General features: G+C 70.8%; 49 protein-coding genes, 1 tRNA gene and 7 pseudogenes. 39 read left to right on the top strand and 18 right to left on the bottom strand.

Translation table 11 applies throughout. The annotated features are described in order from the left end of the window. Positions 1-58: 58 nt before the first annotated feature. Positions 59-936, top strand: a pseudogene (locus tag ACIBH3_RS30625) (transposase); the annotation flags it as partial. Between the two features lie 356 nt (positions 937-1,292). On the opposite strand, the gene ACIBH3_RS30620 reads toward ACIBH3_RS30625, so the two are convergent. After that, the gene (locus ACIBH3_RS30620; RefSeq protein ID WP_396315355.1) at positions 1,293-2,225 is read right to left on the bottom strand and encodes an MBL fold metallo-hydrolase; all 933 of its coding nucleotides are present in this window, start codon (positions 2,223-2,225) and stop codon (positions 1,293-1,295) included. Between the two features lie 80 nt (positions 2,226-2,305). On the opposite strand from ACIBH3_RS30620, the gene ACIBH3_RS30615 reads away from it, so the two are divergent. From ACIBH3_RS30615 to ACIBH3_RS30605, 3 genes and pseudogenes are all read left to right on the top strand, one after another. Then, positions 2,306-2,995, top strand: coding sequence for a TetR/AcrR family transcriptional regulator (locus ACIBH3_RS30615; protein ID WP_396315354.1), 690 nt, complete (start codon positions 2,306-2,308; stop codon positions 2,993-2,995). Positions 2,996-3,096: 101 nt separating this feature from the next. Continuing rightward, positions 3,097-3,189: pseudogene (locus tag ACIBH3_RS30610) on the top strand (transcriptional regulator); the annotation flags it as partial. A 440-nt stretch (positions 3,190-3,629) separates the two neighbouring features. Beyond that, a complete protein-coding gene (locus tag ACIBH3_RS30605) occupies positions 3,630-4,760 on the top strand; it encodes a fibronectin type III domain-containing protein (protein ID WP_396315353.1) in 1,131 nt (376 codons plus the stop codon). Positions 4,761-5,028: 268 nt separating this feature from the next. Here the strand turns inward: ACIBH3_RS30605 and ACIBH3_RS30600 are convergent, their stop codons facing one another. Beyond that, entirely contained in the window at positions 5,029-8,286 is a 3,258-nt protein-coding gene (locus ACIBH3_RS30600; protein ID WP_396315352.1) for a BTAD domain-containing putative transcriptional regulator, read from the bottom strand. 193 nt (positions 8,287-8,479) lie between these two features. Here ACIBH3_RS30600 and ACIBH3_RS30595 point away from each other — a divergent pair, with 193 nt between their 5' ends. The 8 genes and pseudogenes from ACIBH3_RS30595 to ACIBH3_RS30560 form a co-directional block, all read left to right on the top strand. After that, positions 8,480-9,607 (top strand): FAD-dependent oxidoreductase, encoded by a 1,128-nt coding sequence (locus ACIBH3_RS30595; RefSeq protein ID WP_396315351.1) that lies wholly within the window; start codon positions 8,480-8,482, stop codon positions 9,605-9,607. 5 nt (positions 9,608-9,612) lie between these two features. Then, complete coding sequence (locus tag ACIBH3_RS30590; protein WP_396315369.1) at positions 9,613-11,145, top strand: FAD-dependent monooxygenase; 1,533 nt, start codon at positions 9,613-9,615, stop codon at positions 11,143-11,145. Next, the gene (locus ACIBH3_RS30585) at positions 11,142-11,312 is read left to right on the top strand and encodes a hypothetical protein (RefSeq protein WP_396315350.1); all 171 of its coding nucleotides are present in this window, start codon (positions 11,142-11,144) and stop codon (positions 11,310-11,312) included. The genes ACIBH3_RS30590 and ACIBH3_RS30585 overlap by 4 nt, the downstream gene beginning before the upstream one ends. Then, a complete protein-coding gene (locus ACIBH3_RS30580) occupies positions 11,299-11,637 on the top strand; it encodes a hypothetical protein (protein WP_396315349.1) in 339 nt (112 codons plus the stop codon). Before ACIBH3_RS30585 ends, ACIBH3_RS30580 begins: the two co-directional genes overlap by 14 nt. A gap of 209 nt (positions 11,638-11,846) precedes the next feature. After that, entirely contained in the window at positions 11,847-12,863 is a 1,017-nt protein-coding gene (locus tag ACIBH3_RS30575) for an NADPH-dependent FMN reductase (RefSeq protein WP_396315348.1), read from the top strand. A gap of 144 nt (positions 12,864-13,007) precedes the next feature. Beyond that, entirely contained in the window at positions 13,008-13,445 is a 438-nt protein-coding gene (locus ACIBH3_RS30570; RefSeq protein ID WP_396315347.1) for a hypothetical protein, read from the top strand. A 321-nt stretch (positions 13,446-13,766) separates the two neighbouring features. After that, positions 13,767-14,333, top strand: a complete 567-nt coding sequence (locus ACIBH3_RS30565; protein ID WP_396315346.1) for a hypothetical protein — start codon at positions 13,767-13,769, stop codon at positions 14,331-14,333. Between the two features lie 451 nt (positions 14,334-14,784). Then, positions 14,785-15,042: pseudogene (locus ACIBH3_RS30560) on the top strand (transposase domain-containing protein); the annotation flags it as partial. Positions 15,043-15,144: 102 nt separating this feature from the next. On the opposite strand, the gene ACIBH3_RS30555 reads toward ACIBH3_RS30560, so the two are convergent. Continuing rightward, entirely contained in the window at positions 15,145-15,750 is a 606-nt protein-coding gene (locus tag ACIBH3_RS30555) for a dihydrofolate reductase family protein (RefSeq protein WP_396315345.1), read from the bottom strand. Positions 15,751-16,372: 622 nt separating this feature from the next. Between ACIBH3_RS30555 and ACIBH3_RS30550 the strand changes: the two genes are divergently transcribed. Then, on the top strand, positions 16,373-16,687 hold the full coding sequence (locus tag ACIBH3_RS30550; RefSeq protein WP_396315344.1) for a hypothetical protein: 315 nt from the start codon (positions 16,373-16,375) through the stop codon (positions 16,685-16,687). A gap of 269 nt (positions 16,688-16,956) precedes the next feature. Here ACIBH3_RS30550 and ACIBH3_RS30545 read toward each other — a convergent pair whose 3' ends face one another. Continuing rightward, a complete protein-coding gene (locus ACIBH3_RS30545) occupies positions 16,957-18,258 on the bottom strand; it encodes a helix-turn-helix domain-containing protein (protein ID WP_396315368.1) in 1,302 nt (433 codons plus the stop codon). Positions 18,259-18,463: 205 nt separating this feature from the next. On the opposite strand from ACIBH3_RS30545, the gene ACIBH3_RS30540 reads away from it, so the two are divergent. The 4 genes and pseudogenes from ACIBH3_RS30540 to ACIBH3_RS30525 form a co-directional block, all read left to right on the top strand. Further along, a complete protein-coding gene (locus ACIBH3_RS30540; RefSeq protein WP_396315343.1) occupies positions 18,464-19,201 on the top strand; it encodes a DUF4232 domain-containing protein in 738 nt (245 codons plus the stop codon). A gap of 57 nt (positions 19,202-19,258) precedes the next feature. Continuing rightward, positions 19,259-19,387 (top strand): hypothetical protein, encoded by a 129-nt coding sequence (locus ACIBH3_RS30535; protein ID WP_396315342.1) that lies wholly within the window; start codon positions 19,259-19,261, stop codon positions 19,385-19,387. A 292-nt stretch (positions 19,388-19,679) separates the two neighbouring features. Then, positions 19,680-20,525 (top strand): hypothetical protein, encoded by an 846-nt coding sequence (locus ACIBH3_RS30530; RefSeq protein WP_396315341.1) that lies wholly within the window; start codon positions 19,680-19,682, stop codon positions 20,523-20,525. 47 nt (positions 20,526-20,572) lie between these two features. After that, positions 20,573-20,773 (top strand): annotated as a pseudogene (locus ACIBH3_RS30525) (hypothetical protein); the annotation flags it as partial. Here ACIBH3_RS30525 and ACIBH3_RS30520 read toward each other — a convergent pair. Together ACIBH3_RS30520 and ACIBH3_RS30515 are read right to left on the bottom strand one after the other, a co-directional pair. Then, positions 20,745-20,936, bottom strand: coding sequence for a hypothetical protein (locus ACIBH3_RS30520; protein WP_396315340.1), 192 nt, complete (start codon positions 20,934-20,936; stop codon positions 20,745-20,747). The pseudogene ACIBH3_RS30525 and the gene ACIBH3_RS30520 overlap by 29 nt on opposite strands. A gap of 205 nt (positions 20,937-21,141) precedes the next feature. Next, the gene (locus ACIBH3_RS30515; protein ID WP_396315339.1) at positions 21,142-21,633 is read right to left on the bottom strand and encodes a hypothetical protein; all 492 of its coding nucleotides are present in this window, start codon (positions 21,631-21,633) and stop codon (positions 21,142-21,144) included. A gap of 857 nt (positions 21,634-22,490) precedes the next feature. On the opposite strand from ACIBH3_RS30515, the gene ACIBH3_RS30510 reads away from it, so the two are divergent. The 3 genes from ACIBH3_RS30510 to ACIBH3_RS30500 all read left to right on the top strand — a co-directional run bounded on the left by ACIBH3_RS30510 (position 22,491) and on the right by ACIBH3_RS30500 (position 24,220). Then, on the top strand, positions 22,491-22,739 hold the full coding sequence (locus tag ACIBH3_RS30510; RefSeq protein ID WP_396315338.1) for a hypothetical protein: 249 nt from the start codon (positions 22,491-22,493) through the stop codon (positions 22,737-22,739). Continuing rightward, positions 22,736-23,083, top strand: a complete 348-nt coding sequence (locus ACIBH3_RS30505; protein ID WP_396315337.1) for a type II toxin-antitoxin system PemK/MazF family toxin — start codon at positions 22,736-22,738, stop codon at positions 23,081-23,083. The genes ACIBH3_RS30510 and ACIBH3_RS30505 overlap by 4 nt, the downstream gene beginning before the upstream one ends. Before the next feature lie 840 nt (positions 23,084-23,923). Next, positions 23,924-24,220, top strand: a complete 297-nt coding sequence (locus ACIBH3_RS30500; protein WP_396315336.1) for a hypothetical protein — start codon at positions 23,924-23,926, stop codon at positions 24,218-24,220. 481 nt (positions 24,221-24,701) lie between these two features. Here ACIBH3_RS30500 and ACIBH3_RS30495 read toward each other — a convergent pair whose 3' ends face one another. Beyond that, positions 24,702-26,774 (bottom strand): HelD family protein, encoded by a 2,073-nt coding sequence (locus ACIBH3_RS30495; RefSeq protein WP_396315367.1) that lies wholly within the window; start codon positions 26,772-26,774, stop codon positions 24,702-24,704. A gap of 483 nt (positions 26,775-27,257) precedes the next feature. Between ACIBH3_RS30495 and ACIBH3_RS30490 the strand changes: the two are divergent. The 3 genes and pseudogenes from ACIBH3_RS30490 to ACIBH3_RS30480 all read left to right on the top strand — a co-directional run. Then, positions 27,258-28,237 (top strand): annotated as a pseudogene (locus ACIBH3_RS30490) (IS1380 family transposase); the annotation flags it as partial. A 496-nt stretch (positions 28,238-28,733) separates the two neighbouring features. After that, positions 28,734-29,963, top strand: coding sequence for an IS110 family transposase (locus ACIBH3_RS30485; RefSeq protein WP_396315366.1), 1,230 nt, complete (start codon positions 28,734-28,736; stop codon positions 29,961-29,963). 22 nt (positions 29,964-29,985) lie between these two features. After that, positions 29,986-30,369: pseudogene (locus tag ACIBH3_RS30480) on the top strand (transposase); the annotation flags it as partial. A gap of 308 nt (positions 30,370-30,677) precedes the next feature. On the opposite strand, the gene ACIBH3_RS30475 reads toward ACIBH3_RS30480, so the two are convergent. After that, positions 30,678-31,793 carry an FAD-dependent oxidoreductase gene (locus tag ACIBH3_RS30475; protein WP_396315335.1) on the bottom strand — a complete coding sequence of 372 codons (1,116 nt, stop codon included), beginning with the start codon at positions 31,791-31,793 and terminating at the stop codon, positions 30,678-30,680. 78 nt (positions 31,794-31,871) lie between these two features. Here ACIBH3_RS30475 and ACIBH3_RS30470 point away from each other — a divergent pair, with 78 nt between their 5' ends. Continuing rightward, entirely contained in the window at positions 31,872-32,552 is a 681-nt protein-coding gene (locus ACIBH3_RS30470) for a TetR/AcrR family transcriptional regulator (RefSeq protein WP_396315334.1), read from the top strand. Positions 32,553-33,084: 532 nt separating this feature from the next. Here ACIBH3_RS30470 and ACIBH3_RS30465 read toward each other — a convergent pair. Continuing rightward, entirely contained in the window at positions 33,085-33,315 is a 231-nt protein-coding gene (locus ACIBH3_RS30465; protein WP_396315365.1) for a GAF domain-containing protein, read from the bottom strand. 390 nt (positions 33,316-33,705) lie between these two features. Then, positions 33,706-34,149, bottom strand: coding sequence for an ester cyclase (locus ACIBH3_RS30460; RefSeq protein WP_396315333.1), 444 nt, complete (start codon positions 34,147-34,149; stop codon positions 33,706-33,708). Between the two features lie 476 nt (positions 34,150-34,625). On the opposite strand from ACIBH3_RS30460, the gene ACIBH3_RS30455 reads away from it, so the two are divergent. Continuing rightward, positions 34,626-35,432, top strand: a complete 807-nt coding sequence (locus ACIBH3_RS30455; protein ID WP_396315332.1) for a thioesterase family protein — start codon at positions 34,626-34,628, stop codon at positions 35,430-35,432. A 56-nt stretch (positions 35,433-35,488) separates the two neighbouring features. Continuing rightward, positions 35,489-35,977: an SRPBCC family protein gene (locus tag ACIBH3_RS30450; protein ID WP_396315331.1), complete on the top strand. Its 489-nt coding sequence runs from the start codon at positions 35,489-35,491 to the stop codon at positions 35,975-35,977. Positions 35,978-36,272: 295 nt separating this feature from the next. Here ACIBH3_RS30450 and ACIBH3_RS30445 read toward each other — a convergent pair whose 3' ends face one another. Continuing rightward, positions 36,273-37,610: a PLP-dependent aminotransferase family protein gene (locus ACIBH3_RS30445; RefSeq protein WP_396315330.1), complete on the bottom strand. Its 1,338-nt coding sequence runs from the start codon at positions 37,608-37,610 to the stop codon at positions 36,273-36,275. Between the two features lie 88 nt (positions 37,611-37,698). On the opposite strand from ACIBH3_RS30445, the gene ACIBH3_RS30440 reads away from it, so the two are divergent. Then, entirely contained in the window at positions 37,699-38,322 is a 624-nt protein-coding gene (locus ACIBH3_RS30440) for a DJ-1/PfpI family protein (RefSeq protein ID WP_396315329.1), read from the top strand. A 739-nt stretch (positions 38,323-39,061) separates the two neighbouring features. Here ACIBH3_RS30440 and ACIBH3_RS30435 read toward each other — a convergent pair. The 3 genes from ACIBH3_RS30435 to ACIBH3_RS30425 are packed head-to-tail and all read right to left on the bottom strand — an operon-like array spanning position 39,062 to position 40,468. Further along, a complete protein-coding gene (locus ACIBH3_RS30435) occupies positions 39,062-39,919 on the bottom strand; it encodes a class I SAM-dependent methyltransferase (RefSeq protein WP_396315328.1) in 858 nt (285 codons plus the stop codon). Between the two features lie 23 nt (positions 39,920-39,942). Then, positions 39,943-40,287 (bottom strand): VOC family protein, encoded by a 345-nt coding sequence (locus ACIBH3_RS30430; protein ID WP_396315327.1) that lies wholly within the window; start codon positions 40,285-40,287, stop codon positions 39,943-39,945. Position 40,288: 1 nt separating this feature from the next. Next, positions 40,289-40,468, bottom strand: a complete 180-nt coding sequence (locus ACIBH3_RS30425; RefSeq protein WP_119990337.1) for a CopG family transcriptional regulator — start codon at positions 40,466-40,468, stop codon at positions 40,289-40,291. A gap of 80 nt (positions 40,469-40,548) precedes the next feature. Here ACIBH3_RS30425 and ACIBH3_RS30420 point away from each other — a divergent pair, with 80 nt between their 5' ends. Then, complete coding sequence (locus ACIBH3_RS30420; RefSeq protein WP_396315326.1) at positions 40,549-40,761, top strand: hypothetical protein; 213 nt, start codon at positions 40,549-40,551, stop codon at positions 40,759-40,761. Between the two features lie 2,220 nt (positions 40,762-42,981). On the opposite strand, the gene ACIBH3_RS30415 is transcribed toward ACIBH3_RS30420, so the two are convergent. Next, the gene (locus tag ACIBH3_RS30415) at positions 42,982-43,620 is read right to left on the bottom strand and encodes a hypothetical protein (RefSeq protein WP_396315325.1); all 639 of its coding nucleotides are present in this window, start codon (positions 43,618-43,620) and stop codon (positions 42,982-42,984) included. An 807-nt stretch (positions 43,621-44,427) separates the two neighbouring features. On the opposite strand from ACIBH3_RS30415, the gene ACIBH3_RS30410 reads away from it, so the two are divergent. Further along, on the top strand, positions 44,428-44,913 hold the full coding sequence (locus tag ACIBH3_RS30410; protein ID WP_396315324.1) for a hypothetical protein: 486 nt from the start codon (positions 44,428-44,430) through the stop codon (positions 44,911-44,913). Positions 44,914-44,962: 49 nt separating this feature from the next. Here ACIBH3_RS30410 and ACIBH3_RS30405 read toward each other — a convergent pair. Continuing rightward, positions 44,963-45,875, bottom strand: a pseudogene (locus tag ACIBH3_RS30405) (IS3 family transposase). 182 nt (positions 45,876-46,057) lie between these two features. Between ACIBH3_RS30405 and ACIBH3_RS30400 the strand changes: the two are divergent. Continuing rightward, complete coding sequence (locus tag ACIBH3_RS30400; protein ID WP_396315323.1) at positions 46,058-46,255, top strand: hypothetical protein; 198 nt, start codon at positions 46,058-46,060, stop codon at positions 46,253-46,255. A 48-nt stretch (positions 46,256-46,303) separates the two neighbouring features. Here the strand turns inward: ACIBH3_RS30400 and ACIBH3_RS30395 are convergent, their stop codons facing one another. Next, positions 46,304-47,359, bottom strand: coding sequence for a cytochrome P450 (locus tag ACIBH3_RS30395; RefSeq protein WP_396315322.1), 1,056 nt, complete (start codon positions 47,357-47,359; stop codon positions 46,304-46,306). A 243-nt stretch (positions 47,360-47,602) separates the two neighbouring features. Here ACIBH3_RS30395 and ACIBH3_RS30390 point away from each other — a divergent pair, with 243 nt between their 5' ends. The 7 genes from ACIBH3_RS30390 (at position 47,603) to ACIBH3_RS30360 (ending at position 53,766) form a co-directional block, all read left to right on the top strand. Further along, the gene (locus tag ACIBH3_RS30390) at positions 47,603-48,646 is read left to right on the top strand and encodes a 3-oxoacyl-ACP synthase III family protein (protein WP_396315321.1); all 1,044 of its coding nucleotides are present in this window, start codon (positions 47,603-47,605) and stop codon (positions 48,644-48,646) included. A 22-nt stretch (positions 48,647-48,668) separates the two neighbouring features. Further along, complete coding sequence (locus ACIBH3_RS30385; protein WP_396315320.1) at positions 48,669-49,421, top strand: glycosyltransferase family 2 protein; 753 nt, start codon at positions 48,669-48,671, stop codon at positions 49,419-49,421. Next, a complete protein-coding gene (locus ACIBH3_RS30380; RefSeq protein ID WP_396315319.1) occupies positions 49,418-50,593 on the top strand; it encodes a cytochrome P450 in 1,176 nt (391 codons plus the stop codon). The genes ACIBH3_RS30385 and ACIBH3_RS30380 overlap by 4 nt, the downstream gene beginning before the upstream one ends. Before the next feature lie 53 nt (positions 50,594-50,646). Continuing rightward, a complete protein-coding gene (locus ACIBH3_RS30375) occupies positions 50,647-52,287 on the top strand; it encodes a class I adenylate-forming enzyme family protein (RefSeq protein ID WP_396315318.1) in 1,641 nt (546 codons plus the stop codon). Continuing rightward, the gene (locus tag ACIBH3_RS30370) at positions 52,284-53,246 is read left to right on the top strand and encodes an NAD-dependent epimerase/dehydratase family protein (protein WP_396315317.1); all 963 of its coding nucleotides are present in this window, start codon (positions 52,284-52,286) and stop codon (positions 53,244-53,246) included. The genes ACIBH3_RS30375 and ACIBH3_RS30370 overlap by 4 nt, the downstream gene beginning before the upstream one ends. Positions 53,247-53,301: 55 nt before the next feature. Beyond that, positions 53,302-53,517: a hypothetical protein gene (locus ACIBH3_RS30365; protein WP_396315316.1), complete on the top strand. Its 216-nt coding sequence runs from the start codon at positions 53,302-53,304 to the stop codon at positions 53,515-53,517. Positions 53,518-53,696: 179 nt separating this feature from the next. Continuing rightward, positions 53,697-53,766 (top strand) — tRNA-Gly (locus tag ACIBH3_RS30360). 276 nt (positions 53,767-54,042) lie between these two features. On the opposite strand, the gene ACIBH3_RS30355 is transcribed toward ACIBH3_RS30360, so the two are convergent. Next, positions 54,043-54,726 carry a rhomboid-like protein gene (locus tag ACIBH3_RS30355; RefSeq protein WP_396315315.1) on the bottom strand — a complete coding sequence of 228 codons (684 nt, stop codon included), beginning with the start codon at positions 54,724-54,726 and terminating at the stop codon, positions 54,043-54,045. Positions 54,727-54,993: 267 nt separating this feature from the next. Here ACIBH3_RS30355 and ACIBH3_RS30350 point away from each other — a divergent pair, with 267 nt between their 5' ends. Both ACIBH3_RS30350 and ACIBH3_RS30345 read left to right on the top strand, forming a co-directional pair. Beyond that, the gene (locus ACIBH3_RS30350) at positions 54,994-55,488 is read left to right on the top strand and encodes a helicase associated domain-containing protein (protein WP_396315314.1); all 495 of its coding nucleotides are present in this window, start codon (positions 54,994-54,996) and stop codon (positions 55,486-55,488) included. Next, positions 55,413-56,066: an MFS transporter gene (locus tag ACIBH3_RS30345; protein WP_396315364.1), complete on the top strand. Its 654-nt coding sequence runs from the start codon at positions 55,413-55,415 to the stop codon at positions 56,064-56,066. The genes ACIBH3_RS30350 and ACIBH3_RS30345 overlap by 76 nt, the downstream gene beginning before the upstream one ends. Positions 56,067-56,178: the final 112 nt, after the last annotated feature.

Below are 56,178 nucleotides of genomic sequence, written 5' to 3'. Positions count from 1 at the left end.
CCTGCGCGTTTCATCTGGGGTCGTGTCCGGATCATGATCGAAAAAGCGAAAGTGCCTTCTGAGCTGCAACGATGAGGCTTGTCTAAGGTCCCAGTCGTTCCAGCAGGAAGGCACTTTCTGCGTGCACACTACCCGCTCACGCCCCAAGCTCGTCGTCAGCGCCGACGGGCACGGGTGGTCAACCACGCCGGCTCACCTCTGCTCGCGGAGCTGGCCGACGCCACCACGCTGACCAATGCCTTCTCCGATGCCCTGCACCGGCTGCGACCACGCGGGACCGGGCACGATCCCGGCCGGGACGCGGCGGACCTGGCGGTGATGCTCGCCGACGGCGGCGAGGCGATCCGGGACCTCGCCGTGCTGCGCGACCAGCGTGACGTGTTCGGCCCCGTCGCCTCCACCCCGACCGCCTGGCGCGTGCTCGCCGGCATCGACACCACAGCCCTGAACGCCCCACGGGCAGCCAGGGCCCAGGCCCGCGAGGTCGCCTGGCTGCAAGCGGACGAGACCGGACACCCCATACCCGCATCACACGCCGGAGGACGTGAACTACCGGGCCTGGTCCTGGACATCGACGCCACCCAGGTCACCTGCCACTCCGAGAAGGAAGAAGCCGCCGCCACCTACAAACACGGCTTCGGCTACCACCCGATGCTCTGCTTCCTCGACAACACCGGCGAGGCCCTCGCCGGCATCCTGCGACCGGGCAACGCCGGCGCGAACACCGCCACCGACCACATCACCGTCCTCGACCAGGCCCTCGCCAAGATCCCCGACGCCCACCGCCACGGCACCCCGGTCCTCATCCGCGCCGACAGCGCGGGCAGCGCCAAGGCCTTCCTGACCCACCTGCGAGCCCTGCGGCAACGCGGGATCCGGACCACGTTCTCGGTCGGGCACGCCGTCACCGACCAGGTCCGCAGAGCCATTCGCGCACTGCCCGAACAGGTCTGGTGAGAGCGGGATGCGACCAGGCGGCTCCGCCGGCGGCGTGCAGTGCCTCCTCGACGAACGGGGTTCCGACGCGGGTGGCGAAGGTGTGGGCGAGGTCCTGTTCGGGGACGTCGAAGATCCTCGCGTACGCCGTGATGCCGCGCTCCCGACGATTGCCTGGGGCACGCTCCCCGGCCAGTGGCCGGGCGGGGTCAATTGGCGTGGACACAGAGACACGGGATCTCTCCGTGCGGTTTCCGGGCGCCCGCTCCCGGAGTCCGGCGGGTCGTGATGGCGGCGCCGGGTTCATCGGCGCTGAGGCTCAGGGCCTGAGTGGGGTTGTCGGCGGCTGGCGGGGCTCAGGCCGATGCGTTGGTGTCGTAGAAGGCGCGGGCGGCGAGGCCGATCCACTCGGGGCGTTCCCAGGAAGGCCAGCGGGTACGGGCGTTCTTGTCGATGGTGGCGGCCGTCTCGTCGGCGGTGGCGCCGCTCTCGCGCAGCCGCAGGGCCTCGTCGCGGACGTAGGCGAGGTAGTCGCGGACGTCGTGGATGAGCGAGGCGTCGGTGACCTCGCCGTGGCCGGGAACGACGGTCTGCGGGGCGAGTGCGGCGAGCTGGTCGAGCACGCCGATCCAGCCCGCGCCGTCCACATCGGTGTCGTGGGGCGGGAAGTACGGCGCGATCGGGAAGATGCGGGTCTCCAGCAGATCGCCGGCGAACAGCACCCGGCCGTCCACAAGGACGATCTGGTCGGAGCCGGTGTGCGCGGGGCCGACCTCGCGCAGCAGCACGGTACGGCCGCCGAGGTCGATCTCGGCCTCGCCCTCGTAGGCCAGATCGGGGTCGACCAGTTCGACTCCTTCGAGTTCGGCGGCGACTGCGGGGCTCAGACCTTTGAACATGCCGAGATAGCCGGCTCCCTTGCGCCGCAGTTCGGCGCGCTGGCCGCTGTTGTAGACGATGGTGGCGGCGCCCTTGAACGCCTGCGCGCCGAAGCCGTGCTCAGGATGGAAGTGGGTGAGGGTCAAGTACAGGCGGCGGTCGCCGGCCAGGCGCCGGGCCTGTTCCAGCACCAGCGCGCCGTTGCGGGGGCCGATGCCGGTGTCGATGACCAGCGCGGCCTTCTCCCCGAGGACGATGCCGACGTTGGGGACCAGCTCGACGCGGTGGTCCGGGATGACGAAAACGCCCTCGGACACCTCGACGGGAGCTCCCGTTACGACGGGCGGGGGGCTCTGCAGGACATCCGGTGCACCGTCGGAGGCGAGAGGCGGGGGGTCGGTGGGGCACATGGCACGAACTCCAGATCTGAACAGCGTTGAGATTTCGGTCCGAGCGTACCACCCGATCTGAGCACTGTTAAGATGGGGGCATGGCGAAGAAGCGATATCACCACGGGGACCTGCGCGGCGCGCTGCTCGACGCGGCGGAGGCCCTCGTACGAGAGCGGGGTGCCGACGGCTGGTCGCTGCGTGAGGCATCGGCGCGGGTCGGTGTCAGCCCCAGCGCCGCCTACCACCACTTCGGCTCGCGTGACGCACTCGTATCCGCTCTCTCCGAGGTCGTGCTGGCTCGGCTGGGGAATCGCCTGCGCGACACCATGGACGCGGCGCCGGCGCAAGGTCCCGAACGCCTCGCCGCATGCGGGCGCGCCTATGTCACCTGGGCCGTCGAGGACCCGGCCGTCGCCCGGCTCGTCTTCCGCGGCGGCGCCACAACGGCGCAGTCCGCCATCTCACCCCACCCGCACGACGTGCTCACCGCCGAACTCGACCGTCTGACCGGCACGGGCCACCTGCCCCTGGGAGCCCGCCCGGGCGCCGAATTCGTGGTCTGGGCCGGCATCCACGGCCTGGCTGTCCTGCTCATCGACGGCCTCGTACACATCGATGACCGGCAAGGCGTCGAACGCCAGACCGAACGTCTGGTCCTCGCCACCTTCAACGGCCTGGCGCGGGAAGCCGCCCCTGAGTCGGACCGGCCCATGCCCACCACCACGCACACGCGGCGCCTCACCCAGAGCCCGGCCCCCAGCCCCGCACCGCACGCGCCCTCACCCTGAAGACCCACGGAAGGGCACAGGTCGGAAGGGGGCGCCCCGGAGGCAACGGCAGTCCCCCGGGGTGGGCGCACTGTTGGACTCCACGCTGGCAGCGAGCCGGGCGGATTGCGCAGACGCGCCCGGTCCACGCTCCCGGCCACGGCACCGAATCACTCGATCACCCCGAAGTCGGCACACTGCGGTTGAACGACGACTCGAGGCGGTCATGGCCGGAATCCGGATCCCGAGAAGCGGACCCGGCATGCCCAAGGACGCCTGACCAGGAAGAAGGAGAAACACAGGTGGACTTGGCTCACAACAGGAGTGGCTGGGCCTTACAGGGCTCCGCTCCTACTCCGTCGCGAGGGCGACACAGGCCCTCGGGAGAGGGAAGACCCCGGGCGGCAGGGCAGCGTTGTCCCCCGCCGAGGCCGAGCGTGGGGCGGGCGCCTGCGAGGCTGGTCCGCGGTCTGCGCGATACTCGCGCTCGCCACCACCCTCACCCTCGCGGGCCCGGTGGCCGCGCCCGCCTACGCCGTCCCCGCGATGAACGGGGCGGTGGCCCAGTTGAACATGCGGGGCCAGAGCGACTGGACCAATGGCCAACGCGAGTCGCGTTGGCATACCGCCGTCAGAGCAGCCCTAAACGACAGGGATGTGGGTATTGGCTCTGCAGGAGGCCGGCAACGAGCCATCTCCATGTGCCACTCAGACCGACCGCGTCTTTCCCAACCCCGGCATCCACGAATTCGTGTACCAGATCGATAGCGCGGATCGAGGGTACGTCATCAACATCTACTGGATGGACCCCGGACAGCGGCGCACCGGTCTGGCGATCGTGTCCCGGTCGACTGCCGTGAACGCGGTCCAACTCGTCGTGGGCAACGTCCCCCACCGCACCACCCTGGGCAGCGCGCCAACCCGCAACTGCCGCAGCGCACCACCGACTACAACGAGGCCCTCGCCGCGGCGCTCCCCACCTGGAGCACCGTCACCTCCCCGGTCGCGCTGGCCGACATCGACGCCGCCTACGGCTGCGATCCAGCCGCCAGCACCTGCGAGTCGACGTACGACGGACTGCACCCCAACGCCTTGGGCGAGTACCGCATCGCCCGCGCGTTCGGCAGCACGCTGCACCGCTCGTTCGGCATCGGCGGCGAAGACCCGCGAGAACCGGCGGCGCTGCTGCCCTTCAGCATCGTCACCCCGGCCAACCTGCAGTTCGACGGCACCCAGCAGGGAGTCACCGTCACCCGGTCGAAGATCCTCGGCACGCACTCCTACGACATCGAGTGGCGCGACAACCACCGGCGACCCCAACGCCGCCTGGCAGCCGTCCTCCACCCCAACCAACCGGTTCGACCTCTCCTGGCAGTTCAACGGCCAGCCCAACGAAGGCCACACCTACCAAGTCCGTGTACGAGCCGTCGCCGGGAACACGGCCGACCGGAGATCCGACTGGTCGCCGCCCGTCGGCGGCACCGCACACCCCACCACCGCCGCGCCGCCGGAAACCGTCACCGTGACACCCGACGTGGGCGCCATCAACGTCACCTGGACCCCGGCCACAGGCCCCCACGCCGACACCATCACCCGCTACGCCCTGTGGGTGTACGACCAGGACACCCCCCTCGTGTGGTCCACCATCCACGGCTACGACCCCTCCACACACTCGGCCCGCGTGGAAGGACTCACCCCCGGACACCACTACGTCGCCTTCGTCTGCACCTGGAACGCGGCGGGAGAGGGCAAACCCCGCATCCCCGACCCTGTAGTTGTCCGATAGCCGCACCGTCTGACTGATCATTTCAGAAGGAGGTTCGGAGGCGTCGCCAGGCCGGGACGGCCCGTCAGGCCCAGACATCTGCTCCGGCCTTCTGCTCACGGCACCCCGGGCTGGGGCAGGGCCGTCCAGCCCTGCCCGTGTCTCGGTATCGGAGTCAACCACGAGCGAGTGGCTGGCCCGCCGCGGCAGCCGGTGCGCTTTCTGAGGCGCCACCGGGGCGGGCCGCCGGTCGCGACGTCGCTTACCCGGCCGGGTGGCTGGTTGCGGATCAGCGCGTCCGCTGGTCCCGGGACAGCCGGGCGGGGTCGGCCTCGGTCACGGCCGTCCTGTGGTCCAGCTCCCAGCCCTTTCCGTACGCTGCGGCGAAGGAGTCTGCGCCCAGCGCGGCCCGTGCGCTGCGGGTGAGGTCGCGCACCTGCGGGTCGGTGCGGTCGTGCGTGCCGCGCAGGCGAGAGGCTACGCCGAGCCGGACCGCGGCTTGGTGATGCAGTTCGAGTGCGTCGGCGAGGGCGGCCGTATGGACCGCCACGACGGCCAGGATGGGCAGGTCCCGGGTCCGCAGTGCCGCCGCGTGGGCCGTCGTCAGCGCCTGCTGCGCGCCAGTCGGGTCGCCCGTCCGCAGTCGGAACGAGGCGCGTGCGGTGCCGATGAGCGTCCGTGCGTGGTCCCCGGGGAAGGGGATGTCGTCGGGGAGGTCCCTTTCGGCTGTGTCGAGGAGTTCCCGCGCCCGTTCCAGCTCGCCTAGCCGCACCCGGAAGCCGGCCTCCCACGCGTCGACCAGGAGCCGCATCGCCGGAGCTCGCGTGCGCAGCGCCCGCTGCCGGGCCGAGTCGATCAACGCGATCACCAGGTCGGTGTCCCCGCGTCGTATGTGCAGGTCGATCCAGCGCAGGTCGCCGAAGACCGTGTCGGCGAGGCTGAGCGTGCCGAACTCGTCTGCCAGTGACCGGGCCTCGCGCAGGTCGGCGAGCGCGCCGTCGAGGTCGCCGTCGTACTGCCGTAGCCGGGCACGCAGCGGCAGGGCCTCGGACTGGCCCCAGCAGTCGCCGACTTGCCGGAAGCAGGCCAGGGCCGCCTCCACATCGGTGCGCGTTCGGTCGAGTTCGCCCGCGTTCTCGGTGAACTGGGCGCGGAAGATGCGGGCCAGCCCGGCCAGCCACACGTCGTCGCCGTCGGCCAGCCGCTCGATGATCGCGGGTGTGGTCTTCTGTCCCTGTGTCCTCTCCGCCTGTAGGAAGGCGAGAGGGAGCGCGGCGAGCGCGCCGTACGGGCCGGGCAGCTCCGGATATGCGAGCAGCCGGTCGGCCAGTTCGAGGATCCCGGCCCGGGCGTCCGTGGCCTCCCCGGTCGCCGTGACCGGCCGGGTGTCGCCCCGGTTGAGCAGGTATATCGCGTGCGCGCAGTCGCGCTCGGGCGTCGGCCCGCTACCGGGCACCGCCAGCGCCTGGCCCAGCCAGTGGGCCGCGTCGGAGGTCCGGCCCAGCATCTGCCAGTACCAGGTCAGATCCAGGGCGAGCGAGAGAGCGCCGGGGGCGTCGTTGGTGTCGCATCGCCGGCGCAGGGCGGCGAGCGTGTTGTCGTACTCGGCGCCGATCACACGCACCGCTGCCGACTGAGCGGGCCCGCGCAGCTGGGGGTCGTAGCGGGCCATCAGACCGGCGAAGTGTCCGGCGGCCAGGTCACGGACGGCGCCGAGGTCGTTCGTGCCGGCCAGCCGCTCTGTGCCGTACTCCCGAAGTGTCTCCAGCATCCGGTAGCGGCCCGGCTCGGGCGCGAGCTGCAGTAGCGACCGGTCGACCAGGGCCGCGAGCAGGTCGGGGACGTCCGAGGCGGGCACCGCCGTACCCGCGCAGACGGCGGTGGCCGAGGCCGAGGTGACACCGCCGGGCAGGACCGAGACGCGATCGGCGACCATGCGTTCGTGCTCGCTGAGCAGGTCCCAGCTCCAGGCGATGACCGCGCCGAGGGTCCGATGACGGGGCAGCGCGGTCCGGCTGCCGGTGGTGAGTAGCCGGAACCGGTCGGACAGCCCGTCGGCTAGCTCGGGCAGCGACAGCGTCCGCAGCCGGGCCGCGGCCAGTTCGAGGGCCAGCGGCATCCCGTCCAGGCCGCGCACCACCTGCCGGATCTCGGGCAGCGTCGCCTCGTTGACCTCGAAGCCGGGGCACACGGCTGCGGCCCGCTCGGCGAACAGGCGTACGGCCTCCGCCCTCCGGGCCTGCTCGACATCGTCGCCGGGGCCGGGCAGCGTGAGCGGGCCGAGCGGCACCAGTGCCTCGCCGTCGACCGCGAGGGGCTCGCGGCTGGTGGCCAGGACGCTGAGCCCGGGGCAACGCGAAAGCAGCGCCGTGACCAGGTGGGCCACGGCGTCGATCAGGTGCTCGCAGTTGTCCATGAGCAGCAGGCTCTCCCGGCCACCGAGCCGGCCGACGAGTACGTCCACTTCGTCGCCCTCGCCCCGGGTCCGGGCCTCGATCGCGCCGCCACGCAGCCCGGTCCCGGCGAGCAGGGTCACGCCCAGCTTGGCAGGCTCGGTGACCGAGCCGAGGTCGATCATCCAGGCTCCGTCGCGGTACGCCTGGCTCCGGCGGCGGGCGGCCTCGACGGCGAGCCGGGTCTTGCCGGCACCACCGGGACCGATCACGGTGACCAGACGGCCCGCAGCGAGCAGCGCGTCGATCCGGGCGAGGTCGTCACGGCGCCCGACGAAACCGGTCAGCGGCGCGGGCAGGTGGTCGGCCGCGGTCCGCGAGGGGCCGGCGGCCGGGGCCGGCTGCTCGGCGCGCAGCAGGCGCGCGTGGCGGTCGCGCAAGGCGGCGCCCGGGTCGGTGCCGAGTTCGGCGGCCAGGGTCTCGCGGACCTGCTCGTACTGGGCCAGTGCTTCGGCCCGGCGGCCCTGGGCTGCGAGCGCGTCCAGCAGCAGCGCGGCCGCCCGCTCATGGACGGGGTGGTCGGCGAGAAGTGCGGTCAGCCGGGCGGCGGCGGCATCGGCACGGCCCAGGGACACCTCGGCGTCGGCGAGGCCGACCACAGCCTCGACCGAGGTGTGGGCCAGCCCGGTCGCGACGACGGGTGCCACCGGGGCGACGGCCGTCGGCTCGGTGCCCGGGTGATCGCCCCACAGTGCCACGGCCTCGCCGAGCACGGCTGCCGCGGCATGACGGTCGCCGGCGCGCAGGCGGTCCCGGCCGACGGCGGCGAGCCGCTCGAACCGCAGCGCGTCCACATCGGACGCGGCCACGTCCAGCCGGTAGCCGCCCGTGGCCTGCGTGACGTAACCGGCCGAGCCCAGGGTCCGGCGCAGCCGTGAGACGAGGGCCTGCAGGGCGTGGGCGGGGTCGGCCGGCGGCTTTTCGGCCCAGATCGCGTCGGCCAACGCGCCCTGTGAGACCGGGCGACCGCCGGCGAGGGCCAGCCGTATGACCAGAGCCTGCAGCCGCGCCCCCGCGACGGGCAGGACGGCGTTACCGCGAGCCGCCTGGAACCCGCTGAGCAGCGTGATGCGAAGCCGCGTATCGCCGTCCATTCCCCGATCCTCCCGTACGCGAGCGGGAGGCCCCAAATCGGTGCGCCGACCTGGCTTCCGGCCGTCGGTACGAGCGCGTCAGCGCCGTGTGAGCCCCGTGTGAGCGGCCCGCGTCACCGTTCGAGTGCCTGCCTTTCCGCAGGTGACCGACCGCACTTGGCCGGTCGGTCCGATCCCTTGAGGAGCCGGCATCATGAACAGCCCTGTCACGATCATCGGCGCCGGACTCGGCGGGCTCGTCCTGGCCCGCGTCCTGCACGTCAACGGCATCCCGTCCAGGGTCTACGAGGCCGATCCCTCCCCGGCCGCGCGCAAGCAGGGCGGAATGCTCGACATCCACGACTACAACGGGCAGCTCGCCCTCCAGGCGGCGGATCTGATGGACGAGTTCCACGCGATCGTCGTCGAGGGGCGCCAGACGATGCGGGTCCTCGACACGGACGGGACCGTCCTGATGGACAGGGCCGACGACGGCGGCGGCCGCCCCGAGGTGATGCGCGGGGAGCTGCGACGGATACTGCACGACTCGCTCCCGGACGGCACCGTCCGGTGGGACCACAAGGCCAGCGGCGTCCGTGCGCTCGGAAAGGGCAGCCACGAGGTGACGTTCGCCTGCGGGTGCACCGTGGTCACGAGCCTGCTGGTCGGCGCGGACGGCGCGTGGTCACGGGTCCGCTCGCTGCTGTGCGACGCCACCCCCGAGTACGCCGGCACCTCGTTCGTCGAGACCTACCTCTTCGAGGCCGACACTCGTCACGCCGCTGCCGCGAAGGCGGTCGGCGGCGGGTCGATGATCGCGCCCTCGCCGGGCAAGGAGATCTTCGCCCACCGGGAGAGCGGCGCCACCGTGCACACCTACGCGCAACTCACCCGGGAGCGGGACTGGTTCGCCGCCATCGACTTCACCGATTCCGCCACGGCCACCGCACGGATCGCGCAGGAATTCGGGGGCTGGGCGCCGGAACTCACCGCGCTGATCACCGACACCGACACCCCACCGGTACTGCGCCCCCACTACGCCCTGCCGACCGGGCTCCGGTGGGACCGGGTGCCGGGCGTTACCCTGCTCGGCGACGCCGCCCACCTCGCGGCCCCGAACGGCGAGGGTGCCAACCTGGCCATGCTCGACGGCGCCGAACTCGGCAAGGCCCTCGCCGTGCACCCCGACGACGTCGAGGCCGCGCTCGGCGCGTACGAGGAGGCCATGTTCCTGCGCCCCACCGAGGAGGTCATGTTCGGCGGCGCCGAGCTCCAGGGCATCGACTCCGAGGGCAACACGGCTCAGGGCCTGGTCAACATGATCAACGAGCAGGGCCGGTGAGCGCCGTGTACGACGTGGCGATCGTGGGGGCCGGCCCGGTGGGACTGTTCCTCGCCTGTGAGCTCGGCCTGGCGGGCTGCTCCGTCCTGGTGCTGGAGCGGGAGCCGGAGCTCCGCTCCCCGTGGAAGGCGGACCCACTCGGGATGCGGGGCCTGTCAGCCGCGTCGGTCGCGGCGTTCCACCGCCGCGGCATGCTGCACCCGCTGCTGATGGCCTCGGGCGTCGCCGACGTCCCCGGTGTGGACTCCGACAGGGACGAGCCGCAACCCCCTCGAAGCGCGGGCCACTTCGCCGGCCTGATGCTCGATCCGGCCGACATCGATGTCACCGCCCTGCCGTTCCGGTTGCCCGGCCCGGCGTCCGAGGGCGTGATGACGAACCTCGAAGCGGTCGAGACGGTGCTGTCCGAGCGGGCGGCCGAGGCCGGTGTGGAGGTCAGACGCGGCGTCACGGTCTCGGGCATCACCCAGGACGACGAGAGGGTGGTCGCGCGGGCCGGTGAGCACGAGTACACGGCGCGCTGGCTCGTCGGCTGCGATGGCGGCCGCAGCGCGGTGCGCGGGCTCGCGGGCTTCGACTTCGTCGGCAGCGAACCGCACTTCACCGGCTACGTCATGCTCGCCACCGTCGCCGATCCCGAGAAGCTGCGCCCCGGATTCCATCTGACGCCGACGGGCATGTACCTGCGGACGCCGGCGAAGGACTACATCGGCATGCTGGACCCCGATGGCGGCGCCTTCGACCGCTCACAGCGGCCGACCCGCGAACATCTCCAGACGGTTCTACGCCGGGTGTCCGGCACCGACGTGACGCTGAGCGAGGTCCGGCTCGTCTCGACCTTCACCGACCGGGCGATGCAGGCGACGACGTACCGAAAGGGACGGATCCTGCTCGCGGGTGATGCCGCGCACATCCACTCACCCCTCGGAGCGCAGGGACTCAACCTCGGTATCGGAGACGCGATGAACCTGGGGTGGAAGCTCGCGGCGACCGTGCGCGGTCACGCCCCGGGCGGGCTTCTCGACACCTACACCCCGGAGCGCCATCCGATCGGCGCCGGCGCGCTGGACTGGACGCGCGCACAGACCGCGGTCATGACGCCGGACGCGCACAGCCAGGCGGTCCAGCAAGTCATCCGTGACCTCATCGGGACCCGGGACGGAACGACCTACGTGTTCACGAGGGCATCGGGGACGTCGAACCGCTACGACCTGGGCAGCGAGCACCCGCTGGTCGGCCGTGACGCGCCGGACCTCCGTCTGGAGGACGGTACCCGCCTCGCAGATCTGATGCAGGACGGACGGGGCGTCGTACTGGATCTCACCGCCGACCGCTCCCTGCACGGTCCGGCCACGCGCCGGAAGAGCCGGATCCGGTATGCGGCCGGGCCGGCGCGAAACGACCTCGGACTGCGTTCCGTGCTGGTCCGGCCCGACGGCACGGTCGCCTGGGCAACCGCCTACGACCCCGACCACACGCAGTTCGAACAGACCGCGGACCGTTGGTTCGGTGCCGCCGACCGTGGGGAGCACGCATGACCATCACCCTCAGGCCGGGGAGCACCGTGATGTTCACCGGCGACTCGATCACCGACGGCGGGCGCCGGGAGAGCGACCAGCCGCTCGGATACGGCCATGCGCTGCGCATCGCGGGCGAATGGGGACTTCGGCACCCGGACCGGCCGCGGGGACGTGATCCTCGATGAGGCCGTCCGCAGGCAGTGGCGGGCCGACCTCGACCCGAAGATCCAGGCAGTGCGCGAGCTCGCCCGCACCTACCGCGCGCATCTGCTCGCCGCCGACGGCCTGTTCGCCGGGCTCGCCGCGACGACCGGACCGGAGCACTGGACCGCGGACGGCGTACACCCGACACCGGCCGGCCACGCCGCCCTCGCGGAAGCGTGGTTGCGCCTGGTTGCGGGACCGGGCCTCACGGCCGCCCGCGACACCGGCCGTTCAGCGTGCGGCCTTCAGCCGTACGAGGCGCCGGCGCTGGGTACGGACTCCTCTCGTCGTAATCGGAGCGGTTGACGCGACCGCGCGACTGCAGTTCATCGAGGGTTGTGCGTTCCTCGGGGGCTGAGCGCGTGGAGAAGCGATTCCTCGACTTGTGCGGGTCGAGGAATCGCGCGAGGCGAGCCCGAACCGCCTCCAGCGCCGTCTCGCCGCCCTGGGAGAGTTCGGCGATGTGCCGCCGGTCGGCCGGGGCGCGACGACGGATGGTCCGTTGGCGACCTTGAATGATCAATGTCCACAGTCCATCGGCTACGAGCGCTCGATCTGTTGATCGCGGCATGGAGGTGCACATGTCCAAGCTGAAGATCATCGTGGGAACCACTCGCCCGACCAGAGCGGCCGACAAGGTGGCACCCTGGGTGGCGTCCGTCGCCGCCGCCCACGAACGCTTCGAGGTCGAGGTACTGGACCTGCGGAACTGGCCGTTGCCGTTCTTCTCCGCGCACTTCGGCACCGTCGGCGACATCCACGACCCGACGTACTCCGAGCCGGTCGTGAAGGCGTGGAACGCGAAGATCAAGGACGCGGATGCCTGCATCGTCGTGACGGGCGAGTACAACCACAGCCTCCCGGGTGTCCTGAAGAACGCCATCGACTCGGTCTGGCTATCCAACGCGTTCCGCAACAAGCCGGTCGCCGTCGTCGGCTACAGCGCCGGCATCGGCGGCGGGACACGGGCGATCGAGCACCTCGCCCAGATCATGGTGGAGACAGGGGCCGTGCCGCTTCGCAACACGGTCGTGATCCCGTTCGTCAACGACGCGTTCGACGACGCAGGCCGACCTGCGAGCCCACTGACGAGCGCGGGACTCGATGTCGCACTCGACGACCTGGCCTGGTGGTCGGCCGCACTGGAGCAGGCCCGTGCGGCCGGTGAGCTGCCGCCGGGCCGGTCGATGGTTCAGCCGAAGTCGTCGAGGGTGACGACGTGCCGCTCGACGGCGGCGAGCAGGTCGCCTGGACCCGCAGGATTGCGTGTGACCTCAGAACGCGCGGAGGACGCTGTCACAGGCCGAGCACACCTTCCCCTGCCACTTGGGTGGGTACCACGTCGCGCCGGGCCGAGGAGCCCGGTACGGGTCCCTCCGCATCCGTCCGGTATCCATACCGCAGAACGTGAAGTCGTCGGGTTCCCCGGGCGCGGAGGGATCGGCCGGTGCCGCATGTACAGCACGCACGCCCTCGACGTAGTCCGTGGTGTCACCCATCGCAGATGCGCGGACGAGCTCGGGTTCGAGTAGTACGACGATGCTCACCACCCCACCTTCACGTCGGAGCCGGCGGAGCGCACCCGCTGGTGGGCCGCAGGACTGGATCAGGCCGCGACGCAAGTCTGGTCCCGATGGCCCCTCGGCCCTGCGGCGACTTGTTGGCATCATTTGGGCATGGCGCCAGATCTTCCCCACACCGTCCGAGCCGTCGATACTGACCAACTGCTCAGCCTGGAACAGGAGGCCGCCGATTACGGCTTCAGCCAGCGGCTCCCGGTCGACCGGCTACGAGAACACCTCGCCTCAGCGGGGACGCACTATCTGGTCCCTGCACTCGTGCACCGGCTCGGCCACCGTCCCGAAGTGTCGCCACAGTGGAGGTGCCAGTTGCTGCTGAGCGTCAGCACCGGCGAACAGGTCTGGGGCCTGATCGACGTTCTTCCCGACATCTTCAACAAGCTTCCGGAGACCTTGGACACGGCGTCCAGGAAGGACATCGTCAGCCGAATCGAGCATGCGGTGACCCAACGCGAGTGGGCGGAGCGGATGATTGCAGAAGGCATCCAAAGGAGTGCCGCGGAACTGAGACACAGGCACGCGGACATGGATTGAGGTAGCCCTACCTTCTTGGTGGGTCGATTGGGCCATCCGTGAGCACTACCAGTTCGAGCAGGCCCTGGCCGCCGCCCTCGACTCCTCGCCGATCGGCGACCTCGCCGCCGTCTCCGTGGTCACCGCCACGTACCGCCGTCGGCCGACCCTGCGCAGCGCCCCCGAGTAGCTCCGAAGAGTTCATCCAACCGTCGGCGCCGCGCGGGATCACGCGAACAGCCGGTTCGGCCCCCACACTGCTGAGAAGACCTGCTTCAGCACGGTTCCGCCCTGGGCTGTTCCCTGCCTCGCCACCGTGGGCGGACGGCCTTGGAGGAACATGTGGCTTCGCAGTTGACCGCCATTGCTGCGGCTGCCACCACGACCGCTCTCAGCCTGCTCGGCTTCGTGATTCAGGACCAGCTCACGCGACGCTCTCGGCTCGAACGTCGAAAGAGGTTGCTTGAGGACGCATCGCGGCGGGTGGCCTTCGTAACGGAGTGGTGGAAGGCGATGGAGCTGGTCGGTGCGCCGCCCGACGAACTAACCGAGGCCAAGGTCAGGAGTCTCGCCTGGCTGGACGAGGCTTCGATGCTGGTAGCCGAGGCCAGGCCACCGACCGTCGCCGAGCGACCGCCGCCACCTCTGAGCAGAGTGCTGCTGATCTACCGCTTCGAGCGCCGATCCGCGACAGTCATCCGGTTCTGCTTCTACCTCGCTCTACTCTGGGCCATCCTTTTCGCGGCCTACATCCCCGCCGACCGCGGCACCGAGTATTTCACCTCCGACTTCTTCGGGCTGGCCGTGTTCGTCCTCCTGGCCATGCTGCTGCGCGCTTGGGCGGTCACGGTCGAGAAGCGGCGGCCGAGCCCGGTCCGGGACCCGGCCGCTCCGGGCTCGGGCACTTGACGCTCTGCCGCATCTGAGACCTGGGTGGCGGTCCGGACCGACGTCCTTGTCACCGGACCAGGCAACCGGCGGATCGGCTGGGAGGCGCCATAGTCGCCGATCACCACCCGGGACAGTACGGCGCCGCTCCCAGGCTCCGGCCGATCAGGGGATCGTCCCGCTGTGGGTCACTAACAGTGAGCGGGCCGCGCTGATCGACCGGCTGCCTGGGCCCGGGTCGACGACTTCTCGTGGAAGGAGATCTCCTCGCCGATAGCGATGCTCATCCGCGCCGGCGTCCGCCACCTGCAGAACTGGAAGGGGGCTTCCCCCAAGGCCGGGTAGTTAACGTTTCCGCAGGTCACGCAAGCTCGTTGAAGAACTTTCGACGCAGAGCAACGGAGCTCGTTGGTACAGGCAGTCGACCAAGACAGCTTGTTCCCAAGGAGCTCCGTTGCCGTCTCATCATGTCCTGTTCGCCCCGGTGACCACCATCACCCGTACGGTCACCGTGGCCGCCGGGAGGTTCGCTGCCGGGCAGATCGGTGGCCTGACTCCCCTTCTGCCCTTCGAGTTGATGGATGCCGTTCTGGAGGAGACCCGCGCAGTCCAGCATCGACTGCGGAACCTGCCGTCACGGGTCGGGGTGTACTTCCTGGTGGCGATGTGCCTGTTCCCGGAGATCGGATACCGACTGGTGTGGGACAGGTTGATCTGGTCCGGTGACGCCGTTTCGAACTGGAACCAGGGCCGGATGTACTCCCTCGTCTGGCTACTGCTGCGCCGCGGAAGTTCCGCCGACGGACGCTGGACGTCACCGCGGCGCAGGACGTCAGTAGCTGTCGTAGCTGGGCTTACCGTTCGGCCGGTAGACGCCGATGACGGTGCCGCCCTTCGTCGCCGAGACACTGACCGGCTCCAGCGCGGTAGGGATCGCTCCGTCGGCGAACAGGCGCTTGCCGGTGCCGATGATCACCGGGTGGATGGTCAGCCGGTACTCGTCGACGAGGCCGTGCCGCATGAGGGTCTGGGCGAGGTCGCCGCTGCCGACGACGTTGATGTTGCCGCCGTCGGACGCCTTCAGCTTGCGTACGGCATCGACGATGTCGCTCTCGAGCAGCGTGGAGTTCTGCCACTCGACGGACGTCAGGGTCCGAGATGCCACGTACTTGTGCATGCTGTTCATCCGATCGGTGAACGGGTTGTCGGGATCGGCGGTTGGCCAGTACGACGCGAAGATCTCGTACGTCTTGCGGCCGATCAGCATCGCGTCGGAGTGCTCGTACCAACCGGCGATGGCCGTGCCGACCTCGTCGTCGGCGACCGGTTTCTGCCAGCCGCCGTGCTTGAAGCCGCTCTCAGCGTCCTCGTCCGGACCGCCCGGCGCCTGCATGACGCCGTCGAGCGTCAGGAACGTGCAGATGATGATCTTGCGCATGGTGTGCTCCCTTCGTCGATGGGTAGACCGTGCAACCGCCGGAAACTCGTCGGCGCCGCGGCGCAGCACCAGTCTGCGGCCATGATGGGGAACCCCGGGTTCGGCGCGCTGCTGGCGTCGTTACTGGACCTCGGAGAGCTCAGCGCGCAGACGGTGGCCGACCCTGCTGGGGTGACCGCAGACGAGGTCCGGGCGGTGCTCGCGGGGAGAGCCCCGGCGAGGTGCCGCTCCGATGTCTTGCCCCCGCGCTGCGCGGGGCCGCCCACGACGCGTGGCTCGGCAGCCTGACCGGGCCCCGATGCCTGCCGGAACCCGCCCAACCGGGCCCCAAGTTGCAAGCCAGATATCCCGGGTAGCCGCCGACCGCCGCATGAGACAGGGTGGGACGGCCCCCAGACCCAGCGGGACCGGCAACATCAGCACGAACGGGCCAGATCGTGGGTCAGTGTGTGCTCATCCGGTCGGCATCTCGGCGGCCAATGTGGCGGTGCGTCCGGCGTCGGTGGCGGCATCCAGTTCGTTGGCGAGCAGGGTGAGCCGGGGAGAAACGACCGCGGGACAGGGCGTCGCCCGCGCCGCCGAGCAGCTTCCGGCGGCGGGCGTTGTCCCCCGGGGTGAAACAGTGCCCCTCGTAGAAACCGCCGAAGCCGCACGCACTGCGCCCCGGGGAGAAAGCCCGGCCCCGGCCGACGGTGTGGGGCTGCGCGACCTGGTCGACCGGCGCCTGGCTTGGCAGACAGCCGGCACCGCTCAGGATCCGGCCCCGGCCCGGACGGTGACCGTGCCGCGCGACCCGCGCCTGCGCGGCCTGCCTCGCAGCATGGACATTCACATCCCGCTCGATTCGGGCCTGTTCGGCTACAACTGGGCGCTGGCCGGATGGAGCGTCCAGCGGGAGGTCCTCCTGGTTCTCGGCGAGGGCCACCAGGTCGGCTGAGTCGATCGTGGCCTCGACGGAGGCGACGGTTGGGTTGCGGTGTACGAGGGCTACTTCCTCGGCGACCCGGCCACCCAGGAAGCGGCCCTGCACATCACCCCGGAGCAGGCCGCCCACACCGCGCACCGGGCCCACACCCAAGACCTCTGATGGCCGTCCGGGAAGTGCTGAGGGCGAGTCCCGCTCGTTGAGCCGGTCCGTTCGACGCGCTGCTGCTGGGTGCTGACCCGACCCCGCCGATTGGTTGATCCACTTTGCTTTACCGGTTGCTATCCGTCTGTCCGCTTAATCCACTCGCTGCCGCCCAGCGGGTAGTCGTAGCCGGGGCGGTTGACGTCGGCGCTGGTGCGGAAGGGGTTGCCCCCGTTGTCGATGCGGATGGTGCCGCGGCGGTTGCCGCTGGACCAGTCCAATGTGAGGTCCCATCGGACGTCGTGCGCCTTGGTGTGCGCGGTCACATAGAAGACCTCGGGGTCGGATTTGCTGACCTTGTACGGGAAGTCGCGCTGGCCGCCCTGGACGGTGATCGTGGGACTGCCCCTGTCGAGGTCGATGTCGAAGGACTTGGTGTCGACCCCGCCGCCGCAGCCGACGCCCATCGAGTAGTCGTTCCAGGCGAGCGGCGCGGCCTTGACCGTGATTCGCACGTGTAGTGCTTCCAGGACGACCGTGTCCGCTCCGGTGCCCTGGACGGTGAGGGCGATCTGCTGTTCGCCGGAGGAGACCGCGCCGTAGGCGGCGGCCCAGCGCGGGGCGTCGCGCTCGGTGGCCGGCGGCCCGACCTGGGCAGGCGCGCTGTTGACGAGGAAGTGCTGGCTGCACGGGTCGGCGTAGAGGTATGGGCGGGTGCCGACGGTAAGCGGCGCGGGCGCGTCGCCGGGCGGGGTGGGAGCGGCGGTCGGACTCGAGGGCGCCGTCGCGTCGGTGCCTGCCGTGGCGCCGTCGGTCGGGGGCGCAGTGCGGGCGGTGGAGGCAGCGGGGCCGGCGGCGGATGGTTCCGGTGCGGCCCCCGGGCCCGCTGTGGTGGCACCGGCCGTGTGCTGGCCGCCCGCATCGTTTCCGCCGCCCCAGACGGCGGGACGCATGACCACCACTACGGTGGCCAGCAGGGCCACGGCCGCGGCGGAGGCGATCAGCGCGCTACGGCGGCGCCGTGGCGGTGCGGGCTCCGCCACCACCTCGACTACCGGCTCCCCGTCCCTGTTCTCTGCGGGGTGTTCCACCGCTGGGGCCGTCGGGTCAGTCCGGGGCTGCGCGATCGGAGTCGGGGCCTGGACCTGAACCTGGGCCGGCGTCGGCTCCGGGGCCCGATCCGTCCGGCGTCCCCGGGCCGCGTCCGCCAGGATCCAGCTCCGGTGCAGTTCCACGAGCTCTTCCGGGGTCGCCCGGCACACCCGTGCAAAGCGCTCCGCCGGCATGTACTCATGAGGCAGCACCGTGCCGTTGCAGTAGCGGTGCAGCGTCGACGTGCTCATGTGCAGCCGCTTGGCCAGCGTTCCGTAGCTCAGACCCGAGCGGGCCTTGAGTTCGCGTAGCAGCCGCGCGAACTCCTCCGCCTCCGCAGCCCCCATGCCTTCCGACACCCGTCCCCTCCGTTCCCCCGGCGTCCCATTCCAGCGTTCCAGACTCGACCCACTCCCACTGGTCAGAGCCTCATTCGCCGTTCCACCCTACTCATCGTGGCGCTGGACGTGGCGGCTGGGACGGATCACTCCGCAAGCTTCGGTCATCCGATCGACGCTCCACCCGAGCGCATGCCGAAAGGGGCACGACCACATGTCCGTCCGCACCTCCCGCACCCGTCTGATCACCGCCGCCACGAGCGTCGCGCTCGCCGCCTTCTCGATCACCGCGTGCAGCGACACCGGGGACACCAAGACGGCAACCGGCCCGTCGCTCAGGACCACCGCGCCCGCCACGGCGCCCGCCTCACCCACGGCCCCCTCGATGTCCGCCGCCGCCCCGTCCGCCAGCACCGGTGGCACCACCGGCAAGGCCCCGGCCACCGCGCCCCAGTCCACCGGCCCGAAGCCCGCCACCAGCACCCCCACGCCGAAAACCCCCGCAGCCCCCGCGGCCGCCAAACCGACCACCTGCGAGGGCTCCAACACCAAGACCACCGCCGCCCCGCTGAACCGCCCCGTGAACCACATGCTGCTCACGGTCACCAACACCGGCTCCGGCATCTGCTACCTCTACGGCTACCCGGCCGTCCAGTTTGGCGAGGCCCAGTCCGTGCCCCCCGTCATCACCGATTCGAAGCCGCAGGCCGTCGTCACGCTCAAGCCCGGCGAGTCCGGCTACGCCTCCGTAAACCTGTCCTCCACCGACGGCAGCAACAGCTCGAACGGCCACACCGCGACGCCCCTGACCGTCTACTTCCACGGCCCCTCCGGCAACGAGAGCGTTGGCGCGGGCGCCCACCCGTCGCTGCCCGCGCAAGGTGCCTACGTGGACGAATCCCTGAAGGTCACCTACTGGCAGCAGTCGCTGGACGACGCCATCTCCTGGTGACACCGGCGACACCCGAAGAGTCACCAGCGCCCCGGCCCGGAAAGCAGGCAACCCATCATGCACAGCACGTCCCGCAGGATCGTCCGGCTCCTGGCCGTCTACGTCGGCACGGCCTTGCGGATCCTCGTCCTCGGTGGTCCGGACGACCCGGACCTCTCGCGGGAAGCCGGCGTCACCCGGCGCTGACGCCTGACAGTGATGATGTTCCCCGGGAGGGTGCGCCAGGACGGCCGGGCGCGGCGCCGCAAGCTGTGGTGCCTCACGGGCCAGCCACCGCGAGGCCACCAACCTCCTGCCGCCCGGCACGAAGCTGTCGGCGCTGCGCCCGGAGGAGGAGAGCGCCGGCGACGACGAGCACGCCCTGGGTGTCGTCGCCTGCGCCGGGCACCTGGTCCGCGCCGGCCACGGCTCCCCGCTGACCCTCACTACGGAGGTCCGCCACGCGCTGCCGGGCGGTCAGGCCCGGTACGCCGACCTGGTGCTGCGCGACCCCGGCAGCGAGGTGCCGGTGCTCCTGGTGGAGGTCGACCGCGACAACATGACGGTGGGCCAGCTGGTCGAGAAGATCGCCTCCTACACCGCGTGGTGCGAGCTGCTGGCCAAGGGCGCCGACAAGGTCAAGGCGAAGGCCGCCCGCCGCGGCGGCCCGGCCGTCCACGCCTACCAGCACTGGACCACCGTCTACCCGGTGACCGGCCACGAGGGACCCGCCCGTCGCCCTGATCCTCACCCTGGCCGCAGGCGCGCCCGCCCGGGTGACAAGCCGCCCACCGAGGCCGAGCTCGCGGCGAAGGCGGAGCTGGACCACGAGCGGCTGCTGCGTCGCCTCGATGCGGTGGAGGCCGGTTCCGAGGCGTACTGGGGCCCGCGCCCGTACCCATGGGAGGGGGTGAGCGCGGGCAACTACCACCGGGCGCTGCCGGTGGTCGCCACCACGCTGCGGCTGCTCGAGGCCGAAGGCGCCGACGGCCCGGTGCGGCGGCGCTTCGGCCGAACCGGCCTGCACACCCTCACGGCCGCGCTCGACAACCCGGACGGCGACCGGCTGCTCGCCGTCGACCGCAAGGCCGCCGCCGAGACCCGCCGGGAGCGGGAGGCCGCCGATTGCGAGGCGCAGCGTCCGGCCTGCCGCCGTTGCTCGGTCAAGCTCACCGACGGCGAGTGGAACCGGGCCTGGTCCGGCTGGGGTGACGGGCTGTGCGACGACTGCCGGTCCAGGCAGGCCGAGCAGAAGCGGGCGGAGCGCGAGCGGGCAGACGCGGAAGCCGACGCCGCTGCTTCGGCGGCGGCGAAGGCCGGCGGCTCCTGGTGGCGCCGCTCCTGACCCGGGCCCCGGCCCGGTCGACGTCCTCGGCCGGGCCGGACCGCAGGCTGCGCGGCATTCGCCACTGCGAACGGTCCCGGCGCTTCTACGAACGCAAGCGCGCCGAGGGCAATCGGCACATCCAGGCTGTCCTCGCCCCGGCCCGGCGCCGGGTCAACGTTCTGTGGGCTCTGATCCGCGACAGGACGCTCTACAGACCCGCGGAGATGACTGCGGAGCTCATTCGGGCAGCAGGCGCTCCAGCATGAACTGCGTTTCGGCGTCGGGGTCAATGATCAGTGACTGGACGCGGTAGCGGCGGGACGGAAGTTCGAGTCGCAAGAGTTCCGGCCTCTCCGTAAGGCTGCCGCAGTAGCTGGCGATCCGGTCTCCGCTGTAGCTCGCGTCGGTCAGCATGTCGAACATCGGCATCGACCGAACGTCCGATTCCCGACCCAGAACATCACAGGTCGATCAAACCGGCATATACAACCATCTGCTGCCGGGGCATTCGCCGCAATCGGTACTCCGGTCGCAGATCGCCGCCCGCGGGTCCATTTGACGGCTTTCCGAAGTCATGCAATGCCAGAAGCCATCACACCCTGACCAGCCCTATCCCTCGACTGGTCGGCGGGTGTCAGTGCCAGGACGTGCAGATCGTCTTGCCGCCATTGGTCCGGACCGCGCACGCACGGATCGTCGCGGTGTTCGGCCAGTAGTACATGTTCCCGTAGTTGGAACCGTAGGTCTGGAAGAGCCCGAGCCACTGCTGCCAGGTCTTGCCGCCGTCGTAGGAGCGGTCTATCCACCCCTGGTAGAGGCCACAGCCCGAGGCGACTTGGAGGCGTGCCCACGCGTACCAGTAACCGCTGTTACGGCCCGAACGAAGCTGCAGCGTTGCGCAGCCGGGGTCGTTCCTGTCGGCGTCGGTGTCTGTGCGGTCGAAGGAGAAGGTTCCGGGGTCGGCGTCGTCGCACTTGTAGCCGGACCCACAACTCAGAGCGGCGACGGCCGGGGCCGCCGTGTCCGTGACAGGCTTCGCGTCGAGGGTCTTCGCGGACGCCGTGCCGGCCAGCGGCATGAGCACCATGCCGAGGGATGCCGCGACGAGTCCCAACTTCTTGATCACGATCGCTGTCCTTCCGTTGCCCAGTTCCTGGGATGAAAGGAACATGACAGCAGCCCGTGCCGACCCGGGGGGCGAATGCGTAGGACTGTCTGACTATCGCCAAACTGTGGCCGGATCGCCGCGCTCGACGCGAACGGGGACCGGTGATCGCTCTTCAGCTCACAGGCCAGTTAGTACTCCGGCTGTAGATCTTGATCTTTCTGTTCTGTGGCCGTGGACCTTGAGCGTGCCAGCGAGATTGGAGCGAGGTAGCGCATTGCAGGGGTGTCGCTTTCCAAGGGTGCTTGGCAGGAGGCTGCGCAAGCCGGTGTCGGCGCTGCCGTAGGGCGGTCTGATGTTCGATCGGCTTGAGATCAGGGTGCTGCCGCTTGGGCGCCGGTTCGCCGCCCAGGTGCGGTTTCTGGGTCAACGGCGAGGATGTCGCGGAGTCCGCCGTCGGCGAGGGAGGCCGTGGTCCGTACGCGGTCGATGTGCTGCCTGCCGATGGCCTCGGTCCACTGCGTGCGACCGGCGAGCCGCGACGCGTGGAGCTGGGGGAGCCCGAGTGCACAGGCGGTTGCTGCGGTTTCCTGTCCGTGGTCGTGCAGCGGTTCGGGAGCATCGTGCAGTGGTCGGACTGGGAGATTCCGGACATTGAGACGACGCGGCCGCTGGAGTTTCACCTCGACGCCGACGAGTACGACGTTGAGCTGGCTCGCGCTGAGGCAGACCGATGGCAGACCCACACATAGCTCAGCATCGGCGCCGTACCCGGCCCGGCCGGCCAGGGATCGATCGCCACTTGTCCCTCCGGGTGGCTGTTCAGCCGTTCCGGGCAAACACCGGGGGGCGGTATACCTGTGGGTAACCTGTCTGGTATGACGTTGACGACGATAAAGGTCCAGAGCGATGTGCGGGACGACCTCGCCCGCCTGGCGGCCGACGACCTCGGCGGGGTGACGCTGAACGCGGCGGTGGCGCACCTGATCACCGAGCACCGCAAGGCCGCCGTCCTGGCCGCCTACGCCCGCCTGCAGGCCGACCCCGAGGCCTGGGCCGACTACGAGAACGAACTCGACGAGTGGGACGGCGCGGCCGGCGACGGCCTCGGCGGCGGTGAGGCGTGAGCCGCAAGTCCACCCCCTGGCAGGTCTGGATGGCCGACCTCTCCCCGGTCATCGGCTCCGAGCAGGCCGGCCGACGCCCCGTCGTCGTCGTCTCCTCCCCGTTCTTCGCGTCCTTCCCCACCGCCATGGCCATCGTCGTGCCCCTCGCCACCCAGGACCGCGGCCTGCCCCACCACGTCCCCGTCACCTCCGCCCAGTCCGGCCTCAACCGACCCGGCTGGGCCCGCACCGACGACGTCCGCACCATCTCCGAACTACGCCTCACCGGCCGCCCCCTCGGCACCGTCACCGACAAGGAAGCCGCAGACATCCGCGCCTACCTGCGCCTGATGCTCGATATCTGACACCGCCGCTCGGCCCCTCCGGAGCTTGCGCGGCCAGCTGCGGGCTGGTGGGCGTCAGGCGCTGAGCAGCCGGCCCCGCACCGACCAGTGCGGGCCCGGCTCTTGGGTGTGCGGGGTGTGTGGGCCCGGGGCGCCTCGCACGGGTGGTGAGCTGTGGCGGCGTAATGTGGAGGTGATGGCGGGGCCGCGCTTTCGGAGCCATTCACGCGGACCCGAACCGGTTCAGGAGGGTGTTTAGCGACCCCTGGTCGGGGACTTCCTGCAGTCCCCGAGCCTGGACCCGGCGCTTCTGCCACCTGCCGCCCGCCTACCCTGTTGGCTGCCCTTGGTCCGGTCCGGCCCGTTCGTCCTGCGGTGCGGACTCCTGCTGGGCCTGGTCGCCGAGCCTGGGACGGTGGTGGCCTGCTGCGCCCGTGCTGCCCGCTCGCGGCCGCCCTGGTCGTCCGGCTTCCCGGGTGCCCGTGGACCGGGGTGTGGCCCCTGTGCGCTGTCTGCCCCGGGTGCTGCCGGGATGGTGCGGTGCCGTGGGGTGGTCCGTCGCCTGCTCCCGCCGTTCCCGCTGTCCGGGCCCGCCGCTGTGCCGGGGCGTGCTCCGCCCTGCCGCCTGGCGGGCCCGCTCACCGTGCCCCTCCCGGGTGCCGTAGGTCCGGGTCCGGGGTTGCAGTACCGGCGGAGGAGCCCCCGGGGTCGGGGGTCGTCAACCCGTGTCGTGCCGGGTTCAGTCTTCCGGGCTGGTTGCCAAGGTGGTTCGTGTGAGATCAACCGTTGGTAGGAGCCGGACCGACTGAGGAGACCTGATGATCGTTAAGTGCCTGCGTACCGGAGCCACGATGGTGGGGCGTGCTGCTTGCCGCCGGTGCCTTCGGCCTGGCGGCGGCGTCCACGGCCGCGGCGGCGACCACGCAGGTGGTGGCCGGGCCCCAGAGCGACCCCGGCAAGACGTCGCGGGCCACCTGTCCGGAGGGCACCCACCTCATCGGCGGTGGCTACGACTGGTACCCGGCGCTCAACAGGGGCGGAGGGATCATCGACGGCGAGGCCCTGATCGCCAACGGGCCCAACCAGGACGGGAGGGCGTGGGTCACCCAGGCCCGGCTGGGACAGACCAAGGCCTGGGCCATCTGCGAGACCGACTGACCGGCCTGAAGCCCATAGCTGACAGCCGAACCGGTGGGCCCCTTTCTCCACGGAGGGGCCCACCGGTGCTTCGGCCGCACGGGCCGCGACGGTGGGACACCTTCGCGGCCGTGCGAGGCCGGCGCCCCACCCTGGGCCGTCAGGCCCCGGCACCCGGCGGGTCCGGCCGCCAGGCCGCCAGCCTCCTTCGCCTGGAACCAGGGTGGTGGGGTGGCCCGGGTCTGCTCCTCCTCGGGCCGCTGCCCCCGCCCCGCCTCCGTGCCGTTGTACCCACCCGTCGGGGCCGTCGAGCCCCGCCCCACCGGCCACCGGTTTGCCCTGCGGGTTTCTAGGCAGGGGATCTGAACGTCGTCGGCTTGGACCAGGCCGCGTGATGCCGGGTGCGGCCAGGAGTGGTGAGGCGGCGAGCAGCCCCGTGCGCGCGGGCCGGTGTCTGTACCGCGCCGGGTGCGCCCGCGGCGACGACGCGGGCGCCGAGTCGTCAGGCGGGCTGGACGGTGATTGTGCAGAGGCGCTTGGTGGCCCGGGTCAGGGCTACGTACAAGTCCCTTTCCCCACCGGGGCGGGCCGTGATGATTTCCTCGGGGTTCATGACGACGACCCCGTCGAATTCCAGGCCGCGTGCTTCGGACGCCGGCACGATGCGTGCGTGGTGAGCGATGCCCTGGGCCGTCAGCTCGCTCACCCTGGTGTCCGCGCAGATCACTCCCAGAAGCTCGCCCGGGTGCGCGGTGCTCTGGGCGCGGAGTTCCTGAACGACGGAGGTGACCAACCCGTCCGGAGGCGTGGTCACGGTGCGAGGGCTCTCACCGCTTCGCAGTGAGCGTGTGGGCTTCTGGTCCGGAGCGATCCGCGTGAGCAGGTCCCGGACGCTCTCCAGGATCTCCTGCGTGGTGCGGTAGCTGACGGTCAGGTTGTGCAGTTTGAACCGCGGTCCGACGTGGGGGCTCAGTGCTTCCTTCCAGTCGCGTGCTGTCGCGACCGGGCCTGCCTGGGCGAAGTCACCCACCAGCGTCATCGCCCTTGCCGGGCAGCGGCGGACGATCATCCGCCACTGCATGGCGGTCAGTTCCTGCGCCTCGTCGACGACGACGTGCCCGTACGTCCGCTCGGGCGGGCCGTCGACCAGGCTCGCCGCCTCGTCCAGCAACGGCACATCGGCATCGGTCCACGGGTCGTCCGGACCGCGCAGCAAAAGGGACCGCTCCTGCGCGGTCAGGCGGGGCAGGCGCTCGGCGAGAGTGCCGGCGTTCGTCAGGAGCGCCTTCACGAGGTCACCGGGTACCAGCCGTGGCCACAACACCTCGACCGCTCGGTCGACGCCGGCGTCGTCGAGGAGATCGGCTCGGATGGCGTCCAGGTCCAGCGCGTGGACCGGACCCGAGTCGGCCGCACCTTCGGCACGGCGCTGGGCGGCTCCCGTGAACCGGTCGAGGTCGATGCCCGTCATCCTTTCGGCATCGGCGTCGATCTGCTCCAGGAGGTCGCCCATGTCTCGTTGCATCGCATCGGTGACGGCGTCGACCAAGAGCTCCCTGAACACCTGGCGCGCGGGGTTGTGCCCCGGTGCGGCTGCCACGGCGGCGTCGCGTGCCGTGGCGACTTCCTCGCCGGACAGGTGAACCAGTTCCCGTCCGACCCGCACGGTGAAGTCACCGGCGGGGGCTTGGTGGACGCGCAGCAGGCCGGCCAAGGCGTCGGCGAGGTCGGAGCTGCCCTTGAGACGCGCCGTATCGCACGGGTCCACCGTGTCCGTGGACACTCCGGCCAGTTCCCGGCAGGTCGCCAGAACGACGTTGTTCTCTCCGAGCGAGGGAAGGACCTGGGAGATGTAGTCGAGGAACCGGGCGTTCGGGCCCACCACCAGGACACCCTCCTCCGCGGCGCGCGGGAACGCGTACAGGACATAGGCCGCCCGGTGCAGGGCGACCACCGTCTTGCCGGTGCCGGGCCCGCCCTGCACCACGGTCACCTTGCGGTGGGCGGAGCGGACGATCTCGTCCTGCTCGGCCTGCAGCGTCGCGACGGCCGCGTGCATCCTGCCCGTACGCCGTGCCGACAGAGCCTCGGTCAACGGGCCGTCCCCCACGACGTCCGCGTCGGTCGGGGCGGTCCCGTCCAGCAGTTCGTCGCTCACCGAGATGACCGTGCGCTCCTCGAGGCGCAGGTGCCGGCGCCGCCGCAGGTCCATCGGGTGGACCGGTGTCGCCTCGTAGAAGGGCCGCGCCGCGTTCGCGCGCCAGTCCACGAGCAGAGGCAGGTCATCCTCCTCCCTATGCAGTCCGATCCGCCCGATGCGCAGGGCCGTGCCATCCGTCCAGTCGATGCGCCCGAATACCAGCCCCTTTTCGGCGCCCTCCAGCCGGCCGATTTCCTTGGCCAGACGCTCGGCGGCGATTTCTCTCTCGTATGCCTCACCGGCGCTGTCCGCCGGGGCCTTCAGCACACTCGCTCGGTGTACTCGCGCCTCGGAAAGCCGCTCGGTGAGCAACTCATACAAGGAGGACACATAATCCCGCTCCGCTTCAACCGCACGCACAGCGGGATCATTCATTTTCGACAACAGGGGGCTCCTTCGATTCGAGCAACACCATACGGTCAAAGTTCCCCAAAGATAAGTCTTGACTTACTTGGTGAAGCTATGGCCCTACGACTGAATCCATGACGGCTGGCCGTATGGCATGCATTCCGCCGTTCCGTATATCGCTCATTGCGCTCCCGATGCCCGCCTGCCTTATCGGCGAGCCCGCCGTTGGATGCCGGCGATGTTTTGCCGCGCTCGGGAAGAGGGGGAAGATCCGGCGAGGCGACCGGCGCCATCGAGCTCACTGCCAGGGGGCATCTGGTCGCTTCGTCTGGCGACCCGACCGAGGAGACGAGCGCAGAATGGGTCAACCTCGGGCTTTCATGAGGCCAGCTGTCCGACGGGTGGTCAGGAAAGCAGAAAGGGCCTCTGACCAGTGAGAATGAGGATTGTTGAGGTCCCTGTTCCCGCTCCGGTCGGAGGCACTATCCAGGTGAGTAGGCGTAGCGGGTCGTACCCGCGTACCCGCGTGTCCGCGTCGAGGGCGGTGGTCGCGGGGCGGTCTCGCAGTCCGGTGCGCTGCTGCTGGTCGAGACCGCCCGCAAGGCAGGGCTGGACGCGGCGATATCGACGGCACTGGCGCCGTGGCGCAAGGCACGGGCTGTCCATGACCCGGGCAGGATCCTGCTGGACGTCGTGCTCGCGGTGGCCCTTGGGTGGGGCCTGCTGGCCGATTTCGCGATGCTGCGGGCCGAGCCCGCCGTGTTCGGGCCGGTGGCCTCCGATCCGACCGTCTCCCGACTGGTCGACGCCCTCGCCTCGGGCCGGGCCCCGTGCACTCGCGGCGATCCGGCGGGCGCGGGCCGAAGTCCGTGAGCGGGTCTGGCGGTCGGCCGGCGAGGCGGCCCCGGATGCGGGCGGCGAGGCGGTCGTGGACATCGACGGCGTGCTGGTCCTCGCGCACTCCGAGAAGCAGGACGCGGCCAAGACCTGGAAGAAGACGTTCGGCCATCACCCGCTGTTCGCGTTCGTCGACCACGGCCGCGAGGGCTCCGGAGAGCCGGTCGCCGGGCTGCTGCGGCCGGGGAACGCGGGCAGCAACACGGCCGCCGACCACATCGAAGCGGCCCGGACGGCTCTGGCCCAACTGCCGAAGAAGTACCGGCGCGGACGCCGAACCCTGATCCGAACCGACTCCGCCGCCGGCACCCACGACTTCCTCAACTGGCGCACCACACGAGGCCGATGGCTGTCCGTTTCGGTCGGGATGACCATCAACGACGCCATCCACCAGGCCGTGCTGAAGATCCCGGCCACGGCTGGACCCGGCCGTCGAACCCGGCGGCCAGGTCCGCGACGGCGCCTGGGCCGCCGAACTCGCAGGCGATGTCCTCACGGGCTGGCCGAAGGGGATGCGGCTGATCGTCCGCAAGGAACGGCCCCACTCCGGAGCACAGTTGCGCTTCACTGACGCCGACGGCATGCGCCTGACCTAATCCGGAGTTAAGAGCGGTCCGGCGGGGCGGGTAGCCGAGCGGACTGTTCGAGTGGTGGTGGGCTGCGTGAGCACCGGACGGACGCCCACGTCTGACCTGGCCTCGACGCCTCGAAGCAGATCGCGCGACGTTCGGTGTCCTCGCGGCCCACCACCACAAGGTGACGGTCTTGATGTCCGGAGGTGCGGACGAATGCCTGGTTTCCACCGGGCGCTGATCGCACCAGCGGAAATTGGCAGCGTCGGGCACTCCGGACATCAACACCCAACACTTGACAACTCGTTGACGTTGGCGGTGCGAGCCCGCATCACGATGACCTCTCGATAAGCCCGAGCCGATTCGAGCTCCCGCATAGACCGAGGCCCGTGGCGTGAGCTGGTGCCACGAACGGCTACTGAGGTGGCGGACCGGCCCTCGTGCTGAGTCCTGGGATTAGGTCGCTGCGTGGCCCGCATGAGCTCGTGACCAGCACAAACCGCACTTGGGAGGAACCTTGATCTACTGCGGCATCGACTGGGCGGAGAAGACACACGACGTCGCCTTGGTCGACGACAGCGGCCAGCTACTGGCCAAGCGCCATATCACCGACGACACCGCCGGCTACCGGATCCTGCTCGATCTGCTCGTCGAGTACGGCGACACGGAGGAATCCCCGGTCCCGGTCGCGATCGAGACGTCCCGCGGCCTGCTGGTGGCCGTGCTGAGGACCGGCAAGCGGCAAGTCTTCGCGATCAACCCAATGGCCGCCGCCCGCTACCGCGACCGGCACTCCGTTTCCCGCAAGAAGTCCGACCCCGGCGACGCCCTCGTGCTGGCCAACATCCTCCGCACCGACATGCACGCCCACCGGCCCCTGCCTCAGGACAGCGACCTGGGCCGCGCCGTCGCCGTGCTCGCCCGCGCTCAGCAGGATGCCACCTGGAACCGGCAGCAGATCTCCAACCAACTCCGATCCCTCCTGCGCGAGTACTACCCCTCCGCTCTGGCAGCGTTCGACCCCTGGCGCAACGGGCTCTGCCGGCGCGAGGCCCACGAGCTCCTCAAAGCAGCCCCGACACCGGCCAAGGCAGCGCGTCTGACCCGCACGCAGCTGCAGGCCGCACTCAAGCGGGCCGGCCGCCAGCGAGGCATCGACGCCGAGGCCGAGCGGCTCCGGGAGGCCTTCCGGGCCGACTGGGCCCACCAGCCGCCGCTGGTCGAGGACGCGCTCGGCAAGCAGACGCTCGCCCTCCTTTTCCAACTGGAGGCCGCCTGCACGGCCGCAGACGATCTCGCCAAGGCGGTGGAGGAGACGTTCCCTCAGCACCCGGACGCTGAGATCATCCTCAGCTTCCCCGGCCTCGGCACGCAGCTCGGCGCCCGGGTGCTCGCCGAGATCGGAGACGACCGCAAGCGGTTCGCCAACGCCCGCGGCCTGAAGGCATACGCGGGCGCCTCGCCCATCACCAGGGCTTCCGGGAAGAAGTCCAGCATCACCCGCAGGTGGGTCAAAAACGACCGCCTCAACCACGCTGGCTACCTCTGGGCCTTCGCCGCCATCACCGCCTCACCTGGTGCCAAAACCCACTACCGCCGACGCCGCGACGACCACGGAGACTGGCACGCCGCCGCTCAGCGCAACCTCTTCAACCGCATGCTCGGACAGCTCTACCACTGCCTCCAAAGCGACACGCTGTTCGATGAACACACCGCCTACCCAACCGAACTCGCTGTCGCAGCTTGACGAGTTACGCGCCTGAGGTGTCTGCTTCGCCACCAGCACCACCGGCGCCCCGATCGCGCACCTGGAGCTGCGGTACCGCCGGCGCGCCCGCGCCGAGGACCGCATCCGCGCCGCCCGCGACACCGGCCTGCGCAACCTGCCCCTCCACCAGGCCACCCAGAACCAGGTCTGGCTGGAGGTCATCCAGATCACGCTCGACCTACTCGCCTGGATGCCCATGCTCGCCCTGACCGGCCAGGCCCGACGGTGGGAGCCCAAGCGCCTGCGGCTGCGGCTGTTCTCCGCCGCCGCCCAGCTCGTCACCACCGGCCGCCGCCGCTACCCCCGCCTGGCCCGCCGCTGGCCCTGGACCGACACGATCACCAGCGCGTTCGCCCGCCTGCACGCCCTGCTGAACCCCGGCTGACCAGCGACATCACCCCATCCCGACGAGCAGCGGACACTTCCGGAGTCGTGGAACCCGGCGCCCACCCGACGCACCAGTCGGGCCCTCGGCATTCCTACAGGCAGAAGTCCCAGCCCGGACAAGCAGAAACGGCCCGCCAGCCGAGCTGACGAGCCGTCATGCAAGATCGAGGTTAAGGACCTCCATGATCTTGGAAGCCGTACGTGCTTCCGTTGCCAGAGCTACCTGCCCGACAGACCGTCACGAACCTGACGTCACGCGACTACGTCGAAGTCCTGGGCCGGTTGCCTCGTCGTATTCGGTTACATTCAGGCAGGTTGGAAGAATGCGAGCATCTTCTGGCTGGCGTCCGGCGACGCCAGGATTTCCTGGACGTGCGCGGACTGTCGGCCGGCAGCGCTGGTGCGTTCGAACATCTCGCGTTCGTACTCTTCGACGGCAGCGGGAAAGTCGTCCGGGTGCGCGGCCAGCGCGAGGCCGAGCAGGGCGCCGTCGAGCAGCGCCATGTTGGCGCCCTGCCCTACCGGCGGCATCAGGTGCGCGGCATCGCCGAGCAGCGTGACGCCCGGCGTCGACGGCCAGGTCAGGCCGACCGGGAGAGTGCTGATCGACCGCGGCAGGATCGTGTCGTCGCAGGCAGCAATCAGTGCGATGACCCGTGGGTCCCAGTCGGCGAACAGGTCGATCAGCCGCACCCGGGTCGCGGCCGGGTCGTCGAACGGGATCCCGCTGGCGGCGAACCAGTCCTCGGCGGTGTTGTGAAAGCTGAGGTAGACGCGTACGCGGCCGTCGCCGTTCCGCTGCGCCGACAAGGATTGCCCGTTGCCGAGCACCCAGTAGTTGCCGCGCCCGACCATCGCCGCGAGGCCGGGGTGGGTGCGGTCGATGTCGGGAATGCCGAGCTCGACGACGTTCTGGCCGGTGTGCGCCGGTCGGGCGTCGGTGAGCAGTGCGCGGACCCGGGAGTTCGCGCCGTCGGCGCCGACCAACAGGTCGTAGGTCGCACCCCTGCCGTCGGCGAAGTGCAGCAGTCCGTTGTCGGCGGATTCGAACGCATGCCCCCAGCGCACCGTGTGTTCGGGGAGGGAGTCCAGCAGCAGGTCGCGCAGATCGGCACGGTCGACCTCGGGTCGCTCGAGCGGTGCGTCGTCAGGCGTGTCCTCCTGCAGCAGCAGGGTGCCGTCCGGCTCGAGGAGGCGCAGATCCTGGCCTTCGGGGCGGGCGATTGCGTGGAACCGGTCGATCAGGCCGGCCTCGCGTATCGCCCGCTGCCCGGTCCCGGAGTGCAGATCGAGCATTCCGCCCTGGCCGCGCGCACCGCGCGACGGTTCGCGTTCGTACACGACGGCGTCGATGCCGTTCACGTGCAGCACACGGGCGAGGGCCAGGCCGCCCAGGCCGGCTCCGACGATGGCGATGGTCATGACTGCCCCCGATTCATCGCATTGATCGATACACTGTATCGCTGATGTCACCGTATCACTCGCGATAGTGTCGGCGACATGTTGGTGTGGGAGAGGCCGGAGCCGCCGGATCGGCCGGTGCCGGCCACGTTGAGCCGGGAGCGGATAGTACGAGCGGCGATCCGGTTGGCCGATGCGGACGGCCTGGAGGCGGTGTCGCTGCGCAAGGTCGCCGCCGCGCTGGGCGTCGGGCCGATGCGGCTGTACGGCTACATCGACACCAAGGACGAGTTGCTCGATCTGATGGTCGATGCTGTCCACGCCGAGATCCGGCCGACCGGAGACGGCTGGCGAGAGGTGCTGCACTCCCTTGCCGAATCCACCCGGAAGGCCGCCCACCGGCACGCATGGTTCGCCGACCTGATCGGTGGGCGCCCGCAGCTCGGACCGCACACGCTGGCCTGCGGGGAGGCCGTGGTGGCCGCAATGGGCGGCGTCGACCTGGACACCGCCGTGCCGGCGATCGCCGCGGTCAATGCGTACGTGACCGGCGCGGTGCGCCGGGAGATCACCGAGCGGCGCGCCGAGCGGGCCACCGGGATGGACAAGGAGCAGTGGCAGGCCGCCTTCGGGCCATATCTGGAGCGGACCTTCGCAACGGGCCGATTCCCGGCGCTGGCCACGGTCGTACGCGATGGCCCTCACCTAGACGCTGACCAGACCTTCCGGACCGGCCTCGACTTCCTCCTCGACGGCATCGAAGCCCGCATCTCAAGCTGACGCGCGGCCAACGGGCCGGACGGGCGCCGCCAGTGGCACCAAATCGACGCTGACGCGTTGCGACGTCGCAACCTCACCAAAGCGCGCGGAAATGGGCGGATCGCTATGAACCGGGCGCCGAGCGACTGCGCCGACGCCCTGAGGTAGCAGTGCCTCCGCCGGGCCGGGAGGATGATCCGGTGACAGATCATCAGGGGCGACCAATGTGGGCCGGACCAGGGCAGCGGACTTCCCGGCGCCGACCTCGCGGGATGGCTGGCAGACCTCAACACCCTCGGGGTCCTGCTGATGTCCTTCCTGCGCAACGAGGACGACCTGTCCTGCTCGCGCCCCTTCTACCCGGACCGTTACGATCTCGCGCTGCTCGCCGACCGCGGCACCGCGGACTGGCACTTCAACGGCGACGGCCACCACATCCTGAAGGTCAAGTACGCCAGCCCCCAGAAGATCCCCTTCCCCGCGGGCAGCCTGGAGTACGCCGTGCGCACCAATGACAGGTGCGGCACGCCCATCACCCTGGACTGGCAGTCCATCACCACCCCGGCCCTCGCCAGCTACCAAGGAAAGCGAGCAGGATGGGACCCACCCCGTCCGGGCCGGCGGCGGCCTTTGAAGGCGGTGCTGCGATCACCGCCGTGCGCAGACAGGTCGCCAGCACCGAAGCGATACGCCGGACCAGGGCGAGTTCCTCGCCGGTGAAGCCCGAGGAGGAGGCCTTCCGGTGCAGGCAGAGCACGCCCCAGCAGCGGTGCCCGGTGACCAGCGCGGCGCGCAGTTCGTCGCCGAGCCCGAGGGGGCCATGACCTCCCGGTAGCGGGCGCTGTCCGTCCGGTTGCCTTCGGTGGCCCGGTCCAACGAGCCGACCGGATCCGCCGCCTGGGCAAGGCCGGCGAACTTGTTGACGTCCGCCCACCCGAACTCGTCGTCGAGGAACAGCGCCGTCGCGGGACCCAGCGGGTCCTCGGCGGTCGCCGAGGTGAACAGCAGGGTCACCGGAACGACGGTCGCGAAGAAGGCCGCCTCCGCCGGTACCACCCGGCGCAGACGGCCAAGAATCTCCGTGCCCGGCTCGGTGGAGTCCAGTCCGCTGCGGCATCGTCGTTCGATGTCGGCGAGTCGGCGTTCCACGGCCGCACCTGCCACAAACACGACTCTACTCCCGACTACCCCGGGCCTGGGCGAGCCCGAGCCGGCGCAGCAGCCCCAGCGTCGAGCCGGCCCAGCGCTCGACGATGCGGCCCTCCCGGAGCCGGAAGATATTGATCCCACGAAGCGTGACGGTGCGCCCGGTGGGCCGAAGATCTCGCCGAGCTGAGTGCCGGTGGCGCTGAAGTTCCACGACCATGTCGTTCTCGGCGACGAGGAAGTCGGTCGTGGAGTGCCAGTCCGGGAAAGCACCGCGGAACAGGGCACCGGCCCCGGCCCTGCGCATGCCCTCACGGCTGGTACCGGAACCGACGGGCGGGTCGTGGTTGAGGAAGTCCTCGGCGAGGTACACGTCGACCGCCGTGAGGTCGCGCTTGGTGAACAGTGCGTCGATGAAGGCACGCACGCTCTCTCGGTTGTCTGCGATTCGAGTCTTCTCGATGGTGTCCATAGCCACACTCTTCGACACCGCCCGCGGCCCCGGTACCCCAAAGAGCCGGGGGGTTTCTCACCACGCACCTGCACCCCGGCACGGATCCGCCCGACATCAGGCGGCCTGCCGAGTACCTGTTTGATGGACGAACGGACATGGTGGTTGACCAGGCCGGGGCCGACGACCGATCGGCGGCGCCGGGCAGGCATGACGACGCCCGCGCTGCTTCTGATCGAGAGCACCGTGGCGACGGTGAGAGCGGGCGACGATAGACGGATCAGACAGCTGCTGCAGATGTTCTACTACTGCCGGGTCCGCTGATCGTCCGTCGGGGCGGGTTTCGCCGGCGTCTTTCACGTGCGTCCTTCCAGGTCGGGGCCGTCACCGTCGCAGGGAGTGCCGAGGACTTCCGAGGAGGGACGGGTGGCCGGAACCCGGGACAGCGGTGGCTACCAGCCAGTAGCCTGCTGCAGGCGACCGACAGGAGACAGACGATGGCCGGAACCGGCAGTGAGGCCGAGGCGTTCTTCGAGCAGCTCTCGCACGAGCGGTTCGCCCCCACCGGGTACACCCGGGGGCCGTGGGACGCGGACAGCCAGCACGCCGGGCCGCCCGCCGCCCTGCTGGGCCGGGCGGTGCTGCTGCGCCGGGGCGCCCGGGAGGACCTGCGGGTGGCCCGGATGACCTTCGAGATCCTGCGGCCGGTGCCGCTGCGGCCGCTGACGGTGGCGACCCGGGTCCTGCGGGCGGGGCGCAGCGTGGAACTGGTGGGGGTCTCGCTGGCGGTGGACGGTGGTACGGAGGTCATGCGGGCGACCGCGCTGAGCATCCGCACGGTGCCCGGCTCGGTGCCCGGGGTCGCGCCGGAGCCCGTGGTGGCCCCGGTCGGGCGCTGTCGGCCGCAGCCGTTCTTCGCCGTGCCCTGGGAGCAGGGTTACCACACCGCCATGGAGTTCCGGTTCGCGGCCGGGTCCTTCCTGGAGCGGGGGCCAGCCGCCTGCTGGCTGCGGATGCGGGTGCCCCTGGTGGCCGGGGAGAAGACCGACCCGCTGGAGCGGGTGCTGGTGGCGGCGGACTCCATCAACGGGGTCAGCAACGAACTCGACTTCACCTCGCACCTGTTCGTCAACCCGGACCTGACGGTGAACCTGCACCGCCATCCTGTCGGCGACTGGGTCTGCATCGACGCCCTGACCGCCGTCGCCCCGGACGGGATCGGCACGGCTCAGGCCGGGCTCCACGACGAGCGGGGCCCGATCGGCCGCGCCTCGCAGAGCCTGTTCGTCGCCGCCCGCGGCTGACGGCACCCCGAGCCCGGACGGGTCCGCCGGGTACCCCTTTCGTCAGGAAGAAGCCGATGTCGCGTCAGTTCGAGATCGAGGAGTCCATCCTGGTCGACGCCGCTCCCGAAGCCGTCTACCGGCTGGTGGCGGACCTACGGGCGATGGGGCGGTGGAGCCCGGAATGCCGCCGGGTCTGGCTGTCGGGGCCGACGGCCCGGCCCGGCACCCGGTTCGTCGGGTTCAACCGGCGGGGCCTGTTCGTGTGGTTCACCACGGGCCGGGTTGCGGTGGCCGCGCCGGGCGCCGAGTTCACCTTCGACGTGGGCGTGCTCGGCCTGCCGATCGCGAGCTGGCGGTACCGCTTCGAGCCCGAGGGCGCGGGCACCCGGGTCACCGAGTCCTGGCAGGACCTGCGCACCGGCCGCGGCGCCCGCGCCGCCGAACTGCTGGGCCTGGTCTTCGCCGGCACCGGCCCCGCGCGCCGCATCGAGGTCAACCGCGCCGGCATCCGCACCACCCTGGCCCGGCTGGCCGCAGCCGCGCCGGGTGCCCCGGCCGCCTGACCCTGGCCCACGGACTCGGGCCGTCCCGCTCCGTGCGACCGGTCGGTGAGCGGCCGCGGTCGTGCCGAGAGACGGCACCTGTGCGGTGCGGCCGACGTCGACCCTGGCGGGCGCGTGGCTCGCTCCTTGCCGCCGGGCCTCCCGGCACCGTCCGCCGGACCTGCCGTCCCGTACCGCGGTGCTCGTCGCACAGCGGCGGAAGACCTTCACCGGGTTCGGTTGTCACGCCTGGAGCTTGTGGCGCCACTTGGCGACCTTGGCCCGGGTTGTCGGGAATCGGCTGGTCGAGTGGAGTTCAGGCGTAGGCGTCCTCGATAGCGACTCGTCGCACTGTGCGCAGCGCCGACTGGAGACTGTCCAGATCGGTCGAGCCGAGTGCGAGGCGGAGCGCCTGTGGTGTGTGGTTCGAGGTGGCAAAGGGCTCCGCCGTGCTTACCGAGATGTGCTGACGCGCGAGGGTGGCGGTCAGGCGATCGGCGCGGGCGTTGTCGGGCAGCGTCAGCCATGTGAAGTAGGACGAGGGGTGGCTGATGAGTGGTAGGCCTGCCAGTTCGTGTCTGGCGAGTGCTTGGCGGGCCTTGGCGTCACTTCGTTTCTGCGCTTCCAAGCGGTCCACGGTGCCGTCCTCGAGCCAGCGGCAGGCGATCGCGGTGGTGAGGGCCGGGGTGTTCCAGGTAGTCACCCGAATCGCCCGCTCGAGCGACGGCGCCCTGGACGGTGGGGCAACGACGAAGCCGACCCGCAGGCCGGTGGCGACACTCTTGGACAGTCCCGAGACGTAGATGGTGATGTCCGGTGCACTGGCAGCCAGAGGTGGTGGAGGATCCTCGACCAGGTAGGCGTACGCGGCGTCTTCAATGATGAGCGGACCGTACCGCCGGGCAATCTCGATCAGACGGGTGCGGTCGGTTGCCGGCATGACCCACCCCAGAGGGTTGTGCAAGGTCGGCATGGTGTAGATCGCGCGCACCGGGCGGGTCGCGCACAGCTTCTCGAGGGCATCGAGATTCGGCCCGTCGGCAGTTGCGGCTATGGGCTCCAGGTCGAGATGAAAGGCATGCGCGAGCACCTTGAAGCCCGGGTAGGTGAGTGCGTCGACCGCGACGACGTCGCCGGCGTTGAGCGCGGCCATGACGGTGATGGCCAGGCCGTGCTGCGCCCCGTTGACGATGAGGATCTGATCCGCGTCGGGGGAGATACCTCGACGCCTCAGGTGCCGCGCGATCGAGGCTCTGTCCTGGGGACGCCCTCGATGTGGTTGGTAGCGCAGCAGCGAGTCGAGTTCACCAGAGGTGGCCACCTCTCGTAGAGCCTGCCGTAGGAGATTGGCCTGGCCGGGCAGCGACGGATAGTTGAAGTTGAGGTCGACCGCATCCGTGGCGACGACTTGCTGATCGCTGCCGTGACCGGCGGGAACGGCGATGTCACGCACGAACGTGCCGCGGCCCTGTTCCCGGCTTACCAAGCCCATCGCTTCCAGCTCGGCGTATACCCGGGTCGCGGTCACCACGGCCATGCCTTCGCTGGCAGCGAGCCTGCGGTGTGTCGGCAGCCGCGCGCCTGCGGCGAGCCGGCCTGTCCGGATGTCGGATGCGAGCGCGTCGACCAGGCTTTTGTACCGCGAGGCTGCCATGCACCGCATTGTATCCATGACAATTCTTTGACTGTCCTGTGCGCGGGTTCTTACCGTCAGGACCCACCCATCCGGAAGGACAGTCGCCGTGCACATCGCCATCCTCACCTTCGAGGGCTACAACGAGCTCGACTCCCTGATCGCGCTCGGTGTACTCAACCGCATCAAGTCCGACGACTGGCGCGTCACCATCGCCACCCCCGGCCCCAAGGTGACCTCGATGAACGGGGTGGTCATCGAGCAGATGTCCACTCTCGAGGAGGCGTGCGCCGCTGACGCCGTCATCGTCGGCAGCGGCATCGCCACGCGGGAGGTCGTCGAAGACCAGGCGATCATGAACATCCTGCGCGGCCTGGACCCCTCGCGCCAACTCATCGCCGCGCAGTGCTCCGGCGCGCTCGTGTTGGCCAAGCTCGGCCTGCTCGACGACATCCCCGCCTGCACCGACCTGACCAGCAAGCCCTGGGTCATCGCCGCCGGCGTCGAGGTGCTCAACCAGCCCTTCTACGCCAAGGACAACATCGCCACCGCCGGCGGCTGCCTCGCCTCGCACTACCTCGCCGCCTGGATCATCGCCCGCCTCGAGGGCCACGACGCCGCCGAAAGCGCACTGCACTATGTCGCCCCTGTCGGGGAGAAGGAGGAGTACATCGAGCGCGCGTGGCGCAACCTGACCCCCTACCTGCCCGCTTCAACGCCGACGCTCGTCTGAAACGACTCAGTCGTAGGCAGTGACCGGCCAGGAAGCCGTGCCCCAGGCAGCCTGGCCGGTCGTTCTCAGCCCGAACACCCAGGGGTGGCGATCTGCCGTTCGATGAGGACGGCGACCGTGTGCTCGGCCCGGCCCGCGCCCGCCCGCGGCCCGCCCGTGGGCCTGGCTCTGACGGTGCGTCCTCCGCCCCCGAGCCGCGCGCCTGTGGGGTCGTCAGGTCCGGCCCCGGCCTGGCGACGCGGCCGGACAGGGGTACCGGCCGAGGGAGGCCTCGAAGCGGCCTCGGCCGCAGTCAGCCATCGCGGGCCGCCGGGCCGCGGCCCGTCCGACGCCGGGCGAGGCGATCGGGAACGAGGCGGGCGGCACCGCACCACCCTCCCGCCCTGTTCCCGCGGAGCCGGCGAACCCGCGCCAAGGGCGACGATGTCGGCGACACCACCCCCGGTGACCTCGCGCCGCTGCAGGTGTCCGGCATGTGCAGCAGCACCAGCTGCGCAGAGTTGTTCGCCGCGCGCTCCAGTTCGGTTTGCTGTCGGCGTACAGCTACGTCCCCAGCCACGTACGGATGAACGCGGCCACTTCTTGATGCGTGTCCAGGACCCTTCCCCGGCACTCTGCTGCTTGGTCGGTGAGGCCACGTGATGAAGGGGCCCGCCGGCATCGCCGCCGGGCGCCGGGCCGCCGCCGAGGCGGACGGCCGGCTGGACCATCCGTGCCCGATTCGACGGGTCGACGAGGGTCAGGTGGCGGCGAGCAGCACGTCCTCTCCGGTCGACGGGCGAAGGCCGTCGGTGCGATCGGTGAAGTAGCGCCCGGCGTGCGAAGCCCCCGACACGTGTCGGGCGTCCGCGAAACCGGATTCGCGGGCGAGGGTCAGCATCTCCTCCGGGGTGTAGAAGCTGATGAACGGCGTTCCGGATGCTCGCGCTCCTTCCCTGCTCGCCTGTAGGCCGGGGCGATCGGCCTCGTCGAGCAGTTCGGGCGGCAGGAGGAAGGTCATCGCGAGTGTGGAACCGGGGGCGAGCCCGGCGACCTGGCGCAGGGTGGCCGCAGTGGCGTCCTCGGTGAGGTACATCGTGACGCCGGTGGACGCGATGAACGCCGGCCGGCCGGGGTCGAAGCCGACGGCAATCAGCTTCCTCAGCCAGTCCTCGCTCGCCTCGAAGTCGACCGGCACCAGCTGCAGCCAGTCGGGGATGCCGTAGCCCAGTTCGACCAACCGACGGCGCTTCCACGCCTGCGGGCCGGGCTGGTCGACCTCGAAGACCCGCAGGCGGGAGGCGGTGTCCGGCCTGCGTTGGGCGAAGGTGTCCAGCCCGGCTCCCAGGATGACGTACTGGGTGACGCCGCGGTCGGCCTGCTCGATGACCAGGTCCTCGATGAACCGGGCGCGGGCTGCCATGGCCGCCCGGAACGCGCTGGTGAGGTACGGGTCCATGTCGGGCCGGCGGCGCCAGTCCTCGTCGGGGGCCGCCAGCCGCAGGCCGATCTCGTCCTCGAACACGTGGGGCGGCCGGTCGACCTGCGCGTGCATCGCCCGCCAGAGGGCGGTCCGCACCGCGGTGCCGTCCGGCGCCGCGGTCGGTTCGTCTGCCATGGTGTTCCCTCTCTTCGTCGCCGTCAGTTCTTGACCGGAGCCTGGAGGCTCCACAGTCGCCCGTCGGGGTCGCGGACCGTCATCAGCCTGGTCCCGAAGTGGGTGTCCTCGAACGGCGTGACCACCTCGACGGCCGGATCGGCACGGAACGCGTCCGCGTCCGGCACCTTCAGCACGACCTGCAGCTGAGGCTCCCGGTCCTCGGGGACCTCCGCGATGAAGACGCAGGGACCGTCGCCGTTGCGGAGTTGGCCGGAGCTGTGGCCCGTCTCGAACTCCAGCTCGTAACCCAGTGCCTGGAAGAAGCGTGCCGCCTTGCCCCAGTTGTGGGTCTCCAGGAACAGGGTCTCGATTCCCTCGGTCGCCATGTCAGGCCTCCTTCTCGGTCGATTGGCGCTCTTGCCCATGGGCGTCGTCGAGGTAGGCACGCAGCGCCTCGGCGACCAGTGCCGACAGCGACATGCCCGACTCGATGGCGCGGTACTTCACCTGCTTGATCAGCCCGATCGGCAGGTACACGTTGAATTGCTTGACTTCCTCATCGCCCACGAGTGCAGCCTAGTTCGTTGCTAGGATGCTAGCAAGGTAGCCCGACCGGAACTGGGCGCGATCCCGAGGTGCTGCGGCTGGTGCTCCGCATCAGCCCGGTGCGTACCGCCGCGCCAGTCTCCGAGGAGCAGGTGCCGGAGCCGGGAATCCTCCGGCAGGTCGCCGGGTATGTGGCCGACGCTGTCCGGAGCCGGCTGCGGATGCGCGCGGCGGGCGGCGGCAACGGGCAAGGCGCGGAGTGCGCCAGGCCGGTGGCCCGGGTGATCGCCGGCGGCGCACGGTGGAGGCGGTGAACACGCGGAGGCCTGCCGGAGGGCTGGGAGCCTGACGACCTGCTGCCGCCGCGGCCGGCGTATCCGGTCGAGCCGTCGTGGCAGGCGTACGCGAACACCCTGGAGCGGATGGCCGCAGTCCGCGAGCCGTGGCTGCGGACGCTCTACCGTCGGTGGTAGCGAGGCGTCAGAGGCACGGCGGACCCGACATCGGGCTGCGGACAGCGTTGGGTCTGTGCCGGGGAGGAGTCCTGGGCCGTTTGGGGTTGGGCGTTTCGGACGGCAGCAGAGGACCGCGGTGGTCCTCTGCGCTGCCGAGGCGAGGACCGGAGTGCCGGTGCAGAATCCGGGAGGTACGGGCCGGCGTCCTCCGGCACGCGCCCGAGGGATGGGTCCAACGTGGCGGTGCACCGGCGGCGCGCTCCCGCCTGCGGCCTGGTCCCGGTGTCGGCCGGGCGGGTGCCGGCAGGTGTGCGGTGCGGGGGACTGGACGGGGACGGGAACGGTCGTCGTTCCAGGTCCGGGTCCGGTCGCTATGGGTGTTCGCGGTGCCGTCTGCGGGAAGGAGGGCGTAGGGCGGTCCCCGGGGACGCCGAGGGTCGTCCGGGTGGCCTTCGAATTGACGGTTCGTCGGAGACGCTTGCCGGATTCCGTCGCACAATTCGTAGTGAATTGCCGGGAGAACAGGCCCGGAGAGAGCGGTTCGGAATTCGGCGGGAATGCCGCCGGGAGAGTGCGCCGGGTCCGTGGCGGTGCCGGTCCTGATACGCCTGGTCGTCCGGCCCGCCGGGTGCCCGCGTGCCCGGGGGAGAGCGAGTTCCTGCTGCTGGTCGCCGGGCCCGGACGGTGGCGGCCGCCTGCTGCTCCCGCCCGCACTTCTCCCCGCCGGGGGCCGGGGCCCGCACCGCCCGCTGTTCCCGGCCGTCGCCGCCCCCGCCCCTGCGGCCGACCGCCGCGTCGGGGCGTTGCTTCGTGCCGCCGCCTGCCGGGTGCCGGGCCGGTGACGGGCGGGGCGGGGATGTGGACAGGGGCGGTGCCGATGATTCGCTGCGACTACAGGCGGGACTGTCCGCTACAGCAGTCCGGCCAGGAACCGCACCGCCAGCACGCATCCGAGCAACAGAAACCCGCCCACGAGCCACAGCCCACGCTCCAGGCGAGGCCGGCCAGACGGTCACCGGCGGTCCGAGGAGCCCCGTCCCATGGTTCCTCCTCCTGGAAGGGTTCCGGAGTGGGAAGCGGGCCTGCGAGATCCAGGCGCAGATGGTCCTCGGAGCAGTACGTACGGCAGAGCACCTCGGCGGCCCGGCGGTCGATCTCCACGGCCAACCAGCCCTCGGGCAAACTCGAGGCGCCTGCCGTGCGCGGTCCTGGGCTCCCGCCTACCGCAGAACTCACAGACCTCCAGATCCTGACGGTCCGTAGGCCCATCCTGCTCAGACGCCCTTCCGCCGGCAGCTGCGGCCGGTTGTCCCGCACGAAGCCGAAAACGGCGCCGCAGACCAGCAGCAGGAGCCAGGTCCCGGTCCGAGAGCCGCGAAAGTGGAAGCGGTGCATCTGCCGATCCTGCCAGGCTCCGCAGGCCGCACACCATTCGTTCCCCGACGGCCCGGCCCGGGGCACCATCCGAGCAAGCCGTCTACGTGTCCAACGGACGCTACAGGTCGTCCCGCTCAACCTTCGAAGCGCAGGGTCACATCCTCCGGTTGTCAACCTTCAGCGGCAAACGGTCGAGATCCGATGCCACAGGCCCGGGGAACTGGTGCCGCTGCTCCCGGACGCGCCTGTGAGGGATCGGTGAGTTGTGGAGTCCCTGGAGCGGCACAACTCCGCACCGGGCGGGTGGCGCAACGGCCGCGGCCCCGTTGCCGGATCCGCCTGCCGGGTGTTCGGCCACCGGGTGTTTGTGCAGGTCGGATGGTTGTCAGTGACTGGAGTGACTGGGCTTCGGGGTGGGTGCCGTGGATGCGTCCGCATCCCGGACGGCCCAGGGCGGCGGTGCGAGGCGGGCGTCGAAGTCGGGGTCCGTGAGGTGGGCTGCCATGACGGCGCGCTGGTCGGGGTGCCGACGAGGGAGCCGGCGAGGGAGCCGGCGAGGCTGCGGAACGTGGTGGCCCGGGTGCCGCCGGCCGGGTCGTCGGTGTGGGCGTCGGGGTTGGGGTCGTGTCGGGCTCCCGGCCGCAGGGTGGCCGGCCGTGGCAGGCTGCTCACGCGGCCTCGGCGGACGGGAGCCCGGGACGGTCAGAGCCCGGTCGCCGGGCGGAGGATCACAGGCGGGATCCAGGGACGGAAGACCTTGAGACGGAAGTCCATCGTCACGTCGTCGACCAGGAAGGGCAGCTTGTTGGAGCTGTCCTCGACCGCGAGGAACGACAGGTTCACCTGCTGGTCCGACGAGGAGTAGAACGCGTCGGGGAGGGTCAGGGTGACCTTCTCGTAGGCGCCGCTCGAGTCCTTGTTGGTGCGACTGGTCAGCAGGTACGACTTGCCGTCCGGTGCGGTCGCCTCGACGTCCAGCTCACGGAAGCCCATGGTCGCCGGGGTCTGTGGGTCGATGCGCAGCCAGAAGCTGAGAACCGGCACGCGGTATGCGGGGACGGTCAGCTGCTGCGAGATGCGGTTCACACCGGTGATGCCGCGTCCGCCCAACTCGGCCTTCCAGGAGCCCGAGTGGGCGGGGTATACGGAGGAGGCGTTGATCAGCGGGATGCCGCCGAACGGGGTCGAGAACTGGTTCCAGCTCGAATTCCCGGCCTCGAAATCGGGGTTTGCGATGCCGGCCGGGGCTGCCTGTGCCGGCGTGGCGGCCAGCGTAACCAGGGCCGCCGCTATGACGAGGGCGGAGGCCGCACGACGCGTCCTCGAGAAACGGGGTCTCATGAGTCTCCTGCATAGGGTGTGCCGCGCCGGTCGCCCCGGCCCGAAGCAGGGTTCTCCCATCAGCGGGTGGGCGATCCGGAGATGCCGGTCTTCTGTCTGCCGGCCCGGGAAGAATCTATCGTCGGCCACCGACACCGCACGGGCCGGGGGTTTTGTTGTCCTCGGTGGCCAACTCCTGTACTGAACGGGCGAGTACGGAGGATCATCCACGGCGATACTTCGATGACGGAGGATCGTGGCCCCGCTGCCGGCGGAGGTCCCGTAACAAGGGCGAACCGGGCGGGACCACCGGTGGGAACACGGGGTGTGGTCAGACCGCGGACAAGGGGGTGGTGTGCAGTGCCGGCCGCAGGCGAGCGTCCGGGTGCCGGGCCGGCCACCGTGCCCGCACCGGCCTCCTGCTGACGGGAGGCCACCTCGACGACCACCACCTCGCTCGCTGCGCCAGACCCGGACGGCGGCGACCAATCCGCCGGCCGCCACCAGCCGGACCGGGTGGCGAAGGCCTCGCCCGGCCTGGACAAGCGGCCCGTGCCGCCTCCGTCGACACGGGCCGCTACCAGAAACGGACTTAACGCCCACTGACACCCCATCGGCCACGATTGCGGTCGAAGCCGCGACGCCGTCAATGCGGCGCCACCGGCTGGTCTCGGTGTCGACCGGATGGACGGAACCTGCCCTAATCGGGCCCGTGGTCAGCCGAATGACTAGGATTGTGGGTCGAGTTGACTGGATTCGGCTCTTCAACCCCAACCGTTCTGGGCATGAACCTGCCAATGACACATGCTTCTTCGGAAGGGGATCGGTATGAGCAGGTTTCTCGGCGGACGCTGGGCAGTTCGTGGGGTGGGCGTCATCGGCGCCGTCCTCCTGGCCATGACGGGGACGGTGGTGGGGGCGGCCGCCGTCCCTGCCGCAGCCGCGCCCGCGGGCCCGGTCGTGGGCGGCGGAATCAATCCGAGCGACTTCTCCGCGACGGACATCTTCATCCTGCAGATGGACGGAACCTCGGTCGAGTTCCTCCACGAGGTCAGCGGACTGGATGTCGCGAACCACAGGGTGACGCTGGTGCGTGCCGCGTTCCACAGCGCCGCGGTCGACCGGTGGATCGACGACGCGATCGCGGGGCGGGAGGGGCGCCTCAAGAGCATCACCGTCGGTGTCCCCGACTCCTCCGGCCGCATCGTCAAGCGGTACAACTTCGGAGGCGCGTTCGTGGAGCGCATCGACCTGCACCCCGGCTCGCAGGCGGACGCGCTCACCGTCAGGTACTTCACGCTGAACGTCGTTTAGACGAGTAGCTCCGACGTCGGTCTGAACCGCACCGGGTTGGTCGGAGACTCTACGTTGTGACTGTGACCAGGGGTTTCGTGGCTGTCAGGTAGTAGTTCGCTTCGTATTCGGCGGGCGGGGCGTGGCCCATCTCACCGTGGAGTCGGCGGTGGTTGTACCAGTCCACCCACTCGGCGGTGGCGAGTTCGACCTCGGAGAGCGTTCGCCAGGGCCGCTGGGGCTTGATCAGCTCGGTCTTGTAGAGGCCAATCGTCGATTCCATCAGTGCGTTGTCCAGCGCGTCGCCGACCGATCCGATGGATGCGGCGATGCCGGCTCGGTCCAGGTGCTCGGCGAGCACAAATGACGTGTATTGCGACCCCGCGTCCGAATGGTGCGTCAACTCGCCCGCCCGGGGCCGGGTGCCGGTGCGGCCGCACTGCCACAGCGCCATCTCCAGCGCGGCCAATACGAGTTCGGTGTGCTTCGTGGTGGCCGCGGACCAGCCGACGATGCGGCGGGAGAAGGTGTCCACGACGAACGCGGCGTAGACAGTGCCGGCCCAGGCCGCGACGTGGGTGAAGTCCGCGACCCAGGTCCGGTTCGGCGCTGGGGCCACAAAGTCTCGCTCGACCAGGTCGGGCGCCCGCGCGGCGGCTGGATCCGGGATCGTGGTGACGACCTTCCTGCCCCGCACCGCGCCGGTGATGCCCAGCTCGCGCATCAGCCGTTCCACGGTGCAACGGGCCACCTCGTGGCCCTGCCGGTTCAGCTCACTCCTCCGTCGTCGTCCCGGGTCGCTGCCCGGAATCAACCTGGTCCCGCCGAACCCACTGCCGCACGGTCTCGGCCGATCCGACGCCGAGCTTCGACGCGACCGCCTTCATCGCGGCCCACTCGGTGTCGTAGTCCGGACGGACCTCAGCGACCATGCGCACCGCGCGACGCCGCAGCTCAGCGGGGTAAGGGGAGGGACGTGCCATGACTCAATCCTCTCAGAGAATCGAGTCTCCATTCGAACCGGTGCGGTTCAAACCGACCAGATGATCATTTGTCAGACGCGGCCTGGCTCTGACCGCATACGTTCATTGGGTGAGGGCCGAGCTGGGCTGTGAGCTGCCGTGATCGCCAACGGTAGGGACGGTGTTCGGGCGGGGAGGTCGGCGTGGCGGAGATCGAGGCGCCAGGGCCTGAGCCGGAGTGGGAGACAGCTCCGGAATACCAGGGCGGAAAGGGAGATCCTGCGTTCCAGCAGAGCATGTGGGAGTTCGCCGCCGGTTCCTTCCAGATGGTGGCGGGGATGAAGCCGCTGGAGGCACTCGCGGCACGGCTACGGCTGACCGTCGAACGACCAGCTCCGTGAGGTCCGCCACCTCGCCCCGGACACCCTCAAACGGCAGCTCATGCCCCATCAGTCGAGCTCGACGACGAGCGAGGCGTAGGAAGGGATCATCACCTTCTGGGCGTAGCTGCGCGAGACGATGCGGTAAGGGCGCCCCGCCGCGCAGACCGCCGCGACCATCCGGGCGATCTCGGCCCGTGCGACGGGCGCGCCAAGGCACAGGTGCCGGCCGGCGCCGAACCAGAGCTGGCGCGAGCGCGGGTCGTACGGGCGTGCCAGGTCGAATCCGCCGGCCAGGTTGTCGGCCGCGTAGGTGACGAGGAGGATCCGCTCGTCCCTGCGCAGTCGGCGGCCGGCCAACGTGACGTCCGCGCTGACGTGCCGTCCGATCACCGGCGCGGGCGTGGTCACCCGGAGTCCCTCGCGGACCGCGTCGCCGATCAGCCCGTGGTCGGCGAGCAGCGGTTCCTGTTGCCCGGTGTCGTGGATCAGCGCGACCGTGCGGGCCATCGCGCTGGCGGCGGTCTCGGTGCCCGCGACGAGCAGCAGCGAGGCGAGGCCGCTGGCCTCCTCCAGCGTGATCCCGGCCTCGCGGCAGCGGCCGAGCAGGGTGTCAGGTTCGGCACTGGCGTACGCCGCCGGAACACCACTGGTCAGTGACTTGACGATTTGCTTCGCCGCTTCGATCCGCTCCGGCGGCAGCTCGGTCGAGGCGGCCGTGTCGAGTGCCAGCGCGGCCAGCCGCTCGCCTGCGGTGAAGGTCTCCAAGTACGTGGAGTCGGGGCTGTCCGGCGGGAGCTGAAGGCCGAGCAGGTCGGCCATCAGGCGGCCGACGACGAGCCGGGCGGCTGCGGCCACGTCGACCTGGTTCCCAGCGGCGAGACGCGCCGTGACGTCGGCGTAGACCGGCCCGGCGGCCCGTTCGACCAGGGCGGCGGAGTTCTCTTCGGTGAACAGGTCCCGGGCGCGCCGGCGCAGGTCCGCGTGGCCGGCGCCGTCAAAGAGCCGGGTGACGTACGGCCCGAGGATCTGCTCCCACAGGTGGCCCACGCCGCCCTCGCCGAGCAGGGTGAAATGTTCGTGGTCGTTGAGCACGGCCCGGATCAGGGTGGGTTCGCTCGCCACCCAGCCCAGCCTGGGCAACCGCCTGATCGGTCCGAAGGGCCGTGCCATGGTGATCCTGGTCAGCGTCCACAAGGCGGGCCGGCTGGCCCACAGCAGTCTGCTCTCGTGCCGTTCTGCCGTTGTCGCGCCCATCGCCGCCCCGCCCCCCACTGCTGCCTCGGATGTCCGTGCGAGGAACCGTACCGCGGCAGGCTGGGTCGGGATCATCGTATGATCAGGCGGCTCGGGGGAGGCTCGGGCACTGTGTCGGAGGGCAGTGGACAGTTGGTCGGGCAAGGCGGCGGGGCACGCGCGGTGATCGCCGCGGTGGCGGTGCACCTGCCGGAGGAATCGCTCACCTCGCGCGAGGTGGAGCAGCGGATCGCCGACAGCGGCCCCTACCGGCCGCGCCCCGGGCTGATCGAGACGGTCACCGGAATCGCCGTGCGGCACGTCGCCCCCGATGACTGGCAGGCCTCCGACCTAGCCGCGGCAGCCGCCCGGAAACTGTTGGCTAACGCCGGCCTCGACGCGCGGGACCTCGACCTGCTGATCTTCGCCAGCGCCTCGCAGGACATGGTTGAGCCCGCTACCGCGCACATCCTGGCTTCGAAGATCGGGGCGCGCTGCCCGGTGTTCGACGTGAAGAACGCCTGCAACAGCGTGCTCAACGCGATCCAGGTCGCCGAGGCGCTGATCGCTGGCCGGCAGTACCGCAGGGTCCTGCTCTGCACCGGGGAGCTGCCGTCGCGAGCGATCCGCTGGTCGGTTCGGGACCGGAGCCAGTTCGCCGAGTCGTTCCCCGGCTACACCTTGTCCGACAGTGGCGCGGCCGTGCTGCTGGAGGCGGGAGCGGCGCCGGACGGGATCTTCCACCGGGGCTTCACCGCGGACTCCTCGGCCTGGGAGGTCGGCACCCTGCCCGGCGGCGGCACCGCGTACCCGCGGGACCCGGAGGCGAGCTACTTCCGGATGGACGGCGCACGGCTGCACGCGGCCTTCGAGGCGCTCGGCCCCGAGCTGATCCACCAGGCGCTGGCCGAACACGGCCTGACCTGGGCGGACTTCGCGGTGGTGGCGGTGCACCAGGTGACCGTGCCACTGCTGGACGCCTTCCTGCGCAGGACCGGCCTGACCGCCGGGTCGCTGGTGCCGGTGCTGCCCGAGCACGGCAACCTCGCCTCGGCCTCGCTGCCGTTCCAACTCGCCCAGGCGTTGCAGCAGGGCCGCTGCGGGCCGGGCGACCGGGTGGCGCTGATCGGACTTGCCGGCGGGGTCTCGCTCGGCGTCGTCTTCGCGCAGCTGTGAGCTCGATTGTGAGGGAACACCAGTGACCGATCTGTGGGTGGTCGTGCCGGCCTACAACGAGGAGGTCTCGCTGCCGGCCACGCTGCGCGCGCTGGCGGAGCAGACCGACGCGGACTTCGAGTGCGTGGTGGTGGACAACACCTCGATCGACCTGACGGCCGAGGTGGTCCGGGAGTTCGCGGTCACCGCCGGCTTCCCGCTGCACCTGATCACCGAGGCGCGCAAGGGCACCGGCGCGGCGGCGGACACCGGGATGCGGTTCGCGATCGAGGGCGGCGCCCGGTACCTGGCCCGCACCGACGCCGACTGCCTTCCGGTGCCCGGCTGGACGGCAGCCGTCCGCGGCGGCCTGGCCGGCGGGCTGGAACTGGTCACCGGTCAACTACTGCCGCGCACCGACGAGTTCCGGCTCAAGCTCTGGGAGAGCCGGCTGCTGCCGGCGGTCGTCGCGCTGGCCGCTTGGTTCGGCAGGCTCCGGCCCGGCAACCGCGACCCACAGTACCTCGGCCCGTACCTGATGTGCCCCGGCTCGAATCTGGCCATCACCGCTGACCTCTACCAACGATGCGGCGGCTTCCCGCGCACCGCGATCGAGGAGGTGCACGAGGACCGCGCCCTGGTGAACCAGGTGCGCAAGCTAACCACCGCCTACGGGCAGGTCCCCGGCATGCGTGTCTACGGCTCGGTGCGGCGGCTGCGCGCGTTCGGTCTGCGCAACACGCTGGCCTGGTACGCAGACCACCGGTACCGGCCGGATGTGGTCGATATCCGATGAAGCGGCAGGAACACGTCTGGGAGCGACGGGTGCAGCTGGCCGCCCACCCGTTGGCGTACCCGTTCATCACGGCCGTGGCCCGGCGTGGTCCCGTCGTGCGGGTGCCGGGGGTCGGGGTGGTGGTCAGCGATCCGGAGCTGGCCCGGCAGGTGCTGCTCGACCACGAGAGGTTCCGCAAGGACGGCCCCGGGTCCTCGGGGGCGCTGTGGACGCCGGTTCTGGGGCCGGCCGTGCTGCTGAACATGGAGGGCGAGGAGCACCGGAGGCTGCGGGCCGCGCTGGCCGGCCTGTTCACCCGGGCCCAGGCCACGGAGCTGTGCACCCGGGTGCTCGGACCGGTGCTGCGCGAGGCCACCGGCCGGCTGGGCGCGGGCGGTGCGGTGGACCTGGTGGCGCTGACCAGGACGGCGGCCGGCACGGTGATCGGCGAGTTGCTGGGGGTAGCCGACACCGCGGGTGCGGAGGTGTTCGAGCGGGGCGAGCGGATCGTGCGGATGGTGGGGCTGCGGACCAGGGCACTGACCCCACGCCAGGTCACGAGGGCGAAGGCGGTGTTGGCCAGTCTGGTGGCGGCGGCGGGCGAGGCGTACGACCGGGCGGAGTCGGGCTCGATGATGGGGCGGCTGCGCGGCCACGGGCTTGACCGGGAGCAGGCGCTCGGGCTGGCGGCAGCGTTCCTGCTCACCGGGACGGAGACGGTGGCGACCACGGTGCCGCGGGTGTTCGCGCTCTGGCACGACTCCGGGCTGCTGCCTGCGCTGCGGGCGGACCTGGAAGAAGGCGGCGCGGCCTTTGATACGGCGATCGACGAGGCGATGCGGGTGATCACCCCGAGTCCGGCGATGCTGCGCCGGGCCGCGCAGCCGGGCCGACTGGGCGCGACGGCGGTGCGTGAGGGGGACCGGGTGGTCATCGCCACTGCGCGGTGCGACCTGGCTGCGGGGCCGTTCGACCGGGCGGCGGCATTGGGGCGGTGCCCGGCGCATGATCCCAAGCGCCTGTGGTTCGGGGCCGGGCCGCACTACTGCATCGGTGCGCCGCTCGCGCTGGCTGAGATACGGGTGCTGATGCAGGCGGTGCTGATGGCGGGGGCTGAGCGTATCGTGCGGCGACGGGTCAAGCGGCGGGTTCTGATACCGACTTACGCACGGCTGGTGGTGGAGGCCGGATGAGCGGCGGGTCCCCGGAGGTACGCGGACCAGGCAAGGCTGGAGATGACGGCCTCATGAGTGGCACGCAGGACCCCGCAGGCACTGGACTGGCCAGCCGGATCGCGCACCACGCGCGCCGGTCGCCCGGTGCGGTCGCCCTGCTTGACGCACACGGCACGCTCACCTACGCCGAGCTCGCTCAGCGGATCGCCGCTACCGCGAGCGGGCTGCGGGCCGTGGGCATGTCCGCCGGTGACACGGTGCTGTTCGCGGTCCGCCCCGGCCGGGACGCCCTGGTGCTCGGCCTGGCCGTCATGGCGGTCGGCGCCGCCGTGGTGGTGGCCGACCCGGGTGCGGGCGCGGAGCTCGACTCCGCGCGCGGACGGATCGTCACCGAGGGCCTCACCGCGCCGCGTTGGCTGGCCGCCGAGTCCTGGCTCTGCGCGCTCGCCGCCCGCAAGGCGGGACGCACACTGCTGCGCCGCCTCGGTCTGAACCTGCCCGCGCTCTGCGACCCGACCCTGCGCCTGGTCCACACCGGCCCGCGCCTCCCAGGCCTGCCCCCGAACACGCTCTCCGCCGCCACCTTGGCGCGTACCGCGTCCGCACCCGCGCGCGAGGCGCACTGGCCTGGTACCGGCAGGCCGCAGAAGCCACCCGCGCCCTCAACCCCGTCCCATGCGGGCACCGCCCCCGCGCCCGTGGGGGACCCGGACCGCCCGGCCCTGGTCGTGTTCACCTCTGGCACCACCGCCCGCCCCCGCGCGGTTGTGCACAGCCAGGCCACGCTTCTCGCCGGCGCCGACCTGCTCGGCGAAAGCCTGGGCCTGCCCGCCGCCCCCGGCCCGGTGGTCGTGCACTCCGAGCAGCTGATGATCGCCTTCGCTTTCCTCGCCGCCGGCGCCACCTGGTCGGCTGCGCCGCTTCCCGTGCGTCCGAAGCGGTTCCTGCGGGACCTGCGGCGTCGCCGGGCCAGCCACACCTTCGGCACCCCGGCCGCGCTGGCTCGCCTGCTCGCGGCCGGCCAACTCCCGGGCACCCTGGGCACGGTGCTGCTCGGCGCCGCTCCCGTGCCACCCCCGATTCTGCGCCGCCTGCAGAATGCGCTCCCTTCGGCCCGAATCGCCGTGGTCTACGGCGCGACCGAGATGCTGCCGATCGCCGTGACCGAGGCCGAGGAGAAGCTGGACCACGCACCCCACGGCGACCTGGCCGGCCACCCCCTGCCCGGAGTCACGGCACGCCTCAACGAAGAGGGCGAACTGCTGGTGCGCAGCTCCCACCTGGCCACCGGCTATCTCGGTGACGGACCGATCGGCGAGCTCAACACCGGTGACCGGGCCCGGATCGATGCCGAGGGCCGGATCGTGCTGCTCGGCCGGACCAAGGACATGCTGATCCGCGGCTCCTTCAACCTCTACCCGGGCCTGTACGAACCCGCGATAGCAGCTCTCCCGGGCGTCGCCGAGGCCGTCATCGTGGGCGTCCCCGACCCACTGACCGCCGACGAGGCGGTGGTGCTGACCGTGTGCCCGGACGGCTCGGTCCCGGAAGCGGAACTCCTCCGCTCCCTGCAACGCCAACTGCCCCGCGCGATCGATCACGCGGCACTGCCGGACCGGATCCACTGCCTCCCGGCGATCCCGCGACGGGGACGGACCGAGAAGCCCGATCGCGAGCAACTCCGCGCACTGGTCACGAAAGAGGCGCCGTGATCACCGTCGTCACCGGGGCCAGCGGCTTCGTCGGCAGTGCCCTGTGCCGCGCGGCACGGGCCGCCGGGCACCAGGTGCTGGCGTTGGGGCGCCGCCGCACCGTCCCCGCCGATCTGATCGGTGGCGCGCCCTACCTCGCCTGGGACTTGGCGGACCCCACGACCCGGCCGACCCTCCCGGCCCCGTTCGCCCGTCCTGACGCGGTGATCCACTGCGCGGGCCTGGCAACCGACTGGGCCCGCCCCGAGGCGTTCCACCGCGGCAACGTACTGACCACCAGGGGCGTGCTGGCGGCGTTTCCCGAGACGGCGCGTTTCGTACACCTATCGACCGCGAGCGTCTACGACCCGCGTCGGCCGACCGTCATGGCCCGGGAGAACGAGGCCGACACGGTCCGGCACACCGACGCCTACGGGCGCTCCAAGGCGCTGGCGGAGGCGTGGGTGCGCCGGGTCCGCCCCGACGCGGCAATCCTGCGACCGCACGCCGTCTACGGTCCCGGGGACACCACGCTGCTGCCGCGCGTCCTCCAGGCGGTGCGCCGAACTCCGTACGGGCCAAAGCTGTTCGCGATCGGCGATGGCCGGCAGCGGCTTAGCCTGACCAGCGTGGCGAACCTGGTCGACGCCTGCCTGCTCGCCGCCGAGGGTCGCTCCTCCGGCACGTTCAACATCACCGACCGGGAGCCGGTCGTGCTGGACGACGTGCTTCGCCAGGTCCTGACCGCCCACGACCTCCCGGCCACACTTGTCTACCTACCGCTTGCCGTCGCCCTCCCACTGGCCCGCACCGCCGAACTCCTGACCCGGACTGCCCGATCCGCCCGTCGGCCCCGCCTGACCGTCTACGCCGTCCGCCATCTGGCCCACGAACGCACCCTCGACCTCACGGCTGCCCGCACCCACCTGGACTACCAGCCGGCGCCGACGGACCTGAGGCCTGCCCTGCGCGGGGTCTGACGCAGACTGTCCGCAGGGCACGGGCCCCGAGGCGGGCTGCCTCCGGCCCCCGGCGGTGCTGCACCTCGCCGCCCAACTCCGGCGCATCGTCGACAACGCCGAGTCCAGAGCCGCCGTCGCCGCAGCGCTGGCCGAGGCCGGCGACCAGCGTGACCGAAGCCTCGCCGGGCAGGAAGACCAGCTCGCGGCGGACGGTCAGCCAGGTCGCGCCGGTGGTGGTCTCGACGATGCGGATCAGCAGCAGGGCGAGCCATCAGAGGAAGAACGTTGATCCGCCCCTGGGTCCTGTTCTCGTGGCGCGCTGATTGGCAACTGGCCAGGCCGCCCCAGAGCTGTCTCCGCCCGAGCCGCCCTTCTTCGTGCCGCCCGCAGTGCCAGACGATGCAACTGGCAGCACACCTGACTTTGGATCAGAGAGTTCGGGATTCGAATCTTCGTCCGGCAGCCCCAGGGTGAGTTGGCCGACTGGTAAGCCAGCGGCTTGCCAAGCCGTCGTCGGGTTCACACCCGCTCGCATTCGATCCGCACACTCTTCGCGCAGCACACAGCAGTGCTCGGAGGAGTCAGCCGACAGGCGGCGTCGGCCTCTTCCTTGAAGACCTTGGGCGCGCGAGCACTCGTTTGGGTTCGAGCCCCACCTACTCCGCCAAGGAGGGGTTCGGCGGCGGGCGCCGATGGCTGGTGGGGCTGAACAGCGGTCAGCGGGCGGACCAGACAGCCAGCCGTCGAGCTGGGGCTCACTCCCGTCCCCGCTTCCTGAGGAACGCGGCGCCGCGGTGTCCGGGCGACGGTCGGATCACCGGCCGCGCCGCCGAAGGGTGACAGCTGCCGTGCCGGCCGCGAGTCCGATTGCGGCGGAGAGGATGTGCCCGACGGTGGTGAAGTCCGGCAGCAGGCCGTACCAGTGGGCCAGCGTCAGCGGATAGAGCACGGCGGCAGCGACCCACCAGGGCCGCAGCCGCAGCGGCAGCAGCGGGGTGACGGCGGCGATGGCGGAGATCGACGCGTAGCTGACCCCGTAGTCGAGCGCGTGCCTGACCTCGGCGGGGTACGTTCCCGCGTCGACCGCCGCTGCCACGACCACCGCGGTGAGCAGGGTGGCGCCGAGGTGTCCCGACACGGCCGCCGCCAGCGCCCGTAGCGTCCCGATCCGCCACTCCAGCAGGCCGAGGCAGATGGCCAGGCCCAGGCCCACGACCAGCAGGTGGTCCAGCCATGTGCCGTCGGCCTCCACGAACGGGCTGGTGGCCAGGCAGCGCAGCGGATGGCGGGCGAGGTTGTCCGGGTTGGTGCTGATCGCCTCCAGCACCCGCTGCGAGGTCTCCTCGGCCAGCATGCCCTTGACCACGGCCGTGCCCGCCCCCAGCAGCAGAAGCCAGCCGAGGGTCGCCGGAGTACGGCGCGGCAGCTGGGCCAGCGTTTGCAGGGCCAGGCTCGACCTGGCGTCCGGTGCCAGGTCCTGGCCGAACTGATGGCGCATGGTGCGGATCTCTCCTGAACGGTGAATGCTGCGCGGACGGATGGCCGACCGCGTCTGCCGGCCGGCCCGCGGTGATCTTCGCGCACGCGTGTAACGTCTCTGTAAGTCCTGGCCTGCCGCGCCCCGCGACAGGCGACCGCTGGGCGCCCGCCCCAGCACGACCTGCTGGGGCCTGACACCCGTAGACCGTCTCCCACTCGCCATACCAGGTGGGCACGTCCCGCCACGGCGGTCGGCGACGACACCACCACCACCGACCCGGCCAAGGTGACCGACGCCGGGGAGGCGGTGAAGGCCGAGGCCGACGACGAGATCGAAGCGTCCAGCTTCTGCACGATCTGGCGTGTCCTGCGGGCCCTGGCTGCCCACGACGCCCGGGTGGTGGGCCGGATCACCGAGCTGCGCACCAGGCGGTTGGGGGAGAAGGAGGACATCACCGAGTCGGAGGCCGGCGAGGACTCCGGCGAGGCTGGTGACGCCGAGCAGCCGGCGCCGGAGTCGCCGGTGGAGTGGCTGCGGATCAACGCCCGCAAGCACGCCGCGCGGATCCTCCAGACCGTGAAGCTGCGGGCGTTCAACCCGCGCGCCACCGAGTGGCAGCGCATGCACCAGCTGGCAGCCGCGTTCCGCGCCCGGCACGGCCACCTCGACGCCTCCGACAAGAGCGAGCACGGCGACCTGGTGAGCTGGCTCGACCGGCAGCGCTACCTCAAGGGCGCCGGCCTGCTCGCCCCGGTCCGCGTGAACTCGCTGGACTGGTGATCGTCACCCTGGTCTTCGGCGCACAGATCTCCACGCTCTTCCTGCTCGTGCAGTATCTCCACCAGGTCCTCGCCTTCAGCCCCCTGGTCGCCGGCCTGGCGTTCCTGCCGATGACCCTGGCCATCCTCGCCCTGTCCCGCATCACCCCCCGGCTGGTCGGACGCTTCGGACAACGACCGCTCCTGCTCATCGGCGCCCTCGGCCTGACCGGCAGCTTCGTCTGGCTCGCCAACCTCGACACCACCAGCAGCTACTTCCCGGCCGTCTTCGCCCCTCTGCTGCTGAACGGCATCTGCGCCGGACGGGTCTTCATGCCCGCGGCGTCCCTGATCGTTGGCGGAGTCGCACCCGAGCACGCCGGATCCGCGTCCGGACTGCTCCAGACCACCCAGCAGCTCGGCGGCGCGATCGGACTCGCCGTGGTTGTCTCGGTCAAGGCCGCGGGCGCCGTGCCCGGCGCGTTCGTTCCCGGCACACACGCGGCGTTCCTGACCACCGCAGCCTTCACCCTGGCCGCGTTCATCGCCACCGTGCTGGGTCTGCGCCCCATCCGGAAGAGGGCCTCCCGGAACGCCTGACACAACCGGACCGCCTGTGACAGTGGTCCAAGGCCTGGATCCGTCGGCCGCCTGCGAGAGCGCCGCACCGCCGCGGCGCTCTCGCAGGCGGCCAGAACGTCGATCCTCTGAC

It is taken from the genome of Kitasatospora sp. NPDC050543, assembly GCF_044457565.1.
GTDB lineage: Bacteria > Actinomycetota > Actinomycetes > Streptomycetales > Streptomycetaceae > Kitasatospora.
The sequence above is the reverse complement of the archived record's forward strand: the minus strand, read 5'-3'. Positions and strand labels throughout refer to the sequence as shown.

What these genes read in the sequence shown, in the direction of transcription:
- ACIBH3_RS30620 (WP_396315355.1), bottom strand. Translation starts at nt 2,225, where the DNA reads ATGTGCCCCACCGACCCCCCGCCTCTCGCCTCCGACGGTGCACCGGAT.
- ACIBH3_RS30615 (WP_396315354.1), top strand. Translation starts at nt 2,306, where the DNA reads ATGGCGAAGAAGCGATATCACCACGGGGACCTGCGCGGCGCGCTGCTC.
- ACIBH3_RS30605 (WP_396315353.1), top strand. Translation starts at nt 3,630, where the DNA reads ATGTGGGTATTGGCTCTGCAGGAGGCCGGCAACGAGCCATCTCCATGT.
- ACIBH3_RS30600 (WP_396315352.1), bottom strand. Translation starts at nt 8,286, where the DNA reads ATGGACGGCGATACGCGGCTTCGCATCACGCTGCTCAGCGGGTTCCAG.
- ACIBH3_RS30595 (WP_396315351.1), top strand. Translation starts at nt 8,480, where the DNA reads ATGAACAGCCCTGTCACGATCATCGGCGCCGGACTCGGCGGGCTCGTC.
- ACIBH3_RS30585 (WP_396315350.1), top strand. Translation starts at nt 11,142, where the DNA reads ATGACCATCACCCTCAGGCCGGGGAGCACCGTGATGTTCACCGGCGAC.
- ACIBH3_RS30575 (WP_396315348.1), top strand. Translation starts at nt 11,847, where the DNA reads ATGATCAATGTCCACAGTCCATCGGCTACGAGCGCTCGATCTGTTGAT.
- ACIBH3_RS30570 (WP_396315347.1), top strand. Translation starts at nt 13,008, where the DNA reads ATGGCGCCAGATCTTCCCCACACCGTCCGAGCCGTCGATACTGACCAA.
- ACIBH3_RS30555 (WP_396315345.1), bottom strand. Translation starts at nt 15,750, where the DNA reads ATGCGCAAGATCATCATCTGCACGTTCCTGACGCTCGACGGCGTCATG.
- ACIBH3_RS30545 (WP_396315368.1), bottom strand. Translation starts at nt 18,258, where the DNA reads ATGGGGGCTGCGGAGGCGGAGGAGTTCGCGCGGCTGCTACGCGAACTC.
- ACIBH3_RS30540 (WP_396315343.1), top strand. Translation starts at nt 18,464, where the DNA reads ATGTCCGTCCGCACCTCCCGCACCCGTCTGATCACCGCCGCCACGAGC.
- ACIBH3_RS30535 (WP_396315342.1), top strand. Translation starts at nt 19,259, where the DNA reads ATGCACAGCACGTCCCGCAGGATCGTCCGGCTCCTGGCCGTCTACGTC.
- ACIBH3_RS30520 (WP_396315340.1), bottom strand. Translation starts at nt 20,936, where the DNA reads ATGCCGATGTTCGACATGCTGACCGACGCGAGCTACAGCGGAGACCGG.
- ACIBH3_RS30510 (WP_396315338.1), top strand. Translation starts at nt 22,491, where the DNA reads ATGACGTTGACGACGATAAAGGTCCAGAGCGATGTGCGGGACGACCTC.
- ACIBH3_RS30495 (WP_396315367.1), bottom strand. Translation starts at nt 26,774, where the DNA reads ATGAATGATCCCGCTGTGCGTGCGGTTGAAGCGGAGCGGGATTATGTG.
- ACIBH3_RS30475 (WP_396315335.1), bottom strand. Translation starts at nt 31,793, where the DNA reads ATGACCATCGCCATCGTCGGAGCCGGCCTGGGCGGCCTGGCCCTCGCC.
- ACIBH3_RS30470 (WP_396315334.1), top strand. Translation starts at nt 31,872, where the DNA reads ATGTTGGTGTGGGAGAGGCCGGAGCCGCCGGATCGGCCGGTGCCGGCC.
- ACIBH3_RS30460 (WP_396315333.1), bottom strand. Translation starts at nt 34,149, where the DNA reads ATGGACACCATCGAGAAGACTCGAATCGCAGACAACCGAGAGAGCGTG.
- ACIBH3_RS30455 (WP_396315332.1), top strand. Translation starts at nt 34,626, where the DNA reads ATGGCCGGAACCGGCAGTGAGGCCGAGGCGTTCTTCGAGCAGCTCTCG.
- ACIBH3_RS30450 (WP_396315331.1), top strand. Translation starts at nt 35,489, where the DNA reads ATGTCGCGTCAGTTCGAGATCGAGGAGTCCATCCTGGTCGACGCCGCT.
- ACIBH3_RS30445 (WP_396315330.1), bottom strand. Translation starts at nt 37,610, where the DNA reads ATGGCAGCCTCGCGGTACAAAAGCCTGGTCGACGCGCTCGCATCCGAC.
- ACIBH3_RS30435 (WP_396315328.1), bottom strand. Translation starts at nt 39,919, where the DNA reads ATGGCAGACGAACCGACCGCGGCGCCGGACGGCACCGCGGTGCGGACC.
- ACIBH3_RS30430 (WP_396315327.1), bottom strand. Translation starts at nt 40,287, where the DNA reads ATGGCGACCGAGGGAATCGAGACCCTGTTCCTGGAGACCCACAACTGG.
- ACIBH3_RS30415 (WP_396315325.1), bottom strand. Translation starts at nt 43,620, where the DNA reads ATGAGACCCCGTTTCTCGAGGACGCGTCGTGCGGCCTCCGCCCTCGTC.
- ACIBH3_RS30410 (WP_396315324.1), top strand. Translation starts at nt 44,428, where the DNA reads ATGAGCAGGTTTCTCGGCGGACGCTGGGCAGTTCGTGGGGTGGGCGTC.
- ACIBH3_RS30380 (WP_396315319.1), top strand. Translation starts at nt 49,418, where the DNA reads ATGAAGCGGCAGGAACACGTCTGGGAGCGACGGGTGCAGCTGGCCGCC.
- ACIBH3_RS30375 (WP_396315318.1), top strand. Translation starts at nt 50,647, where the DNA reads ATGAGTGGCACGCAGGACCCCGCAGGCACTGGACTGGCCAGCCGGATC.
- ACIBH3_RS30355 (WP_396315315.1), bottom strand. Translation starts at nt 54,726, where the DNA reads ATGCGCCATCAGTTCGGCCAGGACCTGGCACCGGACGCCAGGTCGAGC.